Origin of the sequence: Bacillus cereus group sp. BfR-BA-01355, assembly GCF_022663675.1 — a bacterium.
In the GTDB taxonomy this organism is placed as follows: Bacteria; Bacillota; Bacilli; order Bacillales; family Bacillaceae_G; genus Bacillus_A; species Bacillus_A thuringiensis_S.
Window position 1 is genome coordinate 1 of the sequence record NZ_JAKUFY010000012.1, and the last position, 57,671, is coordinate 57,671.

The following is a 57,671-nucleotide window of genomic DNA, read 5'->3' on the forward strand; positions in this document are numbered from 1 at the left end:
TCAAGGACCTGCGGGTGCTACCGGCGCTACTGGACCTCAGGGGCCTCAAGGTAACACAGGCGCTACCGGCAATACAGGCGCTCAAGGACCTGCGGGTGCTACCGGTGCTACCGGACCTCAGGGGCCTCAAGGTAACACAGGCGCTACCGGTGCTACTGGACCTCAAGGTGTTCAAGGTAACACAGGTGCTACGGGTGCCACTGGACCTCAAGGTGTTCAAGGTAACACAGGTGCTACGGGTGCCACTGGACCTCAAGGTGTTCAAGGTAACACAGGTGCTACTGGTGCTACTGGACCTCAAGGTGTTCAAGGTAACACAGGTGCTACGGGTGCTACTGGACCTCAAGGTGTTCAAGGTAACACAGGTGCTACTGGTGCCACTGGACCTCAAGGTGTTCAAGGTAACACGGGTGCTACGGGTGCCACTGGACCTCAAGGTGTTCAAGGTAACACGGGTGCTACCGGCGCTACCGGACCTCAAGGCATTCAAGGACCAACGGGTGCTACCGGCGCTACTGGTATAGGAGTTACTGGACCTTCTGGACCTTCTGGTGGGCCTACCGGACCTACTGGGCCAACTGGACCTAGCTTCCCTGTAGCAACAATTGTTGTAACAAACAATATTCAGCAAACAGTACTGCAATTTAATAACTTTATTTTTAGTACTGCAATTAACGTAAACAATATTATCTTCAACGGCACAGATACAGTTACTGTTATCAACGGTGGTATTTATGTAATTAGCGTATCCATTTCTACAACTGCGCCAGGATGCGCTCCACTCGGAGTAGGAATTTCAATTAATGGAGCAGTCGCAACTGATAATTTCTCTTCAAATTTAATAGGCGACTCACTTTCATTTACTACAATCGAAACATTAGTAGCTGGTGCAAGAATTTCTGTCCAATCTACTCTTAATGAGATTACGATTCCTGCGACAGGAAATACTAACATCCGCCTTACTGTATTTAGAATCGCTTAAATTTCACTATATATTGTTTATGACAAATAAAAAAAGAGCGAGAAACTCGCTCTTTTTTTGTTATGTACAATAATTCATTACTATTCTAATTCAATTGAAACATTTTTTTGTGGTACAAATGTAGAAATTGCATGTTTATAAATAAGCTGTTGCTTACCTTCTGTTTCCAGTAGGACTGTAAAATTATCAAATCCTTTAATTAGTCCACGAAGCTGGAAACCATTTAATAAGTACAGCGTAACAAACGTATTTTCTTTACGGAGTTGATTTAAAAACTGATCTTGAATATTGATTGATTGCTTCATGTCGAATCCTCCTCTTTTTCTCTACTTACTATTATTCGACTTTACTTGTAACTTTCCTTCTATGTATCGTAAAATTTCTGACGTTTTTTCACCGTCTGTAACATCAAACCACGTGACATCCATTTTATTACGGAACCACGTTAATTGACGCTTTGCATAACGACGCGAATTCGTCTTTAATTGTGATACCGCATCTTCTAAAGAGGCTCGATTCTCAAAATAATCATAGATTTCTTTATATCCAATCGCTTGAATAGATTGACAATCTCGTATCCCTCTATTATACAGCCCTTCTACTTCCTCTAATAGGCCTTGTTCCATCATCAAATCCACTCGTAAGTTAATGCGATCGTATAGCATTTCTCGATCCATTGTCAAGCCAATTAATGAAACATCATAGAGTAACTCTTTTTCTTGTTTCTCAATTTGGTCACTCATTTTTTCACCCGTCGTGTGGAAAATTTCTAACGCCCGAATGACACGTCGTACATTATTTGCATGAATACGCTCTGCACTTTCTGGATCTACTTCTTGCAATTTTTTATGTACATATTCCACACCGCGTTCTAAAGCTAACTTTTCCATTTGCTCTCGGTATATCACATCACCAGCATCATCTGTAAACTGATAATCAAATAAAACAGATTGTATATAAAGACCGGTTCCACCAACTATAATTGGTAAGTTACCACGTTCTGTAATTTCTTGAATATGCTTGCGAACACGTTCTTGAAATTCCGCGACAGAAAATGAATCTTCCGGATTTTTTATATCGACCATATAATGTGGAATTCCGTCCATCTCTGCTTTTGTTACCTTTGCAGTTCCAATATCCATCGTTCGATAGATCTGCATGGAATCACCACTAATAATTTCACCGTTCAACGCTTTGGCAAGATCGATACTTAACTTCGTCTTTCCAACAGCAGTTGGTCCAATGATGACAGCAACTTTTTCACGTTGCAATTCTCCCATATCATTCAACTCTCTTTATGTAATATACTCCATCTATTGATTATACCCAATCTTACCAATTTTAACGGCATGATTGCAAGTTCTTTCATTTCGGTACATGAAATTACATATAAAAAAGAACATAGTTTGTCCAATTCTGCATATACATGATAAAAATAGTTTCGAGAGGATGAGTTAACTATGAAACAATCCACCATCAATTTTTCATCTTTGACAAAAGACCTCATTTTAGCTACTTCTACAAAAGAACAAAATTGTTCACAAGAGGAATTATACTTCGCCCTAAATTGTTTACTACGGGCTTTTCATTCTACTCTCCATGAAACAACATTACATGTAGAAAATAAAAATACAGAATATATACAAACGCAATTTTGCAGTGCATATAAAATTATTACAGGTAAAACTATTTATCCATTTCAATAATCCATAAAAAGCGGCTGCTTACATAATTTCAAGCAACCGCTTTTTATATTAATATCGATAACCTATTGTATAACTTTCACTTTTACAGATTTGCGCCCCCAGCTATTAGCACTACCATCTGAACCGACTAATACATCAATACGATTTCCTTTAATCGCACCACCAGTGTCTCCAGCAATCGCTTCTCCATATCCTTCTACCCATACTTTTGAGCCAAGCGGAATTACTTTCGGATCAACAGCAATTACTTTCATATTTGGATTTGCTGTCAAATCATGCCCCATTGCAGTTAATACACGACCACCATACGAACCATTCTCACTCGGATCTGCTGTATATGCCGTCGCTTCTACTGTAATTTCACGACCACCAGTAGGCGCACTTGTTTCAGTAGATTTCGCAACTGGTTTTGCAGCCGGCTTTTCTTTTACCACAGGTTTACTTGATTCTACCTTCTTAATAGAATCGTTACTCTTAACAGACTCTTTATTCTTAACTGCTGTATTATTTTTAACCGGCGTATTTGTTCTAGCCGGCGCTTCTTCTTGAGCTACAACTTCTTTCTTTTCAATTACAGGTGCCGTTCCTGTTAAAAATGGCACGTGAACATATCCGACTTTTCCATTGTAGTCGAATTGTAACCATTCATTTTGAACTTGATTCGTCGTTTCAATCACATCACCTTTATTAAGTTTACCTAAAATTTCAGAATCAGTATTCGCTCCAGCACGAACATTTAATACGCCCGCCGTTACATAATATGTGCTCTTTGTAAACTCAGCACTTACAAACGCTTCCTTACCGTTCAACTTAATTTTTGTCCATCCATTTTCTGTATTTATAACATCTAGTGTATTCCCACTTAACACTTTACCTACAAGCTTTGACTCTACATTTGGGTTTTCTCTAACATTTAATACGTCTGTCGTTACAATTGTTTCCGCTTTAGCAGAACCTGCAAAAATCCCAAGACCAAAAACTGCTGCTGTTGCTATACTTAATAATTTTTTCATGAATAGCCTCCATTTGCTTTGTTTTCGTATTTTCATTATAGCAACAGATTTTTAGAATTTTTAGAAATCACACAATTACAAAGCATTCGTAATATACGATTAATGAGCTGTAACATAAATTTCCATATTAATAAAATGTATTTTTAATACAATCTCCAATGGTTTTCATATATTTTTTACATACGAGCACAAGAACTTTTTCCAGAAAAAATTACAGTGTTACTTTTTTGTTACAAAAAACCCAAAATTCATTACATCTTTTACCAAAAAGCATCAATATTCCATTGTTAACCTATTTTTTTGTAATAAAAAGAAAGCAGCTACTAAAAGCTACTCTCTTTTCATTTGTTATTGAACTTTCTTTTTCCAAACACCTAGCATAATAGCCGAGACAATCGTTCCAATTAATATAGAGAAAATATATAGTAACGGTTTATTTACTAATGCTATTACAAATAAACCACCATGCGGTGCCGGTAATGTAATTTGGAATAACATAGATAACGCACCTGCAATACTTGAACCAACAACACAACTTACGATTACTCGAACCGGATCTGCAGCTGCAAACGGAATCGCACCTTCTGTAATGAACGATGCTCCCATAATATAATTTGTTAAACCAGATTTACGTTCCGCTTCTGTAAACTTTGATTTAAAGAATGTAGTTGCGAATGCAATCGCAAGTGGCGGTACCATACCACCAGCCATAACTGCTGAGTGCACTCCAAAATTCTGTGCTTCTATTGCAGCAATACCAAACGTAAATGCCGCTTTATTAATTGGACCACCCATATCAATTGCCATCATACCACCTAAAATAAGACCTAGTAATATAGCATTCGTACCATTTAAACCATTTAACCACCCTGTCAACATTTCATTTAATGCTACTACAGGCGGAATTACTACTTTTTGCATTACAACTCCTGTAATCAATAATCCAAAGACTGGATATAACAAAACAGGTTTAATTCCTTCTAATTGTACTGGTAGTCCTGAAAATAATCTTTTTAACCCTAAAACAACATATCCAGCTAAGAAACCAGCAATTAATCCACCTAAAAATCCAGCATTCGCATTCGCCGCTAAAAATCCACCTACAACACCAGGCATAAAACCAGGACGATCAGCAATAGAGCTTGCAATAAATCCAGCTAAAATTGGTACAAGGAATAAAAACGCACCTGTTTTTCCTCCACCAATTGACATGAACAATTCAGCTAAAGGACCTTCCGCCTTTATACCACCAAACGAAAATGCTAGCGCTATTAAAATCCCGCCACCAACAACGAATGGAAGCATATTACTTACACCGCTCATTAAATGCTTATAAATTCCTAATCCTTTTTCTCTCTCAATACTTTCTGTTTTCCCATCCTCTTTTACACCTTTAAAGATTGGTGCATCTTGTTTGACAGCTCGTTTAAGCAGATTTTCCGTTTTTCTAATCCCATCAGCAACTGGCACTTGAATGACATGTTTACCAGCAAAACGATTCATTTCTACTTGTTTATCTGCCGCAACAATAATAGCTGTTGCACGTTCAATATCCTCTTTCGTTAAACCGTTTTTAATACCTGTTGATCCGTTCGTTTCAACTTTAATCGCTATTCCTAACTCTGCCGCTTTTGCTTTTAAGCTATCCGCCGCCATATATGTGTGAGCGATTCCAGTTGGGCAAGCTGTAACAGCAAGTACGTACGGTTCATTTCCTTCTGGTTTTGCAACTTCAATCTCTTCTTCTTTTTCATTCTCTTTTTCATCAAATAGTTGAAGAAGCTCACTTTCATCCTTCGCTTCTAATAGTTGCTTGCGAAACCCTTCATCCATTAATAATGTCGATAAACGAGACAACGTTTCTAAATGAGTATTATTCGCTCCTTCACTTGCAGCAATCATAAAGAATAAGTGTGCCGGTTGTCCATCAAGCGACTCATAATTGATACCGCTTACACTTCTACCAAAACAAATCGATGGTTGTTTAACAGCCTTTGTCTTCGCATGAGGTATTGCAATACCTTCCCCTATTCCAGTCGTACTTTGGGACTCCCGCTTTAAAATAGCTTCTTTAAATTCCGTTTTACTATTTAAACGATTTGCCCCGTTTAATTTCTCAACTAATTCATCTATGACAGCTTCTTTATTTGAAGCTGTCAAATCCATAATGACTGTATCCCTTTTTAATAGTTCTGTAATTTTCATATGTTGCTTCCCCCTATCGCTTAGCTACAATTACTTGCGACAATAATTCTTCTACTTTTTCCTTCTTACATAAATCAGCTGAAAATGCTGTTGCACTCCCTGTTGCAACGCCGTATTGAAATGCCTTTTCAATATCTTTTGTCTGTTCATATTTGCCTACAAACCCTGCAACAAGAGAATCTCCGGCCCCAACTGAATTAATTACAACACCTTTTGGAACAGTCGCTTCATATATACCTTCTGCCGTAAATAATAAAGCTCCCTCTCCAGCCATCGATACGATAACGTGTTTTACACCTTGTTCAATTAATTTTCTTCCATAAGGTAAAATGTCTTCTACTGTTGAAAGCTCCACTCCAAACAACTCACCAAGTTCATGGTGGTTTGGCTTAATTAAAAACGGCTTATTTTTAATTACATGTTGCAGTGCACTTCCACTTGCATCTACTACTACACGAATACCTTTTTCAGCTCCAAACGCAGCGATTGATTCGTAAAAGGTACTTGGAATAGAGACTGGTACACTCCCAGCGAGTACAACACAATCTCCAGGTTGCATACTCTCAATTTTTTTCATTAACTGTTCGAACTGCTCTTTTGTTACAATAGGACCTTGGCCATTTAATTCTGTTTCTTCTTTCCCTTTTATTTTCACATTAATGCGAGTATCTTCATCTACTTGGACGAAGTTTGTTGTTACACCTTCGTCATGTAATACCTCTTTAATAAATTGACCAGTAAATCCACCAGTAAATCCAAGTGCTATATTTTTAACACCTAAACGCTGAAGAACACGAGAAACATTAATTCCTTTTCCTCCAGGAAACTTCATATCTTTCTCCGCTCGATTTATTGTTCCTAAATCAAAAGAAGGAACTTGCACTACATAATCAATAGATGGGTTTAAAGTAACTGTATAGATCATTGTTTATCAGCCTCAATTACATTGGTTTGTTTTTTATATTTTTCTAAATCAATTTCTAAATGGTTTGTAATAATATTTGCATCTTCAACATTTGCAATTTTCGCAAACGCAACTTCTGAAAACTTACTTTCATCAATTAAGAAATATCCTTCGTTTGCTAATGTTAATGCCATTTGTTTTAGGAGCGCTTCTTCTGGATCTGGCGTTGTAAAGCCAAGCTGTTCATGTACACCATTTGCACCTAAAAAACATTTATCAAAGCGATACTTCTGCATACTTTCCTGTGCCATAGCACCGATTAAAGCTTTCGTCCTACTCTTCATCATTCCGCCTAGTAAATACGCACGAATATTATTTTCAACTAAAGCTTCAATATGCATAAGTCCATTCGTAACGACAGTAACATCTTTATTGATTAAAAATGGAATCATTTCAAATGTTGTACTCCCTGCATCTAAATAAATACAATCACCTTGTTCAACAACGCTAGCCGCATAATTAGCAATTTGTTGTTTTATTTGAATGTTTTTGGATGATTTTTCAACCATCGTTGGTTCTTGCCCTTTTCCTGTTAAAACAGCGGCACCACCATGAACTCTTTTTAATAACCTTTGCTTTTCCAATTGTGCTAAATCACGGCGAATTGTCGACTCAGAGCTTTCTGTTCTTTCAACTAATTGCTGTAATTTTACAACTTTCTGTTCTTTTACAAGTTGCAATATCATTTGATGACGTTCAGGAGTTAACATTTTATTCACCTCTTCTTTGATTACAGTATAATGAAAACGGTCACAAAAATCAACCACAAACATTCAAAAATAATCACAAACATTCATAAACGCTTATAAACAGCAAAAAAGAAACCTATTCGATCAAACAATCAAATAGGTTTCTTTTCTAAATTCACTTATAAAGAAGCTTTATATATACTTAGAACATCATCTTTATTTAATTTTTTAAAGTTACCAAATTCACCATACACCATCGCTTTATTAGCCATTATATCAATTTCATTTTCTCCAATACCGTAATCAGCTAATGTTGCTGGCGCTTCAATTGAAGTCCAAAATTGACGCAGTGCCTCAATTCCTTCTAACGCCACTTCTTTATCTGTTTTGCCATCTGTTTCTATATCAAATACACGAATAGCGAACTGTTTAAAACGACTTACATTTTCCTCTACAACATGTTTCATCCAGTTCGGGAATAAAATCGCAAGCCCACCTCCATGCGGTATATCATGAACAGCAGAAACTGCATGTTCAATATTATGAGTTGCCCAGTCACCTCTTACTCCCATCGCTAAAATGCCATTTAACGCCATCGTTCCGCAATATAAAATTGTTTCCCTATGCTCATAATTTTCTAAATCACTTAAAAGCTTAGGTGCTGTTTCAATGACTGTTCTTAAAACAGATTCACAATAACGGTCTTGTAGTTCTGTATTCGTTCCATGATGGAAATATTGTTCTAATACATGTGACATAATATCTACCATACCATAAATCGTTTGATCTCTCGGTACAGATGCAGTATGAACTGGATCTAAAATTGAAAACTGCGGGAATGTAACTGGGCTTCCCCATCCATACTTTTCATTCGTTTCCCAATTTGTAATTACCGAGCCTGCATTCATTTCAGAACCTGTCGCAGCAAGAGTAAGTACAGTGCCAAATGGTAATGCCTCACTAGCAAATGCTTTTTTCGTTACAATATCCCATACATCTCCATCATATTTGCTACCAGCAGCAATCGCTTTCGTACAGTCGATTACACTTCCTCCACCAACTGCTAAAATAAATTCAACTCCATTATCTTTACAAATTTGAATCCCTTTCTTTACAGTTGATACACGAGGATTCGGTTCAACACCCGTCAATTCAAATACTTCTGCATTAATATCCTTTAAAATAGAAATTACATTATCATAAATACCGTTTCTTTTAATACTGCCTCCTCCATATACGAGAAGAACCTTCTTACCAAACTGTGGAATTTCAGTTTTTAACTGTTCTAATTGATTTTTACCGAAAATAAGTTTCGTTGGATTACGAAATACAAAATTTTGCATATTTCTTTACCATCCCTTCTATATGAAAAGCAACTATACTTTTGTATACCATATTTTTTTCATTTCACAAAAAGATTTGCTTAACAAAAAAGCCCCAGCCTAAGGGCTGAGACTTTTATTGATAATAAGGTGAGATCATTAAGTAAACAATAACACCAGATAAACTTACATATAACCAAATTGGCATCGTCCAACGTACAATTTTACGGTGACGTGTTAATTGATTTGTAAAACCAAATACAAGTGCAAACAATGCAAGTGGTACAATAATTGCAGCAAGGATAATATGCGTAATTAAAATAATGAAGTACACATATTTAATGAACCCTTCTCCGCCAAAATGTGTTGCTGGCGCCAAGTAATGATACGATAAATAAGAAACACAAAATAGCAACGTCGTTGTAAATGCTGCGAGGATAAAACCACGGTGCATTTTCACATTCTTTTTAATAATAGAGTATAAAGCTGCTAATAAGAATACGAACGTAAAGCTATTAAAAATCGCATTTAACATTGGTAAAATTGTTACATCAAAATGTACTTCTCCTTCATAGCCAACAGGTCCAAAGAACAAAAATAAAATAATCGCATTTACAATTACAGAAAGCGTTATCACAATAGGAGCATAGCTTTTCTGATTTGTTGATTGATTCACCAAAATGGTCACTCCCTCTTCCTTCAAGTATGTATACATAACCTCACTATTTTAACATATTATTCACAGTGTAAATGTGACAATAGTTTGACACAGCAAGACAAGACAAAGAAAAAAATCCTTCTTAATAAAACTTCTTAAGAAGGATTTTATCGCTTTATTATTCAAATAGCAACGCGATTAATTTTTGTTAAAAAATGTATCGCTATATGCTTGAAAAATTTCAGACACTTGATATCCCATTAATGAAATTGCTGTTAATGAAAAGAAACCAATCATAAGAAATCGAAACCACATATAAATCTCCTCCTTGTATTTAGCTTAAAAAACATTAGCTACCTTACAAGTTGCGTGGCACTCTTCATCATCACTTTCCTTCTTCTTTACAATTGCTGTTATAAATCGAATCATAAAGAATAGTACAAAAGGAAATTGTTCGTAATTCACATTGGCATAGTTTAGCAACGGCTCGCGCTGCACATCGAACGGAGATGAGAAGGAATAGAACATACCTTGCTCTTCCATATATACAATTACAATTTTCATGCAAAATACTATTCCTAGAAACGAAACAATATCTTGCCATTCTGTCGTATATAACAAGTTATACAGCTCTAATACGTACTCTTCCAACATCATCCCCCCTTCCTTTTTTACCATTCTGCTCGCCTTCGTATAAAAAGTCAAGAAAAAAGTTTATATTCACTATGACAATAGTAATTACTTGTTTCTATGATTCTTTTATAGCAATGATTGGGTGTAACTCTCTTCTAAAACAAGAAATTAGAATCGAACAGATTCCTCATTTTTACTTTCGGAATTCAATACTGTACTATTTTTATTTCTATTAAAAATAAAATAAGAAATTATTATAAGAAGAGTAACAAGCATCGTTAATAGTGCCTGTGAACGTAAAGATTCAATTGCGATCATTGCAACTAAAACTGCTATAATCGCAGCAATTGTAACATATGTTACATATGGAAAAAGCCACATCTTCACTTTCAAATTTTGTTGTTCTGCTTTCCCCATTTTTTTACGTATCTTGAAATGTGAAATTGCTATAACGAGATAAACGAGTAATGCAATACCGCCAGATGCATTCACTAAAAATAAAAATACTTTATCTGGAGATATGTAACTAAAAACAACTCCAATGTAAGCAAAGAAAGTTCCAAATAAAACCGCCCGAACCGGAACACCACTACTATTCAATTTCAAAAATGCCTTTGGTGCATCTCCTCTTTCTGCCATTGAAAAAAGCATTCTTGAGTTCGTATATAAACCCGAATTTAAACAAGAAAGTACAGCTGTTAAAACGATAAAATTCATAATTTGTGCTGCCGCTGGTATCCCTATATGTTCCAATACCGCCACAAATGGGCTTTTTAGTATGTTCGCTGAATTCCACGGAAGGAGTGTAACAACTACAGCGATCGATCCAATGAAAAATACGAGAATACGCCAAATCACACTATTTGTTGCTGTTTTTACTGCTTTTACAGGTTCGGCAGACTCTCCAGCGGCTACAGCAACAATCTCAGATCCCATAAATGAAAATATAACGACGGTGATTCCAAGTAACACCGAACTTATACCATTTGGCATAAACCCTCCTTGCCCTACTAAATTCGAAGTGCCAGGTGCTTCCGTTCCTGGTACAAATCCTAAAATAACAGCAAGACCTAAGCAAAGGAACAAAACAATACTTATTACTTTAATAAATGAAAACCAATATTCAAATTCTCCAAATGATTTCACCGAGAAAACATTCGTCAACGTTAATAAAATCGTTAATATTAAGCTTAATAACCAGAGTGGGATTTCCGGAATCCAGTATTGAATAATACCAGCACCTGCTGTAGCTTCTATTGCAATAACAATTACCCAGAAAAACCAATATAGCCACCCAATTGTATAACCTGCCCATGGACCAATTGCTTCTCTTGCATATGTTGCAAATGAACCACTTGTCGGATTAATAGCTGCCATTTCCCCCAGCATTCTCATAACGAAAATAACTAGAAGCCCTGCTAATGCATATGAAACGATAGAACCAGGTCCTGCCGAATGCACAACCGCACCACTTCCAACAAACAAACCAGCTCCTATTACGCCACCAATTGAGATCATTGTAATGTGGCGTATTTTGAGGTCTTTCTTAAGATTTTTATCCAACTCTTGTACATCCCCTTCCAAACTAAATTTTGAAATTTATGTAAGAGTACTGTGCGAAAGATTTTGTCCTATACTTTAAAATATATCAAAATATTCTGAATTTAACAATTGCAATTCAATCTCCTTCAAAAATTATTTCATTAGGTTTAATACTTTCCCATACACAATTGTTGAGAAAATTATAGTCCTCTTACAAAAGAAAGAATTTTCAGATATCATTAAATAAACAAGATTATACATCTAGACAACTTTTTGTATAGGAGTGTTAATATGTTAAACAAGTTCAAATTTTTTTGTTGTATTTTAGTAATGTTCTTACTACTACCGCTATCCCCTTTCCAAACACAAGCAGCAAACAATTTAGGTTCAAAATTACTCGTTGGATACTGGCATAACTTCGATAACGGTACTGGCATTATTAAATTAAGAGACGTTTCACCAAAATGGGATGTAATCAATGTATCTTTCGGTGAAACTGGTGGTGATCGTTCCACTGTTGAATTTTCCCCTGTATATGGTACAGATGCAGAATTCAAATCAGATATTTCTTATTTAAAAAGTAAAGGAAAGAAAGTAGTTCTTTCAATAGGTGGACAAAATGGGGTCGTTTTACTCCCTGACAATGCCGCTAAGCAACGTTTTATTAATTCCATACAATCTCTGATTGATAAATATGATTTTGATGGAATAGATATTGACCTTGAATCGGGTATTTACTTAAACGGAAATGACACTAATTTCAAAAAACCAACTACTCCTCAAATCGTAAATCTTATATCAGCTATTCGAACAATCTCAGATCATTATGGTCCAGATTTTCTATTAAGCATGGCTCCTGAAACAGCTTATGTTCAAGGCGGTTATAGCGCATACGGAAGCATCTGGGGTGCATATTTACCAATTATTTATGGAGTGAAAGATAAACTAACATACATTCACGTTCAACACTACAATGCTGGTAGCGGGATTGGAATGGACGGTAATAACTACAATCAAGGTACTGCAGACTACGAAGTCGCTATGGCGGATATGCTCTTACATGGTTTTCCTGTAGGTGGTAATGCAAATAACATTTTCCCAGCTCTTCGTTCGGATCAAGTCATGATTGGACTTCCTGCAGCTCCAGCGGCCGCTCCAAGTGGCGGGTACATTTCTCCAACTGAAATGAAAAAAGCTTTAGATTATATCATTAAGGGCATTCCTTTCGGAGGAAAGTATAAACTTTCAAATCAGAGTGGCTATCCTGCATTCCGCGGCCTAATGTCTTGGTCTATTAATTGGGATGCAAAAAACAACTTTGAATTCTCTAATACTTACAGAACATATTTTGATAATCTTTCCTTGCAAAAATAATAAAAAACAACAATAGGTTACATAACCTATTGTTGTTTTTTATTTATGTAAATTACTTTTTCACTTCTACATGATGAAGAGATTCTTTTTCATCTCTTACATAACTATTCACAAGACTTAAAAGTAATTTACCACCAATTAACATTGCTTGTTCATCAAAATCAGCACGTAGCGCTATCGTCTTCCCAGGTCTTCCACCTTCAATTACGCCGATTACTCCTCTGCTCCCGATATTTGTTTTCACATCAATATGAAAACTTTTTAAGATTTCAGCTATTTTTCTCGGCGTTTCTATTTCTTGCAACGATAGCTCTGGATATTGATGAAAATCTCTTCGTCATGAAACTATTTGGTTATATAAACTTTCCAATTCTTTATGCCATGTTTCTATCCTAGAAATTCCCCTTTCTTTATTTAACACTTTAAACAAAACTTACATAATATTCAGTATTTAACCATTAAAAAAAGAGAACTTTCTCTAAAAGTCCTCCTACTATTCTAGTCACTATTTTGCTTCAACACAAAAATTGAAAGTTCAGGTACACTCCAAAATCTAACAGGCATCCTAGTAGTCCCAATGCCACGATTTACATATAAATATAACAGCTTACTCTTCCCCTCTACTTCATACATACCTTCAACATAGTTCTCAGCTAGTTTGGTAGTAATTAACGGACCTACAAAAGGAATTTGGACTTGTCCTCCGTGACTATGTCCTGACAGTTGAAGATCAACTGGGTAACGATTGATTTTGGTTACAACATCCGGCTCATGTACTAATAACATGTTGAAATCATTTTGTTTCAAGTTTTTTAAAGTTGAATCTATTTGCGGCTTCCCTAATAGAAAATCATCCAAACCTGATATTGTAATATATTTGCCGTTTTCCACTTTAATTTTCTGCACTTCATTTACTAATACAGAAAAACCAGCTTCCTCCATATATTTTTTGTAAAATAAACTACCGCCCCCGCCCCTATCATGATTCCCAAACACAGCATATTTCCCTAAGGGAGCGTAAATTTTCTGCAAAATAGCCTTCGCTTCTTCTCTTTCCGCACTATAAGACCCAAATTTATCTATTAAATCTCCAGTAAAAACTACTATATCTGGATGTAATTCATTCATCTTCTCCACTAAATGTTCAAGTTGTTTCAGTGTAAACTCTGGTCCTAAATGTACATCTGAAAACTGTAATATTTTTTTATTATTAAATTCTTTAGGAATTGCAGAAGCTTCTATTTCATTCCACGTAACTGTTACTAATTTTCGTTCTATTTCTGTCGCATAATAATACAAACTTACTGGTATCATTAATATACTTATAAAAATAATAATAAATATCTTTACGATTGATTTTTTTCGTTCTTTTTTTACATGATTCGTATTCATGTTTTCACCTCTAGAAACACTTTAAATCCTTATTGTTACATTAATGTGACAACATGAACAATGTTATCAATATGTCGTTCCCTCTCTATTCACTTTGACAATTTTATACAGAAGTCATAACATATTTTTATAATACGTAGATTTTTGAATTTTTTCTATTCATTCCATCATTTTATTACGGAGGGGTTATTCATGTCTGTATTTACACCAGAAGAAATTACGAAACTTGCTGCGAATTCAGGAAGGAAAAAAGGTCATTTATCATTGCTCCCTATGCTAATTCTTGGTTTTTTTGGTGGTGCTTTTATCTCATTAGGGTATTTACTCGATATTCATGTTATTGGGACAATGCCAAAATATTGGGGATCGTTTTCTAGTTTTCTAGGCGCTGCTGTATTCCCTATTGGTCTTATTCTCGTTATTCTTGCAGGCGGTGAACTAGTTACTGGTAACATGATGACAGTTTCTATGGCCTGGTTCCAAAAGAAAATTACTTTATTTTATTTCATACGAAATTTAGTTATTGTTACATTTAGCAATTTCATAGGAGCTGTATTCGTAGCCTATTTTTTCGGTCATATCGTCGGCTTAACTGAAGGAGCTTTTTTAGCGAAAACTATTTCTATCGCTCAAGCGAAACTACAAGATACACCATTGCAAGCATTTATTTCTGCAATCGGATGTAATTGGCTCGTTTGTTTAGCTGTTTGGCTCAGTATGGGAAGTAAAGAATTTATCGGAAAGATTATCGGTATTTGGTTCCCAGTTATGACTTTTGTTGCGATTGGATTTCAACACGTTGTAGCCAATATGTTTGTCATCCCAGCTGCGATTTTTGCCGGTCATTTCACTTGGGCTGAATATTTTCCAAACTTTATTTTTGTTTTCTTTGGAAATTTAGTAGGGGGTATGTTATTTGTAGCACTACCTTACTTCATATCTTATAATAAGAAACTACCTTCTCATCAAGAGAAGACTGAAATGAAGAACAAATCTCTATCCGCTTAAATGGAATGTCTATAAAGTGTCCTAAAAAATATTACAAATTTCATTTTTTTTGCGAATATATGTACGTACACTTGTTCTCGAATGTTTTATACGTTATAATAACAACTTAAATAGCATTATTTACATATGAGGTGAAAAACATGAACAAAACAGAATTAATTAAAAACGTAGCACAAAATGCTGAGATTTCTCAAAAAGAAGCTACTGTAGTTGTACAAACTGTAGTAGAATCAATCACTAACACTTTAGCTGCTGGTGAAAAAGTACAACTTATCGGATTCGGTACATTCGAAGTTCGCGAAAGAGCTGCTCGTACAGGCCGTAACCCACAAACTGGTGAAGAAATGCAAATCGCAGCTTCTAAAGTACCTGCTTTCAAAGCTGGTAAAGAACTAAAAGAAGCTGTAAAATAATGAAAAATATCCTTCTCATTTATGAGAAGGATATTTTTTTCATAACATAATTAATAAAAATCTGACCATTATGCTGTTTCTTTTGTTCTTTTATGCAAATAAAACCTTTACTTTTAAAAAAAGGTTTTGCGGTAATGCTCGCCTCTGTATATATCTCCCTATGCCCCAATTTCACTGCTTCTTTTTCTAACATCTGTAGTATGTATGAAGCGACTCTTTTCCCTTGATAATCTTTATGTGTAAATAAACGATCTACGTAATGATCATCATTATAATCCCCAAATCCCAATATCACACCGTTATGATCCGCTACATAACTAATATTCTTCTCTAAAGACTTTAACCAGCTTTCTCTATCTAGTCGATTTGGTGCCCACGCCTGTAGCTGTAACTCATTATAATCTTTTGCATTAACCGTATGAACTGTCTCATAGAACAATTGTAATACTTGCTCTAAATCTTCTTTCTGAAATGTTCTAACTATAATATCTTTTAACATATATAAGTCTCCTTACCAAACTACCTCTTAACTTTTCTACTACATACGATTCCATATTTCTTCTTTATTATATCGTTTTAATTTCTATACGAACAAAAAAACAATACTTATTCAAAGTATTGTTTTTTAATTCTATTCAATTACTTTAATGTAGCTTTTTAAGACTTTAATTTAACTCTTTGTAATCTTAATGCATTTAATACAACGGATACAGAACTAAATGCCATCGCTGCTCCAGCAACCCAAGGTGCTAAGAAGCCTAATGCCGCGATTGGAATTCCTAACGCGTTATAAGCTAATGCCCAGAATAAATTTTGTTTAATATTTCTTATCGTCATTTTACTCATAAAGATCGCATCAGCAATACTATTTAAATCCCCACGGATTAACGTAATATCTGCCGCTTCCATCGCTACATCCGTTCCTGTTCCAATTGCCATACCGATATCCGCCGTAGCAAGAGCAGGAGCATCATTTATTCCATCTCCAACCATTGCTACTTTCTTACCTTGTGCTTGGAGTTTTTTCACTTCTTCTGCTTTTCCTTCTGGCAATACTTCTGCAATTACGTGATCAATACCAACTTGCTTTGCAATCGCCTGAGCAGTTTGTGTATTATCTCCTGTAATCATCACAACGTCTAGACCCATTTTTTTCAGTCTTGCGATAGCTGCTTTTGAAGTATCTTTCACAGTATCTGCAACGGCAACTATACCGGCATATTCTTTATCGATTGCAATAAGCATTGCTGTTTTTCCTTCTCGTTCTAGCGCTTCCATTGATTTAGAAACTTCTTCAATATCAATATTGAATTCCTTCATTAATCGACGTGTGCCAATTAATAATTGTTTTCCTTCTACAACTGATTCGATACCGAATCCTGGAATCGCTTCAAACGTTTCTGAACTTGGGATATCAATTTTCTTTTCTTTAATTCCTTCTACAATCGCTTCTGCAAGTGGATGTTCAGAATTTCTTTCTGCTGCCCCTACTAAACGTAGTATTTCTTCTTCACGGAATCCATCTGCTACAATTACATCTGTTAACACCGGCTTCCCGTTTGTCACAGTACCTGTTTTATCTAGAATAACTGTATCTAATCGGTGTGTTGCTTCTAAATGCTCCCCGCCCTTAAATAAAATACCATACTCAGCCGATCTTCCTGATCCTGCCATAATAGATGTAGGCGTTGCAAGCCCTAATGCACACGGACAAGCGATAACAAGTACGGCAATCATTTTCTCAAGTGCTCCGCCAAAATCACCAGGTGTAACAAATAGCATCCACACTGCAAATGTGATAATTGCAATCACAACTACAACTGGTACGAAAATACCTGAAATTTGATCTGCTACCCTTTGAATAGGAGCTTTTGAACCTTGAGCCTCTTCTACTACTTTAATAATTTGAGCTAATGCAGTATCTCTGCCTACCTTAGTGGCTTTCACTTTTAAAAACCCATTTTTATTTATTGTAGAACCGATTACTCCATCTCCAATTGTTTTATCAACCGGAATACTTTCGCCTGTTAACATCGATTCATCTATCGCTGACTTTCCTTCTACAATTTCCCCATCTACTGGGATTTTTTCACCAGGCTTTACATAGACGATATCACCAGCTACTACTTCTTCAATCAAAATTTTTATTTCTGTTCCATCTCGCACAACTGTAGCTGTCTTCGCTTGTAAACCCATCAATTTTTTAATCGCTTCTGATGAGCGCCCTTTTGCTTTCGCTTCAAATAATTTACCTAAAATAATTAATGTAATAAGTACCGCACTCGTTTCAAAATATAAATCTGTCATATGTTCCGAAGAACCAATAGATTGAATACTTAAATATACACTATAGAAATAGGCGGCCGACGTTCCAAGCGCCACGAGAACATCCATATTAGCACTTTTATTGCGTAACGCTTTATAAGCCCCAACATAAAACTGTCCACCAATGATAAATTGAACAGGAGTTGCAAGTGTTAGTTGCACCCAAGGGTTCATTAACATATCTGGTAAATAAATAAACGAAGTAAATGAGAAATGACTAACCATTGCCCACAATAATGGGAAAGATAAAATAAACGAAATAATAAACTTCTTCTTTTGTCGCTCAATTTCTTGTAATCGATGATCAGTTGATGCATCTTGATCATCTGGTTTCACTTCTAATTTATATCCTAGCTTCGTAATCACGCTCTTCATTTCATTTACATTAACTTCATCAGGATTAAAGTCTACTGTGGCTGATTCTAAAGCAAAATTTACTGTCGCCTTGTTCACACCATCTAACTTATTTAAACGCTTTTCAACTCTATTTGCACATGCTGCACATGTCATTCCTGAAACAGTAAATTCAGCTTTATCACTTACAATTCCATATCCTAACGATTCAACTTTTTCTTTAAATTGTTGCGGATTTGTTTTAGTTGGATCGTACATTATTTTTGTTTTTTCAAGCGCAAAATTTACATTTGCCTCATGAACACCTTCTACTTTTTTTAGACCTTTTTCAATTCTATTTGCACATGCCGCACATGTCATTCCTGATATTTGAAGATTGGCCTCTTTTTTTTCATTCATGTCTCTCACCTCTATATACCCTTATGAGGTATAATTATTAGCAAAATAAATCGTACTTCATTTAAAGTACGATTTATCTCCATATCTAAAAATAATTATTGAACATCGTATCCTTGATCTTCGATTACAGCAACGATATCTTTTAATGTTACAGCAGACGAATCGATAGTAACTTCAACAGTTCCTTCTGCTAATTGAACCTTCACTTGTTCAACACCGTTTAGCTCTTTCACACTGCTTTCGATAGCATTTACACAATGTCCACAAGACATACCTTCAACTTGTAATGTTAACTGTTCCATTTAAAATCCTCCTCTTGTTTATTCATTGTTTGTTAATCACAATTACATCTTACCATACCCCCCTAAGGTAATCAATGGTTTTATATCATGATTTTTCAATTATTTTCTAAAAGTTTATTTTACACACACTTTTTCACTACAATACACCAAAATCCAATATAAGGGTAAACAAAAAAACAAGCCAGTTAAATACTAGCTTGTTTTTACGCTTTTGAAAAACGTTCAAATACTGTCATTAATTCTTCAATTGCTTCGTCACCATTTCCATTTTTAATAGCTCCTGAAACACAATGACTCGTATGATTTTTGAGAACGCCCATTCCTACTTTTTTCATCGCTGCATTAATCGCTGAAATTTGCACTAAAATATCCACGCAATAACGATCATTTTCAATCATATTTTGAATACCGCGAACCTGTCCTTCAATTCTCTTTAATCTATTTATAATCTGTTCTTTTTCTTTTTCTGATCTATGTGTTACTGCTTCATTCTCTTTATGATCCATATTATCACCTTCTTAAAGTTTCTCTTCATCCAATAAAACAATTGTTTTTATGAGTATACCAATTATAGCATTAAATATCTACGCATGATACCCCATAAGAGTATATTTACACTTTATGCCTATTCTTAACAACTTATTAGCTTCTCAGCCTCAATTATCATGATACCCTTTCCTTTTTTCAAAAAAATAATAAGAGGGGATTATCCATCCCCTCTTATTATTCATCCATAAATACAAAAGTCTCAATTTATACGTGTATAAATTGAGACTTTTTTCCTTCTATATATAATTATTGCTGATCACATACTTTTTCATCATTCACTACTGAAGTTCCTTCCACGGTTACCGTATGAAAACAGTCATTTACACGAACTGTCACAACATTATCTTGCCGATCAATAACATGATATTCATTAAAATTTTTATTCAGAGCACTGCGAATTTGTTCTCCTTCATAAATTGGAATTCCATGTGATAAAACCCAAATAAGCCCAGCGATAGCAAGAATAGTTTTCATACGATCTACCTCCTTGAAAATATAGTGAACTTTTAATCCATGCTTTTGCAGCTCTACGAATCATGATTGGAATGAACTAAGCTTTTTTGGAAATAAGTTCATTTCGTCTATTTTATGTTTATGCTAATTGTGACCGAATTGTGACAACTTTTTGTCTCTTTAGACGAAAAGTTGAAACAAAACGTTCAAAAAGGACAATTCTACATATCAAAAAAGGTTATGGAACGTTTCATCCATAACCTTTTTAAGTCCAATCCTACAACTCATCCACCGTACTTCATGTGATCTTTGTAGAGTTGTTTTATTTTCATTCATTGACATCAAAGCAAAACTTCGAAAATACTTCCCACACAAGTTCATTTCTGCTACTTACCCCAGTCTTTTCAAAAATGGATTTTAAATGATCTTGTACCGTGTATATAGATATACAAAGTTCTTGGGCTAATTCCTTTATCGACATACCTGTAAGAATTTTACGTATTACTTGCTTCTCACGTATTGTAAAACTATAAGCTTCCATAATAAGTGGAAAAATCTCTTCCGGTCTTGCTCTTTCGAATAGAACAATATAACCACCTTGAAAACTACTTGTACGTTCTAACTTACTAGCCCGAATGATTAAAAAATGGCCATAGGCTAAAGGTAGACAAACGTTTTCTTCTCTATTCATACACCCTACATTATACTCGTTAGCCTTTACTTTCGAACAAACCGCACGTATTGGCCTTGGTATTTCTTTTATATTTAACTGTTCATGCTTTCTAAGATTTGAAAGCCACTCGCTGCCACCTTGATTCCAATATAATACACTAAAATCCTCACTTACTATAATCGTACCTGTGCCTATCACCTTCTCTTCTGAAAAAGGTATAGAAACTGTCTTCTTTAAAGCCTCTCCAGCGATTGGGACTATCGTTGCTAAGTACTTACAATCATCGATATGAAAAGCGGGACTTATACTTCCTCGAAATAAACTAAGATGGCCATAACATTTCCCCTTACTCATACAAACGCCCCTTAATTCATCTCCAAAACTTGCTGGTTTTAAAATATTTCGGTATCTAGAGCTTTTCTTTTGTTCACCATTTGTCGCCATACTTAGAGAAGCAACATGAGGAGAGTGTTCTGTTAAACATTTAAATTTATTAAAATCATCTTCTAAAAATTCATTCATAAACAATTGTGGATGAATTTTTTCAACACTCTCATCGGTAAATGCCCCAGTAGATAAAAAAGAAATTGGGTCTATAGTTGTAAAACAAGCGGCGTCAAAATCAATAACTTTACGTATCAAGTGGAGAAATGACTCTTGAAATGATCTTATAGAACTTATATGATTCGCTACCATTTTAATTTCTTTCATTGTTTTTTCATGCATCCTCTTCCCCCCCAGATTTACGGGATTGTTCCCCTTCATAATTTCATTTCATAATAAACCTATAAAACACATACTTAGGAGGTTAAAAATGAATTGGAATGATACTACCGTAAATTCATATGAACAAAGAATTCCATGTAAAATCCCAGGCTACTACCACCTATATGAAATGATGAACCATTTTTTATTTACTACACTCCCTATAAAAAACATGAATCCAAATTTACTAGTTATAGGTGCTGGTGGCGGACAAGAAATTCTCTCAATAGGCAAACAAAATAACAACTTATCTTTTACAGGGGTCGATCCATCTGAAAGCATGCTACAGTTAGCTAAAAAAAGAATTAAAAACGAAGGCATACAAAACCATGTTCATCTTGTACATGGAACTATCCATACATTATTACCAAATCAGTTATTTGACGCTGCCACCTGTATGCTTGTCCTGCACTTCATTCCAACTAATAAGGAGAAAAAAGAACTTATTAATGATATTAGTAGTCGCCTAAAGCCTGGTGCGCCATTCTTTCTCGCTTCAATAAATGGTGTGCCCCATACAAGTATGTTTTCTACACAATTACATGCTTGGCGCAATCATATGATGCAAAATCAAATTCCATTAGAAGATTGGGACCGATTTGAAAATTCTTTTGAAACAGAAATATTTCCTATTTCCGAAGCTAATTTATTAACTATTATGGAGGAATGTGGCTTTACTCAAATGACTCGCTTTTTCACTAGTTTTTTAATTGATGGATACGTTGCCTTTAAACAATAAGGAAAAAAGGTAAGCAATTGCTTACCTTTTTTCCTATACGTAACTAATAAATCTCAATCCTTTACTTAAAGACGTCGGCACAACAGATGCATGATTCTCTCCTTCAGCTTCATAAAACTTAAATTTAAGTTTATCGTGGTTTACTTGGAGAAGGCGCTCTGATAATTCATTTGCACCTACAACCATATGCTCTCGTTCTAGTGACCCAACTGTAAGGAACACTCCTGTTTCAAACTTAGCATTGTTTAATTCATGTATAAGGTTCTCTTCTTTTTCAAGTACAGATTTATTATTCCACCATATAGATGGACTACTAATAAAATAATTTTGAAAAGCATTTAAGTTTGTAAATAGTATATGGAGAGCAAATAGTCCACCTAAAGAATGCCCAAATAACGTTTGCTTACCTTTATCAATCTCAAAATTCTTTTCAATTTGTGGTTTCAGTTCTTCTTCAATAAAAGTAAAGAAATTATGTGCTCCTCCTGTTTTAGGCCACGGTTTACCATCTGGTTTTAAAGGAGCATCTTTTGAAATTACGCTAGGCGTAAAATCATAGCATCTTTCTTCCCCTGAAAATGCGCCTTCAATTGGATAACCCACTCCTACTATAACAGCTGGTGAAACACCGGTTTTTTCCGCTCTTACTGATTGTATTTTAACTGCTTCATGAAATGTTTGAAAAAAGGCATTGCCATCTAATACGTAAATGACAGGATATCCTGAATCCGGTGCTGGTTGCCTCGGCTTTGAAATATGAATTTGATATTCTTTACCTTTTAATTTTGAATACATTTTCCACTGCTCTGTATTAGATGTTATAATCTGCTGTTTTTCAACTGTAGTATTCACCCTATCCCCCCCTTTTTAACTTGTTACATATATTTCGATTTTTTCTTCTTGAGATACAACGCTATCATAACCGAAACAAACAGGAGCCCCGTTATACGGATCAATCATGACACGCGCATCAATATGAAATACTTCTTTTAACACTTCATTTGTAATGATTTCTTCTGGGCTACCAGTTATAACAATTTCTCCTTCCTTCATTGCAATAATTTCATCTGAAAACCTTGCTGCATGATTAATATCATGTAATACCATAACAACCGTACAATTATATTCTTTATTTAACTTCTCCACAATTTGTAATACATCTAATTGATGAGACATATCAAGGTATGTAGTTGGCTCATCTAATAGCAACACTTCTGTCTCTTGTGCTAATGCCATCGCTAGCCATACCTTTTGTCTTTGACCGCCCGATAAATTTGCAATTTGTCTCGTCCGAAATTCAGAAGTTTTCGTTATATCTAATGCCCAATCAATCATTTCTTTATCTTTTGTCGTTAACTTATTTACGTTATTTCGATGTGGATAGCGTCCATAAGAAATTAATTCTTCCACTTTAAGTTCACCTGGTGCAATTGGCGTTTGCGGGAGTAAAGCTAACTGCTTCGCAATTTCTTTCGTTGGAATTGTATGTAAATCTTGCCCTTGCAAATATACTTTTCCGCTTTTTTGTTTTAAAATTCTTCCCATTGTTTTTAACAATGTCGATTTACCGCAACCGTTTGGACCTATAATTGTCGTTACTTTTCCTTCTTGTATTTCCACATTTAAATCGCGAAACACTGTAAGCTTTTCATAACTTGTTTCTAAATTTTTTGCACTTAAAATACTCACTTTTATTCCTCCTCTTACGCTTTCGCCTTATAAAGTAAATATAAGAAATACGGTACACCGACAATAGAAATAACGATTCCAACTGGTAGCTCTACAGGTGTGAAAACTGTTTTCGCAATAAAGTCTGAAGCAATTACAAGAAACATTCCTATTACGCCGCACGTAGGAATTATATACTTATGTTGAATACCGACAAGTCTTTTCGCTATATGCGGTGCCATTAGTCCAATAAAACCGATACTCCCTGAAACAGCAACACATGCGCTCACAAGTCCGATACTACTTAACAGTAAAATCGATTTCTCTCTTTCTACTGAAACACCTAAACTTGTAATACTCGTTTCTTCCAATTGAAATAAATCTAATAAATAAGCTTTCTTTTGTATAAGCGGAATTAAGATAATAAGCCATGGTAACATAGCCACAATATACTTCCAGTTTGCACTATATATACTTCCAGACACCCACACTGCAGCCATCTCGAAATCGGTTGACTTCATTTTGAGTGATAAATACATAGAGAATGCTCCAAACCCTGAACCGATTGCAATCCCTGTTAATAACAGTCGTTGCGAATCTAACTTACCGTTTTTCCAAGAAAACAAATAAATGATTAGCGCTGCACCTAATCCACCTATTAAACCAAACATAGGCATCATCATTATAGAAATCCAATTTGTGCTCTTTAGTTGCCCTTGAAAGAAAAACATAAAAATAACGATGGCTGTTCCTGCTCCGGCGTTTACGCCTAAAATACCTGGGTCTGCCAATCCATTTCTTGTAATCCCTTGAATAACGGCACCCGCAACACCAAGGCCTAATCCTACTAATCCAGCAATTACAATACGCGGAAGGCGAAACTCAAAAATAACTAAATCATGTTCTGGTACTGGATCAATTCTAAAAAGTGTTTTAAATACATCTGTAATCGTAATATCAAACGTACCATTCGTTAAACTAATGTAAATGGCACATAGTATTAAAAATACAATAATCCCCATCGTCATTCCAAAACGTTGACTTGAACTTTTAAGCATGTCTCTCTCCTCCTCTTGTACGAATTAAATAAAGGAAGAAAGGAATTCCAATTAAAGATGTTACGACTCCAATTGGCGTTTCAAATGGATAATTTACAAATCTACTTAAAACATCACATAACGCTAAGAAAACGCCACCAATAACGCCTGCACATGGCAAAATCCACTTATAATCTACCCCAATTATAAAGCGAGTAATGTGCGGAATAATTAAACCTACAAAACCAACTTTCCCCACTAAAGCAACTGCTGTTCCTGTTAAAAAGATAACTGATAAAATTGCCATCGCTTTAACTAGTTTTGTACGCTGCCCTAAATTAATAGAAACCTCTTCGCCTAATGAAAGAATGGTAATAGATTTTGATATTAACAGCGCTAAAATTATTCCAATTATCCCAAACGGTATCGTAATTTTAATGATATTAGGATCTACTTGATCTAATTTTGCATTAAACCAAAAACTAACATTTTGAGAAATTTGAAAATATGAAGCCATTGCAGCCGATACACTGCTTAAAAATGTTCCAATAACTGTCCCTATAATCGCTAACCTAACTGGTGATAAGCCATTTTGAAGGAGCGAACCAAAACCAAACACGATACCGGCTCCTAGTGCAGAACCAATCATTGAACATAAAACCATACCAATTGATGACATTCCCGGAAGAAAGATCATACAAAGTGTAATAACAAAGGCAGCGCCATCCGTCACACCCATAATAGAAGGGGATGCAAGATAGTTTCTTGTCATCCCCTGCATAAGTGCTCCTGATATGGCTAGAAATGCTCCGACTAAAAGAGCTGCAACTACCCTTGGTAAACGTGAAGTAATAATAATATTATGATTTACATCGCTTGAATCAAAATGAAATAATGCGTTCCACACTGTTTCAGCATCAATACTTTTCGCCCCATACAAAATCGAAAGTATAACTGTAAATAAGATGAGTATGGGTGCTATACATAATATGGTTACTGGTACTGCATTTGTTTTCTGCATATCATTCAACGCACCTTACTTATTGTATTATTTAGATAAATTTTTCACTGCTTCTTTTAAGAATGCTGTTTTACTCCAAGCAGTACCACCTTGTGCCATTGGATCTACAACATTTACAAATACTTTCTTTTCCTTCGCAGCATTCATACTTTGCCAAATTGGATTACTTTCAATTTCTTCTAACACTTTCGGGTTTTTATTTTCACTTGCCTCATATTGTAAGAAAATATAATCTGGGTTAAGTTCAGCAAGTTTTTCAAATGAAATTTTCTCTTGTGCTTTTACAGTTTTCAATTGTTCTGGAGCAGTTAGTCCAAGATCTTTATAAATTACAGGGTTGAAGTATACTCCATCTGGATATAAGAATAATTCGTTTGCTCTTAATCTAATGACAAGTACTTTTTTATCTTTTAACTTATCTCCTAGTTTTGCTTTTGCTTTTTCAGCGTCCGAATTGTAGTCTTTAATAATTTTTTCTGCTTTATCTTTTTTACCAGTTAATTCTCCCATTAACTTTAAGTTATCTTCCCAATTTGTTGAAACGTGTGATACCGGGAATGTAGGAGCTACTTTCGTAAACTTTTCAGCTGTTTCTGCTGGGAATTTCGTACTCGATGTAATAACATCTGGTTTTAATTGTAGTAATGTTTCGAAATTTGGTTGCATTTTCTCACCAACAGATTTCGCACCTTCTAACTCTTTTTCAAGGTATTTTGGTAATTTACCACCTACAGTAATGGCACCAACTGGTTTAATTCCAAGTACCGCCGCATCTTCCATTGACTCTAAACTAGCTGTCGCAATTTTATCTACTTTTGCTGGCACTGTATATTCTTTACCTAAATATGTAATTTTTCGTTTTTCATCTTTTTTCGTTTCCGTAGCTTTTGTCTGTTGTTTTTGCTCGCCTGAAGTTTTATCCGCACTATTACATGCCGCTAAACCTACACTTAAAACTGTAACCATCCCTAAAGTAAATAATTTCTTGTTCATCTTTATATGTCTCCTCTCGAATTTTCAAACTATATTCTCAATAAAATTTAACTATATGAACCTTGTCTCAAATATATATTTCATTAGATTAATAATTTTATCCAGAACTCATTCACGTTCACTTCCCCTAGACTATAATTCTTTTACACCTTCACCACTTGATAACCGTTTCTACTGATAATGATTATCGTTACTAAGTATATATTTAATATGAAATTATTTCAAGAATGATTTGAAAAATTTTAACAAACTGAATTAAAAAAAGAAGTATCCGCCTGATTTTAGGGAGATACTTCTTTTTTTAGAAATTTATATGTAATTCAACTGGACAATGGTCTGATCCCATTACTTCACTATTAATTTTCGCTTCTGTTATTTGGTCTTTCATTCTTTCCGAAACAACAAAATAATCTAAACGCCATCCGATATTTTTCGCTCTCGCGCCCATACGATACGACCACCACGAGTATGCACCTTCTTGATCAGAATAAAGGTAACGATACGTATCAATAAATCCTTCTTCTAAAATACATGTAAATTTCTCTCGTTCCTCATCGGAGAATCCAGGGTTTTTACGATTACTTTTTGGATTTTTCAAATCGATTTCTTTATGAGCAACATTTAGGTCTCCACAAAAAATAACTGGTTTTTTCTCATCTAATCGTTTGATATAGGATCTGAAATCATCTTCCCATTTCATTCTGTAATCTAATCGTTCTAATCCACGTTTTGAATTTGGTGTATATAACGTGATCATGTAAAAATCTTCGAATTCTAATGTAATAAGTCGCCCTTCTTGATCATGCTCTTCAATTTCTAAGCCGTATGTAACAGAAAGCGGTTCTTTTTTTGTAAAAATAGCCGTTCCCGAATACCCTTTTTTCACAGCGTAATTCCAGTATGTATAATATCCCTCTAGATTTAAATCAATTTGGCCACTTTGCAATTTAATCTCTTGCAGACAAAATATATCTGCATTAGATTCTTCGAGATATTCTAAAAATCCACCCTTTGCAATAACTGCACGTAAACCATTTACATTCCATGAAATTAACTTCACTTATAGTCCTCCTCTTGATGTTCACTTTCAAAGTTCATGCTATCACAAAATAGAAAAACAATCATATGTTCATCTTTGTAATCTTGCTCTTACATTTGTAAATACGTACATACGCACTTTATTCAGGTTATACTACTTTCAGAGGTGATGTTTTTGCACAATGAAGGGTTAACATTAACGAGTGAGTATTGGCATGCAATTATTCATAATGATTCTTCCTATGATAGCAAATTCTTTTATGCTGTGAAATCAACTAGAATCTTTTGCAGGCCATCATGCAAATCAAGAATACCGAATAGAAACAATGTACGAATTTTTCATCATGCAGAACAAGCATTAAGTGAAAACTTTCGCCCGTGCAAACGTTGTAAGCCAAACGGGATCACTTTACCTAATGAAGAGTGGGTAGAACAAATTAAAGACTATATCGAAAAGCATTATGACGAATCCTTAACTCTCGACATGCTTGCGGAAATGTGTCATGGTAGCCCTTTTCATTTACAGCGTACTTTCAAAAGAATAATAGGGCTAACTCCTATAGAATATATACAACAATTCAGGGTTCTTAAAGCAACCGAATACCTTTTACACACAAATCAATCTATTAAAGAAATTAGTACTGCTGTCGGGATAGAAAACCCAGAGTATTTCGCAACTTTATTTAAAAAGAAAACCGGATTTACTCCTACTGAATATCGAAAAAAGAACGAAATGAAAGAGGGATACGATAATGAATTCCTACAAAAATAATTATATATATTGGACGCTACTTACACATAAAAATTGGCGATTTCATATTGCTGCAACTGAAAATGGACTATGTTTCATTGGATCACAAGACGAAAACTTTGAAGAATTAAATATATGGGCTAGAAAAAAACTGCCCCAACATATATTGATCCATAGTCCAGATTACTTGCAAATATATACGAAAGAAATTATCGAATATTTAGAAAGCAAGCGAGAAACTTTTACATTCCCTATCGATGCTTATGGAACTAATTTTCAATCATCTGTTTGGAATGCGGTACGTGAAATTCCTTATGGAAAGACCTATTCTTATACAGAAATTGCTGAAAGAATTCAAAAACCTAAAGCTGTGCGCGCCGTTGCTTCTGCTATTGCTGCTAACCCTCTTCTTATTACCATTCCTTGTCACCGCGTTATTGGGAAGAATGGGAAACTAACCGGATTTAGGGGTGGATTAGAAATGAAGAAAAAATTGCTTACATTAGAAAAGTTGCAGGTGGAATTCATATGACAGCAGAATATAATAGCGCATTATCTATAGCAGTTCCAAAAGAATTTTGTTTCCAAGAAAATTTACGTTATCTATCACGTTCTAACAATGAATGTATGTTCTATATTGAAGATAACAAAATTTATAAAGTTATCCCTGTTCAAGATATAAATCCTTTAGTTGAAATTAGTGTGAATACAGATGGCAATATTCAAATACTTTGTTTAGAAGAATCATTCACATCTGAAAAATCGATACGTGAAGCTGTAGCTAACTATGTAAAAGAATGGTTTGATTTAACTACTGATTTAGCCCCCTTTTATACATTAGCTAAACATGATTTACTCCTTCAAGGACCAATTGAACAATATTATGGCCTTCGTACTTTAGGTATTCCAGACTTATTTGAGGCACTTTCCTGGGGAATTATCGGTCAACAAATTAACCTAACATATGCTTATACGCTAAAAAGAAGATTAGTTGAGCAATTTGGAAGTTATGTAGAATGGGACGGTAGAAAGCATTGGATATTCCCATCACCTGAAACAATTGCAAATCTACATGTAGAAGATCTCCAACAATTAAAAATGACGACTAGAAAATGTGAATATTTAATCGGTATTGCGAAGCTTATCACAGAGGGAAAACTATCAAAAGAGGATTTACTGCAAACACAAGATGTAAAGGTTGCTGAGAAACAATTAACCGCTATCCATGGTATAGGCCCATGGACTGCCAACTATGTTTTAATGCGTTGTTTAAGATTTCCTTCAGCTTTTCCAATTGATGATGTTGGTCTGCATAATGCAATTAAATTTATAACAGGTTCCGAAAATAAACCGACTAAAAATGAAATAAAAGATTTCGCGGCAAACTGGGCTAATTGGGAGTCTTATGCGACTTTTTATTTATGGCGAGTACTATATTAAAAGAACCAAGTAGCACATTCGTACTACTTGGTTCTTTTTTAAGCTTGCTCCTCAAAACGTCTTGCAATTTCTACAATAACTTGAACGGCTTTTTCCATATTATCTACCGAAACATACTCAAATTTACCGTGATAGTTTTCACCACCAGTGAAAATATTCGGCGTCGGTAATCCCATATATGATAATTGTGATCCATCTGTGCCTCCGCGAATCGGATGAATATTTGGTTCAATGTCTAAACTTTTCATTGCTTCATATGCAATATCAACAATTTCTCTTACCGGTTCAATTTTTTCAAGCATGTTATAGTATTGATCATTCATTTCTAAGACGACTGCATCTTCACCATACTTTTCTTGCATATTCTTCACAATATTTTTAACGTTATTTTTACGTGCCTCAAAATTTTCACGATCAAAGTCTCGAACAATATAATACGCTTTACTTTGCTCAACATCACCATTTAAAGAAAGTAAATGATAGAATCCTTCATAGCCTTCTGTATATTCTGGCGCCTCTTCTACTGGTAAATGCCCATTAAACTCCATAGCCAGTTTAGTTGCATTGCGCATTTTATTTTTCGCTGTTCCAGGATGTGTATTCGTTCCGTTAAACGTTAACTTAGCACCTGCAGCATTAAAACTTTCATACTCTAAACCACCTAATGGACCTCCATCCATCGTATAAGCGAATGATGCACCAAACGCTTCTACATCAAAATGCGCTGGCCCACGACCAATTTCTTCATCCGGTGTAAATGCTACTCTTATTTTCCCGTGCTTAATTTGCGGATTATGTATTAAATGGTTCATTGCAACCATAATTTCTGTAAGACCAGCTTTATCATCTGCTCCTAGAAGTGTTGTACCATCAGTTGTAATAATGGTATGCCCTTTATATGATGGTAATTCCGGGAACTGCTCTGGTGTTAACACAACATTTAGCTCTTCATTTAACGTAATTGCATTACCATCAAAATTTTCATGAATTTGTGGCTTGACGTTTTTCCCTGTAAAGTCTGTTGCCGTATCTAAATGAGCTAAAAATCCGATTACAGGAACATCCTTGTCCGTATTAGCTGGAAGTGTTGCCATTACATAGCCATTATCATCCATCATTACTTCTGTTAACCCAATTTCTTTTAGCTCTTCCACTAATAACTTACCAAACTCAATTTGTCCTGGTGTTGTTGGTACTGTATGGCTTTCTTCATTTGATTGCGTATCAATTTTTACATATCTCGTAAATCTTTCAATAAGTTCTTGTTTCAAGTTCATTCACTCCCTTTTACGTTTCTCTCTCCATTATAATCCTTAAAACGAAATATTTTAACTTTTTTGACTGTGAAGATACATATTTCATTTACATTGTTAACATTTTTAAACGAATGATAAAAAGACATAATATTTGTACATTAAAACCGTAACAGGTAACATACATAATTATAAAATATGGGAGGTTTTAAAGATGAGGCTAACTCTCTTTCGCTATTTTCTTTTTTTCTTAGGATTAATTTTCTTTGGCCTTGGAAATGCTCTTGCGGTCAAAGTTAAATTTCTAGGCTTGCACCCTTGGGAAGTTTTAAATATGGCTCTCTACCAAAAGTTTGGATGGACCATTGGTACGTGGAGTGTCATATGTGGGTTATGTCTCGTTCTAATATCTTTACTAGTAGATCGAAAATATATAAATGTCGGTACATTTTTGAATGCACTACTTATCGGTCCCATTATGGACTTTTTCTTACAATCAAACATGCTTCCAGACGCTAGTAATTATTTATGGATAAACTTACTCATTTTATTTTCTGGTATTGCCATTACAGGTATCGGGGGAGGGATGTACGTTGCAGCTGGGATTGGCGCTGGCCCTCGTGATGGATTCATGCTTACTATTTCCGACAAAACAGGACTTTCTATTAGCCATGCTAGAATCATAGTAGAATGTATTGTACTAGTTGTTGGATTTATGCTAGGCGGTCCTGTTTTCATCGTAACTTTTCTGTACACCTTTATTCAAAGTCCAATCTTTCAGCAATCATTTAAGATGTTTCAAACACTTTTACATACTTTACATAACAAAAAGAAAATTAGTGAACATATTTAAAGTACTGCTTAATGCAAATAAATTCACCCTATTTACGACTCCCGCCGCAAATAGGGTGTTTCTGTTTTTATCTCGCAATTTAAGAATATATAATACTACTCATTCACAATAAAAGTATATACATCATCATAAATACAACCATTTACTTTAATCACATACTTCCCAGGTTTATTAAAACTAATTGTGTATTTATTTAACTGAATTGCTTCTTTATCTCCAGAAAGAATATCAATACTTCTGCCACTTAATACATACAATTCATTTAGATCCATCGTTACATCAATTGTATTGAAATTTTCCACTTTCACTTGCTGTGCTTCCGCAACGCTTACACTTGGTTCTAAAAACAGTAGTCCACTTAATCCAATCGTCCCCGCTAAAGCAACTCCCGCAAACTTTTTAATCTGTTTCATTACAATGACCTCCTTATAGATTTTGCGTAAAGGTGATGTCCCCCTTACACCACAAAGCCTATATGTAATGAAATGAAAAGTAAACGGGGACTGTAAGACAAAATTCTACATCTTTTTCTCCTATTGAATATAAATCCAACGTTTGGAGTTTTGACACATTTAAAATTGTTTCCCTAAACCAATTCCCCCATAATTTATTCAAATACTGAATAATTACTTATTGATTTAACATTCTAAAAATAGTTGATAAAGATGCTTTCTATTCAAAAAAAGACTTTGCTATAAAAGTAACTTTTACAACAAAATCCATGCAACTAATTTTATTCCGCTTTCCATAATCTCTCTACATTCATTAATTGTTCTTCTTTAAACTCCATCTTATATATATCCGGTTTTGACGTATTCATTAAAAATTCAAAACCATATTGTTTATCAAAATAGTTCATCATTAATGTCATGACAAGCCCATGTGTACCAATTACAATTTTGCGTCCTTGAAAATCTATTAAGATTTCTTTTAATACTTTCACTACTCTTCTCTGGCAATCTGCATATGACTCTCCTTCCGTTCGTGAAAAGTCCGGATTAGAGAACATCTTCTGTACAAGTGGATACACCTCTTTGTCTGACATAACCTGACCCTCACTTGAAAACATACACTCTTTAAGATTTTCATATACTACTATTTCTTTTTCATGGAAATTAGCTGACTCCTCTATCGTTAACATAGCCCGATTATAGGGACTGGAAATAAAAGTATCAATTTTCTCCGCTTTTAATATGTCAGTTACTCTACGGGCATCCATACGTCCCTTCTCAGTTAACCCGCGCATTCTTTCATTTCCTTCTAGTTTTGGTGATTCACCATGTCTAACCATATAAATATATGTGCTCATAATTTCTCCTTAAAATTGTTTATTAGTTAATACATCACGTTCATTTATCCCATTTCAACACTTAAGTGTAATACTAAAATACTTTATAAAATGTGCTGATTTGTTCGTCTAATCCATTCTCCTACTAAACTCTCAAATAATTCAGGCTGCTCAATTTGCAAATTATGCCCTGCCATATCTAACACTGCTAATGTTGCCCTGGGATATTCTTCAATAATTTCTATAATATTTTGATAACCTACTGATATATCTTGTCTTCCAGTCAGTAAAAGAACGGGCTTTTCATATTTTTCACGCTGAAAATCCATAGTAAGAGAGTAATTCTTTTGCAACCTTTCAATAAATTCATAATTAGCAACATCTAACCCAGGCTTAATTTCTTCTTTAAATCGCGTATATGTATATTCATTTGCTATTACAGCTAACTCACAAAATTTCTCTCTTTCCGTGGAAGTAAGCGTATTTAAAAATTCCTCATCTTGTACAATTACCTGTTTATCTGGAAGAATCCTTTTTTCTGGCTCCGCTACAACAACAGGACATACTAATAGTAATCCGCTAACTCTCTCAAACATCTTTGTAAGTATACCTTTGGCTAAATAGCCTCCATATGATTCTCCTACCAATAAAAATTTTTCAGTAGAAATGATTTCCTCAATAAATGTGATAAGCACTTCTACTATACGATCTGAACTATTTATCCAATTTGGAGCGTTCGATTTCCCCATACCAGGTAAATCAATATATATTCGCTTATAACCTTCATATTTCTGAAATACTGATTCCATACATTTCATCATTAACCTATGATCAGGGGCGCAGCCATGTATGATAATGACCGGTTTACCCTCTCCCACAATTTCATAGTATATTTCTGCATCTTTAATTCGATATATCATAAAAAAACCTCCCTATTTAGTGGCAATACTATCCACTCTGTAAGAATACACGTTCTTATTTTATATCCTTCCCCTATATTTTCACAAATGTTAATTTTCAGATTTAAAATAAAAATCTCGCCTAAAAAATCCTCATCATTTTATATGCAATTTTGCATCTCCACTTACAAATCACTAAAAAAACTTTACAATTCAAAGGATGACTAAATATACAATTTCTATTTAAAATCTTGATACAGTCTATACTATCAACCACAATGTTTTTTTAACTTTAAGAATACTTACACTATTTAACACTTTCCTTATAAACATGATTTTTATAAGGAAATCTGATACAATTCTTAAATAATATTATTATGTATAGATATAACGAACATAGTACATAATTAAAGAAGGTGATTTCATTGAAATTAAATAAAAATTTACAATTATGTATATTAATTGGAACATTAATATGCTATTCAATCTATTTTATGTTTTTCTATCTGTTCCCTACTCATTTTTCAAATTCAGATGTACGCTTCGCTTCACTTATCGTTGAAGCCATTACATTTGTATCACTGATTTACTCTATATATTCTAAAAAAGTCAGTTCAAATCCGTTTTGGATATGTATTACAATAGCAATTGGTAGTTTTTTATTAGGGAAAATAGTATATACATATCAGGATAGCTTCTTCGAAATTCCAATACATCGTTTTACTGTTTCTGATGTATTTTACATGTTTTTTCTATTTTTCTGTCTTATCGCTTTCTGCTATAAAATTTTAAAGGAATGCAATAAATGGGAAAAAGCGTTCTTTATTTGTGATATATGCATAGTGCTTACTTCCATATTTACATTAGAATGGTATTTATTTAACCAACCAAGTTTAAATATATTCTCTCTTTCACTAGGAGATGTTTTCCTTTCATTTTTATACCCAATTGCAGATTTATTATTTCTGCTGCTAGGTGTTAGTCTCTTTTTCCGTCCAACAATTTTTAAATCCAAACGGAAAATTTATATCTTTATTTTTGTATTAATAAGTTCTGCAACTTTTAACTATATTTATTTTTACTTAAATAACCACTTATCAACTGAAACGATAACATTATTACGTCTTTTATATAGAATACCTATATTACTTATTGCAATAGCTGGCTCTATTCCAGAAGATCATAATAGCCATAAAAATTATTTCATTGTAAACCCTATAATAGGAAAAAAAGCTTTAGTTGTATTTCCCTATCTTGCTGTTGCAATACTAATCGGGTTTACATTAAAAGAACAAACATCATCTTCAACTCTCATTACAGGAAATTGTATTACTTTTATTTTCGTACTCATTCGTCATTCTATCGTACGTATGCAAAACAATTCCTTAACAAAACGTTTGCAGGCATTTAATGCCCAACTAGAAGAAAAAGTTACTTTACGGACGTCTGATTTAGTTCATAAATCAGAGGCTCTTTCTCAAAAACAACAAAAGTTTAAATCATTATATGAATATCATCCTGACCCTATTTTCACCATTGATTTAAATGGAATATTCTTAAATGTAAATAAGGCTGGGAGTGTACTACTTGGTGCACCAACGGATGAGTTACTAGGTGAAACTTGTTTTTCGATTATTTTAGATGAAGATAAGCATAAGCTAGCATTGGCATTAGAGAAAGTGAAACAACAAGAATCGGCATCCTTACAACTTAGTTCTCAATATAAAGATGGCTTTACTTATTTTTTATACGTTACAATCATTCCTATTATAATAGACGGACAAATTTCAGGAAGCTATATTATGGTGAAAGATATTACTGCACTAAAAAAACAGCAAGAAGAAATTAAATATTTAGCATTCCATGACACAGTAACGAAAATTGGGAACCGTGCCTTTTTTCATAAAAAATTAAAGAGAGTTATAAAAAATGCTAAAATAGCAGGAAGCGAGTTTGCATTATTATATTTAGATTTAGATCGCTTTAAAGCAATTAACGATACACTTGGACATTCGTCAGGAGATTACATATTAGAAGAAGTAGCAAAGCGATTCCAATCATGTCTTCCATCACATACTCATCTTTCAAGAATCGGTGGCGATGAATTTACAATCATAATTGAAAACTATACTGACGAAGATTACTTATTCCAATTATGTAACCAATTATTTGAATGCATGAAAAAATCATTTATCATACATGAGCATAAATTAACTTTATCACTGAGTATCGGCATCGCTATTTATCCACATTCCGGAATCGATACCGCTACACTCCTGAAAAACGCCAATGTTGCAATGTATGATGCAAAAGCAAAAGAGCTTAACTCTCTCTCTATTTATGACGATGTAATCGCTAAAAAAATTGAAAGACGATTACGATTAGAAAAAGATTTACCAAACGCACTACAAAATGAAGAATTGTTCCTTTTGTATCAACCTCAAGTTGATAGTGAATCTAATAAAATCATCGGTGCAGAAGCTTTAATTAGGTGGAATCATCCTGAATTAGGTATTATTTCTCCATACGAGTTTATTCCGATTGCAGAAGAAACACTACAAATTATTTCAATAGGAAAATGGACATTAGAGCAGGCTTGTAAGCAAATGAAACGTTGGCACGGACTCGGATATTCACATTTAAAAATAGGTGTAAATTTATCTGCTAAAGAATTTGAACAAGAGGATTTTGTAAGGTCTATTTCTTCTACTTTAACAAATACAGGTTTACCAGCAAGCTCTCTTGATCTTGAATTAACAGAGCGAATTGCAATGATGGATGAACGAGAAACATTGATAAAACTGCGTACACTAAAAAGTCTAGGGATTCACATTTCAATCGACGACTTTGGTACAGGTTATTCTTCGCTAGCCTACTTACCTTTATATCCAATTGATACATTAAAAATTCCGAGAGAATTTATTACAATGTCTGAAACATGTGATGATGGAATGGAAATTATTAAAACAATCATCACATTAGCAAATACACTAGGAATGTCTGTCATTGCTGAAGGTGTAGAAACAAAAGAGCACGTAAATTTCCTTCAAAAAAATAAATGTCAGTTTATTCAAGGTTATTATTACAGTAAGCCTATTCATATTGATGCATTTACTGAGCTATTAGAAAACGGCATTCACCCATATTACATAGCTAATTGGAATAACTAACAATAAATTTGAACAAATATAGTAAAAAGGAAAGAAGATACCTTCTTTCCTTTTGTTTTTCCATTTACATTTCTATTACTTCACCACATCATTTATTATATCTACTAATTGATGAATCCCCTCATCATTTGTTTTTTTATATTCATTCATGTTTTGAATATATTTCTCCTGATTTGTATACAACTTATTTACTGCATCTATAAATGTATTCGTATTTACTCTGTCTTGGAGTATTACTTCCGCATATCCTTGCCGTGAAAAATATTCAGCATTTAAACCTTGATCTCCCCTACTGGAACTGTTAGTTAACGGGATAAGCAACATCGGTTTCTTCAAAAATAACAATTCAGAAATAGCAGTAGAACCCGCTCTGGAAACTACAACACTTGCCATATTTAGTATATGCGGCAACTCGTCTCCTATATATTCAAATTGCATATACCCCTCCATGCCAATAGATGGGTCTACCTTCCCTTTACCACATATATGAATAATATTAAAGTTTAATAGTATTGTATCTAAACATTTCCTTACCATATCATTTATCCATTTAGCACCTTGACTCCCACCCATAATTAATAACACTGGTTTATCTTGTTGAAATTCACAATATCTTCTTCCTCGTAATACGTTACCCTTCTCAATTTCTTCCCTTACAATCGGTCCTACATAAACCTTCTTCTCATTACTTACATTTTCTCCTGTCTGAGGAAATGTTGTGCATAGCTTTGTAGCAAAAGGTAATGCTATTTTATTGGCAAGTCCTAATGTGCTATCTGGTTCACGTATAATTATAGGCACACGATTTAACCATGCTCCTATAGCTACAGGAACTGAAACAAATCCTCCTGCTGAAAAGATAACGTCAGGCTTTGTTTTCTTAATTAATTTATAACTTTGTAAACAACCGCTTATAATTTTAAAAGGATCTTTAAAATTCTCCCAATCCCAATATCTCCTAAGCTTGCCCGTTGAAACACTATTGTATTTAACATTTTTCACTAATGATTTTTCAATTCCATTTTTGGATCCAATATACTCGACTCTCCATCCTTGCTCTATAAATTTAGGAATTAATACAATATTAATCATAACGTGTCCGGCTGTACCGCCCCCAGTAAAAAGAATCGTTTTGCTCATAACTTATACCCACCTTTATTATTAAAAATCTAGCTTTATATTTACCTTTTAAATGTAAATAAACTTATTATTTTTTATATAAATCTTTAACTCCACCTCTATATCTTGTAAAAGATCTTTAATGAGTTCATAAAAATCATTTCCATACTCACTACACTCATATTGAGCAAAGATTTGAATCACATACCTAGTTTCGGTCTCTAATGCTGACTTTATTCGATTAACCCTTTTTTCTTCTACATACGCTTGATATTTATGTATTGCCTCATAAAGACGCAATACATGCGCTTCTTCATCTTTCCAGTCCAGCGTATCAACAATTGAAAGAAATAGCGTATTTTGATTATCTATTACTTCATAACCATTCATATATTTCTTACACCCTTTTTTGTTTTTCATTGAATGCAGATGTCACTACACTTCGCATACTCAAGTACATCTTTTAATGATTGATGAAATTCAATTTCTGGGATCCAACCTAACCTTTTTATTTCCTCTATTACTAAACTCTCATTTGAGTCGCTCCCACTTTTCTCTGTTTCCTCTATAAAAAAATTTAGCTGTGTTAATTCTTTATATTGTTCTAGTACATCTAATAAAGATCGTTTTACTCCTGATCCGATGTTATATTGTTTTCCATTTATTCCATCTCGTAATAACACATGATACGCTTTAACCGCATCACGTACATCTAGAAAATCTCTACTATCTTTCAAACTGTTTACTTCAATAATAGCTTTACTTCTACCTGATTCTATATCTATCATTTTCTTTGCGAGAATCGAACAAATGCCATTCGATACCCCTGGACCAATTAAATTTGAAGGCTTTGCAATGATAATATTTGAATCCATTAATTCTCCCCAAGCCTCTGCAATAATGACTTGCATCGTTTTACTTAAACTATATGGATTTGAAATTTTCATTTCGTCCATACTATCTGCTTGCAAAGCAGATCCTATAACTAATGTTCTACAATGCGATGCTTCTTGCTTAATTGCTTCTAATAAATATAACGTTCCTATTACGTTAATCTCTATATATTCAAGAGCAGATGTCCAAGATTCTATGACCGAATTCCTTCCTGCTAAATGCAATACGTAGTCTGGCTTTATTTGTTTCATTACCTTTATTACTTCGCTCTTATTAGTTAAATTACAAGTAATACCATTTCTAATTTTTTCTCTATGTGCACGATTTTGAAACATAGGAATTACATGAAAGCCCTGCTCTAAAAAATATTGGCAAGCATGGCGTCCTGTAAAACCATTTGCACCAGTTATTAAAAGGCTCGCATTTTTTTTCATCGCAAAAATCCTCCTTTTAATAGCATTTGTTTCACCTCATGTTTTGCAAGTAAGTCTTGTTGAGAACTAAAACTCTTCACATCCACTAGCGGATAGCTAGAATAATATTCTTGAAGTCCTTCTATAGGAATGGTCGGTAGTACCACAAAATAATTTTGATCAAAACTTATACTTGTTTTACTCTCTACCTCAGATAAAAGCATTTCACTTAATTTTTCACCTGGTCTTATCCCTACCTCTTTTACCTTAACGTTCCTTTTTTCCGAATCTTCAATTAACACTTCTGCTAAATCTGTTATTTTACATGCCGGCATTTTCATAACAAAGATTTCCCCGCCTCTACCTTGATATACGGCTTTAAATAACAATCCAACAGCATCTTCAACTGTTAAGAAAAATCTAGTCATATTCGCATCGGTAATCCCTACTTGTGAAGATTTTTTAATTTGTTGTTTAAAAAGCGGTACTACACTTCCACTCGTCCCTAAAACATTTCCACCACGAACACAAATGAATTTTGTTTTCTTCGTTTGTATATTCGCATGAACCATTAATTTTTCACCAATTGCTTTTGTCATCCCATACGTATTTGATGGATCAGCTGCTTTATCCGTTGAAACATATATAACTTTTTCAACTCGCATCTGTATAGAGGCTTCAATTACATTTTGCGTACCATGTATGTTGGTTTTTATAGCTTCATAAGGATAATACTCACATACTGGAACGTGTTTTAAAGCTGCAAGATGAAATATATAATGTACACCTTGGCAAGCATAGACTAGTTGATCTTTATCACGAATATCTCCAATAATAAATTTTAACCTTTCATCATTTATAAACTGTTGCTGCATTTCAAACTGAACCGTTTCATTTCTTGAAAAAATTCTAATTTCTTTCGGTGATTTTTCTAATAGTTGTTTTATAAGTTCATGCCCCCACGAACCTGTACCACCAGTAATTAAAATTATTTTATTTAACATTCCTTTTCCTCCTACCAAACATCTCAATTTAAATAGTATTTATTGAATTATTTTCAATTGATTCAAATCATAATCGTCGTTTGTTACATTTAATTGACAAAATAAAAAAACAGAAACTATTAAACAACGTTTCTGTTTTTCATTTCACCTCACAACAGTAAGATTTTTTATACTGTTTGCATGATAAATAAATTCCTTGTAAAAAAACACCGCTCATTTATTTCTTATACTCGTAATAAAATAAAGTGAAACTTTAATCAGTGGGGATATTGTTCATCCCCCACTAATTATCAGCCCTCACCAATCGGGCTTTTACGGGCAGTTGATCCCCCACCGAACATCTTTGCTTCCGCTGAATTTTGAGGTGGGGATCTTACTACCCGGCAAATAGCGGGATAAATAGAATGATTCATAGCCAATAATCATGTTTAAATTTATGAAAAAGGGAGGTAACGGAATGGACCAAAGCAATTCAAATCATACATATAACGGACCTTCCAAAGCACTGCCCCTCTCCCTATTCGATGTAAAAAATGAACTGAAACAAAAAAGCAAGCTTATTCCTTCTGATACCTTGTATAAATTAACGAAAGAAGAGCAACTCATCATCAACAAAATAAAAATACAAACAGAACAGCTAAATAAAAATAATGTTACAAGAACACGCGCATACTACCAATTTTACATTCAATATCCAGAAATACATTGGGCACTGCTTGGACATATGGTATCACGTAACGGCGGTTGGAATATGACTGATTTAAAGGGCGATTTATATACGAGAATCTTATCAGAGAAAGATCAATTCATATTTTTTTCTTTTTTAGAAAGAGGGAATTGGCTTATTTTCCAAGATGTATACCCTCAATTTTTACTTTACGAACAAAGTGTAAAGAAATCACAAAAGTTATTTCACCTTCTCCCTCACCTAAATGTTTCTACATTTATGGAAACGATGTGGAACGATTTTTGGAAAACAGGCAACAAAAAAACATTAGCCATTGCAACTATTATTAATGAACAAAACTACTTAGAAAAAAGAGTGATTCAAAATGTACAATTTAAAAAGACTGTACTAAATAGTATTGGATTTAAACTCTTTGATTTCTTTCAGTTTAATCATATCCTTTTCCCATTCTACGAAAATGATAAGAAACAAAAAGTGTTACTATTTGGTGATACAATGAAACATTTCACTTCCTTACATGAACGAATATTAATTGGAAAAAGATTATATTCATTATTATTTCGAGATACACATGTTTTATCTCAAATAATAAGCTGGGCCCAACACCATCCGCATACGGGATCAAGGAAAGATTACTGGCCCCATTTATTTTCAAGTGTAAATGAATCTTTTTCCCGTGAGTTTTATAAGCGCCGAATAAAAAAATGCCAGTTACGAAATGACGCTTATCGCATATACAGCCCTGCACTCATCTATGCATGGCGAGATATGAAGCATGAGGAAGTTGACAGTGAAGATTGGTTTACCGATTGGCAAGTTGTACATTATTTAGTTGATAAGGAGGAAAATATAAATGGACAAATTACAGAAGACTACTGCAAAACACTCGAAAAAATTGAACTCGCAATTCTCGCAAAGAAAAATGTCCTCCTCCGCGAAGAAGAATGAGTTTCTAGCATTAGTAGTTACAATCTTTCTCTCTGCTATTATTGGAACTTGTTTAGATGCTTTTTTTGTTCATAAACAAATATATTCCTTTCCAGCTAGACCCTTCTCATCCACATTTTCGGTTAATATAGCTTTTACATTATTCGTACTGCCGATTTTAACAGTTATCTTTATACACATTTCAAAAAAATTATCTAAAGTTTCTAGAATTCTATTTATTATTTCAATTGGTATTTGTGCTAGCCTTTTTGAACAGATTGCTGAAAGTTTAGGTTTATTTATACACAGTACGAATTGGAACCATACATATTCTTTATTTGGTTATATGATTTTCCATTCTTTTATTTGGAACATATATAATTGGATAAAAAAATAAAGAGACCATTATAGGTCCCTTCTTAAGCATACTCTTCCATTATTGCTAATGGTGCCAGTGTTTGTAGGCTTTTAGAGCGTAAACGATAGGCAACGACTTTCTTCTTATATTGCTTAATGACATCAATATGTTCCTCATAGCTATATAGAGAAAACCTAATCTCTTTATTCCCTTTCTTCGTATCAATGACTATTGGTGTCCCTTCTCCGTGCGGCGGGAAATAATGTTTATCTAAAAACAAAGCCTCATTAAATTCATGAATAACTTGTAGTTTCATTTCTCCCTCTATATTTTTTCCATCTATTGATATAGAAGTATTTTCCGCCTCAAGTTTTTGATGCAACTCAAATTTACTAATAATTGATTCTACAACAGAAGTGGGCATACTAGAAACTAATACTTTAATAGCTCCAAAAACAAATAATGTAACTATAAACCATGTTGTCATTGTTATCATCTCCATTACATTTAAAAAATAAATTTCGTTCCATACGGTATTAGTATACTAATGAGTATTCCAGTTACAATCATCGTTACCGAACCGATAGTCGCTTCTTTCTCGCCTTCCTTCACTAAACGACTCACACCGATAATATGTGATGCACAGCCCATTCCAACTCCTTTTCCAATCGTACTTGTTATACTGAAAAACTTAAGTACTGTCGGTCCGACAATAGCACCTGTTATCCCTGCAACAACTACAAAACTAGAAGTCATAGATGGAATACCACCAATTTGATCCGCTAATGAAAGGGCAATAGGCATCGTTGCTAACTGTGGTAAAGTAGTTAATATAAGTTCCTTATCTATATTTAAAATTCCGCCAATCACTACATTCATGCTCGTTACAGCCACTATACCTATCACTACTCCGATAAGTATCGATAAAAAATTTTTCATCAGTATCTTTCGCTCTTTAAATAGAGGTATGGCTAATGCTACAATTGCAGGGCTCAATAAGCTTGAAAGAATGTCTCCACCATTTTCCCTATACTCATGATGAGAAATACCAAAAATCAAAAATAAACAAATCATAATTGCCGTAACTGTTAACACCGGTAACGTAAATGCAAACGTAAATTTTTTATATAGATTTGTCGCCAAGAAATAAATTGCTACAGTAATAATAATTAAGACCATTTGAATCGTGCACCTTGTCGATTTTATTTTTTTGATGTTACTAATAATTGACTTATATAACCTGAAACAATTAAAGTTACTATAGTACTTGCAACTACTAAAAGGAATATAATACTCCCCTTACTTAAAAGAAAAGATCCGTATTCCATGAGCCCTGTTGTCGAAGGGATTAAAAATAACGGTAAAAATACGATTAACTTTTCCGCACCTAACTCAAACCACTTTAACGGTAGAACGCGAGTGAAAAGAAACAGGAACAGTATTAACATCCCTATTAAACTTCCCGGTATTGATAGATGGAATATTTCCTGAATCCACATACCCACTAAGCTAAATACATATAGCACGCCTACTTGAAGTAAAAGCGTCACGTACTTCATTTATTTCCCTCATTTCACTATCACACATCCATATTATGAAATCTCATTTAGCGTGTAAGCAAACCGTTTAATTCCAAGTTGAATTTGTTCTATATTCGCTCTACCAAACGTAAATCGTATATATTCATTTTTCGAACCTAAAACACTGCCCGGAACAAATGCGACACCATTCCGTATAGATTCACCTAATAAGTGATATTCATCAAACTTTCCTTTCACTTTACACCATACATGTATTCCACCCTCTGGCACGAAACATTCAACTCGGTCTCCCAATGTTCCTTCAAGCTCTGTAATTAATTCATCTCTTCTTTGCTTTAATTGTCCACGAAGTATCGTAATATGTGTATGAAAATCCTTTGATTCTAAAAATTGATTTGCTACCCACTGCGTAAATACACTATGGCCAAAATCAACTTGTTGCTTTGCATCTGCTAAACGCTCAATTACTCGTATAGGACCAATTATCCATCCAATACGTAATCCTGATGCAACAATTTTTGATAATGAACTTATATAAAGAACATTTCCATTTTGATCCATTGATTTTAATGTCGGATTCACTTCTCCATTAAAAGAAATTAAACTATACGGATCATCTTCTACAATTGGTATACCGAACTCAGAAGACAGTTCTAAAACCTTTTTACGTCTCGCTAATGAAAGTACAGTACCCGTTGGATTCTGATAATCTGGATTCAAAAATACCATCCGAATGCGATGCTTTTTGTGCAAATCGATTAAGTCATCTGGATTCATTCCATGCTCATCAACAGGTAAATGAAATATGTTTAAACCGGCCGATTTAAACATTGGAAGCGAAAAACAATACGAAGGATCTTCAATCGCGATCGCATCGCCAGGTTTTAATAAACATTGAACGATAAGATTAAGCGCCTGTTGTGCTCCAGACGTAATAAGAATAGAGCTTGAATCTGCTTCAATTTGTTTATATTGCTGAACATGTGCTGAAATTGTTTTTCTCAACATCTCATTTCCAAGTGGATGGTCATAACCGAGGTTTTCCATAAATGTTTTCTCCGACAAAATTGTTCGAAATCTATCACTTGGAATTAATTCTGGTGACAGTTCACCACTTGCTAAATTAATTAAATCATCTTTTTGTGTTTCCGTTCGAATTTGTTGAACGAGTGGTACGTTAGGTAAGAATGATCCGTCCTCCACGTACCTACCCCAGTTCGGTATTCGTTTATGTGAGACACCCCATATGTCTGTATTGACCCGTGTTCCGCTTCCCTTTTGCCGTTCTACTACTCCAAGTGATTTTAATTCTTCATACGCAGCTACTATTGTACTCCGGTTCACCTGTAATCCCTTTGCCAATATACGCTCAGAAGGTAACTTACTATCAGAAGGAAATTCACCTGAAGAAATGCCTCTTTCAATATAATCAGCAATTTGTTTATATACAGGTGTCTTATCTGCACGATTTGGTTTCCATTCCATCTAGTTCCCTCCTTTCAAAACGAACTATCCTCATTTTTTACTAACAGTATTCACCGTAAAAATAGTATTAATTAGTCACATTTTCTTATCCGTAAATGGATATATCCAAAATAGTTCTCTTTCTGATTACTCGATAGCTTCTGAAATTCCAACTTCATACTCTCATTTCAGTTCTTTCACAAACTATCAAATCATTACCACATACCATGTTACCCCAACCAGTAGAACAAAAAGAAGAAGAATATAGATTGCAGATAAGTTTTTCACATTTCTTTTTGTAGACTTGCCGTAATTCTCCTCCACGTTTCTTGCAACTAGTACAGTCCCAAATAGCGATACAATTACAATAATAACGACTAGTGAAATTGCAAAACTCATTGTCTTTTCACCTCTCTAAGACCCATCTATTTTAATTAAAGAACTTACATAAAAACCTTCCTCTTTAAAACGCTGATAACATACTACCTTTCTTCTCTTATCATAATAGATGTTTGTAAAAAACGGACCAACCACTTTCGCGTTTTTTTGCTCATCCACTTTAAAAATAAAAAGCAACTGATCACTTAGGACCAGTTGCTTTTTCGCAAGGTTAATTATATCCATTTTCCACTTGAAATTAACCCGATTTAAAAGTTTGATTTTTTCATAATGAAAAGTATCGTTCACACCATTTACAAAAAAAGAACCTATGAAGGTCCTTTTTCAAATTATACAACACAGCACTATGTTGAGTATCTTAAAGTTTATACTAATGATAAAGTGAAACTTTAATCAGTCTTCACCAATCGGGCTTTTACGGGCAGCAGGCCCCTACCTAACTTCTTTGCTTCCGCTGAATTTTGAGGTAGGGGTCTTACTGCCCGGCAAATAGCGGGATAAATGTTAATAGACTTATTCTTCAATAATGAATTGTGAAATTAGCATTTCTAAATTTTCGACTTTCTTTTTCATTTCATTAGATTTCGTCGTTATTTCTTGAATCAATGTGGCTTGTGCTTGAATTGATTGTACCGTTCGATTCGTTTCTTGTGCGACTTGTGTTGCAGTTTCAGAAACTATTGACAAAGAGGCATTTACTTCTTCTGTCCCAGCAGACATTTCTTCTGTGGCAGCAGACACTTCTTGAATTTGGGTCGTTATTCTATTAATATCTTGCATAATAGATGAAAATGCGAGTTCTGCCTTATGCGCTGCTTCTTTACCACCACTAGCCTGTTGTTGACCTTTTTTCATTACATGAACTGTATCCTCTGTATCTTGATGTATAAAACGTATTAAATTATTTATATCATTTACAGATGTTTTAGATTTCTCAGCTAGACCTCTTACTTCAGCTGCAACTACTGCAAATCCTTTTCCATTTTCTCCAGCACGTGCTGCCTCAATTGCAGCATTTAAAGCAAGTAAATTCGTTTGTTCCGCAATATTAGTAATAACATCTAACGCTTCTTCAATTTGTTGTGTACGCGTAACAAGTCTATCAATGACCTTAGAAGTTTCTTCGACAACTTCATTCACGCTATTCATTTGATGAATAGATTGTTTTATAACTTCACTACCAGAGTTTGCTTGGTCTATTGTTGCAACAGCAACTTCAGCAACCATCGCTGAAGATTCAGCTACTGTTTGAACACCAGTTGCAATTTCTTCCATTGAAGTTGAACTTTCTTGAATACTAGTCACTTGTCCCTCTATTTCTTTATTTATTTCAGAAGTAGTTCGAACAACCTCGTTTGATATATGTGCTGCCGTTTTCGTCTCTTGTAGCATATTTTCAGTTGAAACAATCACTTCTTTCGCCGTAACCTTCACCTGACCGACTAATTGTTGCAAGTTATCTAACATACTATTAAAGGACTGTACAATATGGCCTAATTCGTTCTCGGATTTATAAGAAGTTCGAATTGTTAAATCTCCAGCAGATACTCGTTCCATATCTTTTTGTAATAATACAATTGGTTTTTTTATAGCATTTTTTGTTATAAAACCAATAAAAATGATTATTATGATTCCAACAAATGAAATAATTACAAATGTTATGATTGTATTTTTCACACTATTAACATTCTCTTTTTGTAGCTGTTCAGCAGCATTATTATTATATAAAATAAGTTCACGAATAGACTGAATTGTTTTTTCCATATTAGGGTCAATTTCTTTTAAATAATAGCTATAGGCTTCTTCATTATTAGTCAGTCCCAAATCTTGTGCTTTTTTCATTTGTACTCTTAAATCTTTAAATTGACTTTGAAACGCATTATACAAATCTTTTTCTTTATGAGAACTAATTCTAGTTTCAAATTGTTTTAACAGCTCATCATTTTCTTTTCTAGTCTTATCCATTTCTATTATGAGTTCTTTCATTCTTTTTTCATCTTTCGATATCATAATCTCCATAAAATTCATATTAACATGGTAAAAATTTGATTCTACAATTCCTATCCATTCAATTGGTAATAGTCTTTCTTCATACATACTAGAAGATGCATTTTCACCTTTTTGAAGCCCTAAAAACCCGAGTGAAGATAACATGATACAAGCCAAACTCGATATAATGACTAACACATTTAATTTCGTTCCAATTTTACTATTTTTAATAAAAGACAACAAAATCACTCCATCTATATATTATATTTTACTTGTTTTATATTACAACAACAATCGACATTTATCGACATTTTTTTATTAATCTTATAATTATATTCGAAGAACTTGATTCTCATACTATCAAATACTAAAAAGTCTTATGGGAATTCCACAAGACTTTTAATAGAGTTATATTGTTTCTATGAAATTATGATAAAAATTAAAGCGACTTATTAGTTCTTATAACTTCTTGATAGAGAATCGGTGACCACTTATCACTAATATAATCTTGGATAACCCAACCAACTCTTTTTGGATTCTCTTGTTTAATATATGCCGCGATCTCGGGATTTATATAAGACGCATAATAATATGGACTATTCCATGCTGTACCACCCGAAGACAAGCTTGTAAAATTAATATATAGATGATTTAAATCCTCGCTATTGTTCATCGTTTCATTGATTGTATCTTTAATAGATTTTACTTTCTCATCATAACTCACTTTATATTTATCTTGTACTGTTACATTTACATTTTTGTTTACAGTTGTGGTAAACGTCTCATTATCTGGCCAATAAAAATTATTATATCCTCCAGATTCATTACTGCCACTATATCTTTTTAGTAGTACAATTTTCCCACGAGCATCTCCAAGTTTTATATTTCCTTCTGTTTTTAAAAAGATAGGATCAACAAAATAATTTTTTTCAAACGTACTACTAAATGAATCTTCTGCCCCTTTCATATCCTCATACTCTTTTTTTAAAGACATAATAATTGTTTCACTCGGGTTATCTTTTAAAAATTGTTTCGCTTCATTTATGAATTCATGCAGTGTTACGTAAAGATATAATGGCCCATGATGAAGAACTATCGTATTATCATCTGTTAAACGTCCTCTTATATCAAAAATGCGAGCTCCATGGTCCATTTGATAGCGAAAATCATATTCTTGCGTCATTCCCCACACTTGCTTAATCGGATTTTGCAACTTGAACGTCCCACTATCGTGTGTTCCTGGAATTGAAATTCGTGCTAACGGAATATTATCAGGTATAGGTTGCATCCATTTCGACCAATTTTCAAGCTCATTAACAGAGCTAGCTGCAACTACTCTCTTATCATGTAAAGCAAATACAAATGTGATAAATATTGTACTACATATGAATAATTTCAAAATTAACTTCTTATTTCTCATTATTATCACTCTCTTTTTCTGTTTTTATATCAAACTTATTGAATATAATATAAGCTAGTTCATAAAAAATAAATAACATTTCATCAATATGAAATATTGCATAGAAGTAAAGTTAAAAAATCATTCACATATACTAAATTAGAAAAATTTAAAGGAACTTCATCTGAAGTTCCTTTTGCTTATTTTATGTTCAATACATATGAACCATCTTTATTCTCATATTTATAGACGTATAAATAATATTTTCCTGGCTTTGCATTATAAGTTCCTTTAACTACATTTCCTTCATTTTCACCATATGCTACATAGTTATTTAAATCTGATTCATGATGAAGTACCCATGTCATTCCGATATTTTGTTCATTTAGTAGAGAAATATTAATATTTTCCGGCGAGTCAATTTGGAAAGTAAATACATCTACTCTATCACTATTATGTAGCGTTCCTTTCACCGGTGTATGAAAGTTAACTTTATTTGCCTGTCTAGGCTCATTATTTGGTTCATTTTCTGTTACTTGTAATTCATTCCCACCGTTTGGTTTTCTTTGTTCATAGCCTAAGTTTACTAGTATAGACTTCAAATCTGGTAAAACACCAATTTTATCTGCATATGGATCTTTAGATTTTGTTCCTGTGCTCTGGTTGCTTAATATTGCTCTTAGTTCACTAGGTCTATATGGTTGTCCTAAATTTTCTTTAGCAATGCTTTGTACTAAAGTCGCTGCCCCAGCAATAATTGGCGAAGCACTAGATGTTCCGCTAAAGCTTGAAGTATAAAGATTTACAGCACTTCTACTTTGCTCGGCTGTAGTTGTATCTACATTTTCTCCCCATCCGTACACATCAATACGGCTTCCATAATTCGAAAACCACATACGTTCATGAGGGAAAGATGAAGAGCCAGCTCCTACCATAATTGCACCCGAATCTTTAAAATCTTTACTATTACGATTTAAGACTTGCTTACCCTTTCTATCTTTGAACTGATCTAAATCATTCCACCCATTTGCTCCAGCCTCTATAATTACAATTCCCTTATCTGTACCAGCACGAATTGCATCAAAAATATCTGGTTGTACTTCAACAGGTAAATATTTATCACCATATCCATCAAAGGATGCTTGCGCCTCTAACAATAAAACATCCCCAGCTTCTAACTGATTTACAGCGCTTAATATTGCATCAGCCGTATTATACTGTCCGTTATCTCTTATTTGAGAGATAACCTTTGCTTTCGCTTTTGGCGCAATCCCAATATTCCCGACTTCATTGTCCTCAGAGGATACAATTCCTAGTACAGACGTCCCATGACCGACATGCTGATTTATATTTCTTCCAGACATTAATTCAATATTTTGATGTAATAAATCCTCATGATTTAATAGCCATCCGTATTCCATATCAACAAAAGTGATACCATTTCCATTACCGCCTTGAACTCCCCAGGCGAAAGGCGCATTAATACCGTATGGGGCTGCTTCAAGATAACCTTGTTTTTTAAATCTAGGATTTTTATTAGGATTAAGAGCTACACTTGATGATTGCACTTCAGGTGGCATTATTTTCTCTTGTTTCTTCATATACGCATCTTCTATTAAAGAAGATGCCTTTAACTTATCTACTATTTCTTCTTCATACCCACTATTTTGATTTTGAAGAATATAGTAGTTTAATAAACTTGTAGATACATGATTAGGTGCTTTCACTTCAAGGTTTTGTATTTGTTCCGGGCTTACAGATGTGAATAAACGAGTAAATGTTACATCTGGATATTCTGTCAAAAGATCTTTTATTACTTTATCATTCGTTTGAGATTGTATTTGTTTTTCAATACCATCTTCATATGGAAAATCCAAATCTGCTTTAAATTTTACAATGATTTGCTTATCTGTTTCTTGTTCTATCCCTAATTTACTCTGCTGTTCTATAGAATCAGCATGTACACTATTGATAGTGCCTCCTGTTCCTAAAAGTGTTGTAATGATTACAGTTGACGCATACATTTTTTGAAATATTTTCATTACATCAATCCTCCTATTAATAATTATTAATCATTATATTAATCTATAATGATTTTATTTCTATAACGTATTCCCTTTCTACTAAATAGATTATAGTAATCAGAAATATGAACTTCAATGTATTTTCATATGCAATATTTCATATTCTGACTCTACACTACACGAATATGAAACTTATAGTGATTATTTATTTTATATGTGCTAATATACTTACATTAATATATTACGCATATACACATTCTGAACTACATTACTTAATAGTTTCACCTTAATTTTTTCTTAGGAGGATTTACAATGAAATTACTAAAAATAAAACATATAATCCCTTTATCCGCGGCTGCAATTACATTCGTATGTAGTCAAAGTACAGCTGAAGCTTCTACCATTCATACAGTAAAAAAGAACGATACACTTTGGGGCATTAGTAAACAATACGGAGTTTCAATACAATCCATTAAACAGGCTAATAATAAAGGAAACGATAAAACCTTTATTGGTGAACAGTTACATATTCCAGGGTCCGTGAAATCAAATGAAATCACTGTTCCTCAAAACGCCAAGCCTGCGAGCATTTCTGGACAAATTATTTATCAAGTACAACCGGGGGATTCATTAGAAACGATAGCAAAGCGTTACAATGTCACCGTCCAATCTATAAAACAAATTAACAATACAGTCGGAAACAAGCTTTATACAGGACAACATTTAAAAATTAACTCAAGCATTTCACAAAAAGAAAAAGACTTAATGGCACGCTTAGTTACTGCTGAAGCAGGTGGCGAATCCTATAAAGGAAAAGTAGCAGTAGCAAAAGTTATACTAAATCGTGTAAATGCAAAAGGTTTTCCAAATACAATAACAGGTGTTATTTATGAACCTATTAAATACGGATATGCATTTACTCCTGTTACAGATGGCAGAATTAATCAGCCTGCAAGTGCAGAAGCAAAAATGGCTGTAGAAGAGGCTATCTCCACAAATGGAGTACATTCTGACTGGATTTATTTCTACAATCCAAAAACATCAACAGACAAGTGGATTACGACACGTCAAACAGTAGCAGTAATTGGTAACCATGTGTTTGCTAAATAAGATTTAAAATCATTAACAGACCTCTTCACTTAAAAGGTCTGTTTTTTTCTATGTAAGATGTTATTAATCATATGACATAGTGATTTTTCAAACTATTTCTTCTTTCAAATAAAAATTTTTGTATTTACTCCACCACTCGGAGAAGTTAATACAGCATCAAGTTCAAAAACTCCCACTTTATTAATAAAAGCTATTTCTTTACTTCATAAAATTGTTATACACTAGAAAAATAAAAAACAAACTATTCGTTAGCAGGTGAAAGAATATGTATGATGTTACAATTATCGGCGCTGGAGTAAGTAGCATTTTTATGGCTTATTCACTAGCTAAAAGTAACAAAAAAGTTTTAATTCTTGATAAAGGTAAAGCGCTAGAAGATCGCCATTGTCCTTTAGACGAAGGAAAAGTGTGTAATTGTACTACATGTGATAAATATTTCGGGTTTGGTGGTTTAGGAAGATCTGAAGGGAAATTTAATTATACAAACGGATTTGGCGGAGAACTTGAGCAAAAAGTCGGTAAAGAGGGCTTTATACAGCTCATGGCTGAAGTAGATGAAATTCTATGTCAGTTTGGTGGAAGTTCTGTCTCAAAATATTGTACTGAAAATTCAAGTCTCACTAAAAGAGCTGAAGCGTGTGGTTTACAAATGCTAACAACAGAAGTAAGACATCTTGGTACTCCCCTTTCCAATAACATTTTTCAGCAGCTCTATGAATTTTTACTGACGAAAATAAAGATCAAATTTCAAATAGATGTACAACATATTCTGAAACAGGAAGATTATTTTACAATAGAGACAAATCAAGGAACAGTTCAAACTAAGCAACTAGTATTTGCAACTGGGCGTTCAGGGGCCGATTGGTTAAAAGAAATATGCAGTTCTCTAAGTATTTCTCAGGAGCAAACACGTGTAGATTTAGGAATTAGAGTAGAAATGAAGGAACATCAATTACGTTCTATATTAAAAGATACTTTTGAAACAAAACTTTCTTATCAAGGTGAGCATTTCACAGCAACTACTTACTGTATGAATCCAAAAGGACGCATCATTCGAAAGTACGAAGAAGGTTTAGTTATGCCTGACGGTCAAAATTTTCGAGAGCAAGGAACTGGCACTTCTAATTTAAACTTCACTTTATTTATTCCTCGCTATTTTCCAACTCTCAAAGAAGCAAATGTATACGCAAGTTCAATTATTAAAGGCATTAACCAAGGACGAGATCGGATTGTTATACAGCGCTTAGAGGACTTATTAAAGAAACAACCTACGGCGGAAAACAGCATGGAACATAATCGTATACAACCTACACTACAGGGGGATTATGGAGATTTGAATCAAGAAGTTCCTCAATTATATATTGAAGGGCTGAAAGAATTTTTATTACGTTTAGAACAATTTATACAAGAGCCTATTGATCAACATACTTTACTATATGGAATTGACGGAAAGTTCTATGCTCCTACGATAAAAATCAATAACTCTTTTGAAACAAGTGTGCATGGACTATTTTTAGTTGGAGATTGTTCCGGCGTCACTCATTCCTTATCTCAAGCTGCTGCAAGTGGTCTGTATGTTGGAAAGTACTTATCTGACATTTAATTTCTATCATTAAGATGTCAGTCAAATATTTTCAATTCCAAAACACTTTTACTTATATATAGTAAAAGTGTTTTAATAATCCCTCCTATCCTTCCCGGCTAATGATTAACTGACAAAGAAACGGAATTTTACAAAATACATATGTAACATAACTGTATATTTAAAACGATTGACATTCAATTCTAATAAATTGAATGTCAACAGTTTTAAAAGTCTCTATCCATTTTCACTTTCATTTGTTCGATATTTTGTAACATCATCATAGTGTTTAATATGGTAGGATGTCTATAAGTCAATTTCACTACAACTATGACTTGTTCTGCCCGTTTCTCAAAAAGAGTTATATTTATGCTACTACGCTTTAAAAATCCCCATTGTATGTATATGAATACTTCAAATTATTCCCTTTAGAAAACATAATCTAAATGGTTCATTAAACTCTAATAGTTATAAAAACATAATATATAACTTCAATTAAATAAATTGTATAAAGAAGGTGTAAAAATGAAGAATAAAATAAATTTACAAATGCAAAATATAAGTTTTGTTATAATAATGGCTTTAGCAGTATGGTTAAAAACATATCTTATTACGCGATTCAGTTTTGATTTAAAAATTGAGTCTTCAACGCAAGAGCTTATTTTGTTTATTAGCCCTCTAGCCGCATCATTAGCATTTGTTGGATTAGCATTATTTGCAACTGGTGAAAAACGAAATTATATAGCGCTATGTATTAATTTCTTATTAACGATCGTGCTTGTTGGAAATGTAATGTTCTATGATTTTTATAATGATTTCGTTACATTACCAGTACTTGGACAAACCTCAAACTTTGGCCAATTAGGCGGCAGTATTATAGAGATATTAAACTACAAAATTATACTCGCATTCGTAGACATTGTTTTCTTCTTTATTTTATTAAAAAAGAAATCATTGGTCTTTAAAACAGAACGTGTAACTCATTCTACACGCTTGTTATACTTTCTTTTAACGATTGGTGTATTCTTTGCGAATCTACAGCTTGCAGAAAAAGAGCGCCCTGAATTATTAACGAGATCATTCGACCGGGTAATGCTTGTCAAAAATTTAGGCTTATATACTCACCAAGTATATGACTTAACACTGCAAGTAAAAGCTGGGTCACAAAAAGCACTTGCTGATAGTAGTAAATTACAAGAAACTGAAAACTACGTAAAAGCAAACCAAAGCGAGCCAAACCCTAATATGTTTGGTGCAGCGAAAGGAAAAAATGTAATTGTCGTCACTCTTGAATCCTTGCAGACCTTCTTAATAGGCGCATCAGTCAATGGGCAAGAAGTTACACCATTCCTAAATGAATTCATAAATGAAAGTTATTACTTTGATAACTTTTTCCATCAAACTGGTCAAGGGAAAACATCCGATTCTGAATTTCTAATCGATACGTCGTTGTATCCATTAAATCGAGGGGCTGTATTCTTCACACACGGTAACAATGATTATACTGCGACTCCAGAAATTTTACGTCAGCAAGGTTATTTCACTTCTGTATTCCATGCGAATAACGCAACATTTTGGAATCGTAATATTATGTACTCCGCTCTTGGTTATGATCGTTACTATAATGAGCTTGATTACAAAATTACGCCAGAAACAAATTTAAATTGGGGATTAAAAGATATCGAATACTTTGATCAATCAGTAGATATATTAAAAACTGTTGATCAACCATTCTATGCTCGTTTCCTTACTTTAACAAACCATTATCCATTCACGTATGATGAAGATACAAAATTCATTGAACCATACAACTCTGGTAATGGCGTATTCGATCGTTACATCGTAACTGCACGTTACTTAGACGAATCAATTAAAAAATTTATTGAGCGTTTAAAGGCCGAGGGAATGTATGATGATTCTATTATTGTGTTATACGGTGATCATTATGGCATTTCCGAAAAACATAATCGTGCAATGGCACAGTTTTTAGACAAAGATCAAATAACAGAATTTGATACTTTAAATTTACAACGTACACCTTTATATATTCATATTCCTGGACAAACAGAAGGTCAAACTATTTCAAAGCCTACGGGACAAATCGATATGAAACCTACTATTCTAAATTTATTAGGTGTTGGTTCTACGAATGATATCCGTTTTGGCCATGATATGTTTTCAGATGAATATACTGGCTTTGTTGTTTTACGCGATGGTAGCTTCGTTACAGATAAGTATGCATACAAAAACAACACTTTCTACGACCGTATAACAGGGGAAATTGTAGATTTACCAAAAAAAGAAGCTCAAGCCCTCATTAAACGTGCACAAAATGAATTACGAATGTCTGACAAAATTATTGAAGGCGATTTATTACGCTTCTCAGAAAGTAATAAAATTAAAACTGGCGAAGTACAAACTAAAATTAAAGAAACAGAAAAATAATCTATATATGAAAAAGGAGCAACTTATTACAATTGCTCCTTTTTACTTTCTTATAACACATCAGATTTTTTATATAAAAAATCTGATGTGTTTACTTTTATTCTACGCTTGTTTCTAAAGCTACATCCGTATAGGTATTATCATCACCTATATTTAAAATTACTTCACATTGACGCAATCTCAATTCAAAGAGCATGATAGAATCATGATAGATTTCAGGATTTGATTTCATCTTATGTAATATCTCTTGTTTTTCTTGTATTTCTAAATGAGTGTTTTCTACAGCTTGCTTTAAGGAGTTAAATGGATTCCTAAAGAATATATTAATATCTCGCTCTTGTGTGTTTTCAAACAGCTCAAATTGCAAGAAAAATTTCTTCATAATAGAAGCCGTTACTTCAGTATAATCTTCATTTTCTACATACTGTTTGTATTTGTTATATA

The 57,671-nt window shown here is 33.9% G+C and carries 56 protein-coding genes and 1 pseudogene (1 of these 57 running past the window's edge); 16 read left to right on the forward strand and 41 right to left on the reverse strand.

Annotated features, from left to right (window positions below):
* A partial coding sequence (locus MR167_RS06125; protein WP_242314189.1) for a Gly-Xaa-Xaa repeat protein occupies positions 1-982 on the forward strand: 982 nt, incomplete at its 5' end.
* 80 nt (positions 983-1,062) lie between these two features.
* Here the strand turns inward: MR167_RS06125 and hfq are convergent.
* A complete protein-coding gene (gene hfq / locus MR167_RS06130) occupies positions 1,063-1,287 on the reverse strand; it encodes an RNA chaperone Hfq (protein ID WP_000813896.1) in 225 nt (74 codons plus the stop codon).
* Positions 1,288-1,308: 21 nt separating this feature from the next.
* On the reverse strand, positions 1,309-2,262 hold the full coding sequence (gene miaA / locus MR167_RS06135) for a tRNA (adenosine(37)-N6)-dimethylallyltransferase MiaA (protein ID WP_000504289.1): 954 nt from the start codon (positions 2,260-2,262) through the stop codon (positions 1,309-1,311).
* 180 nt (positions 2,263-2,442) lie between these two features.
* Here miaA and MR167_RS06140 point away from each other — a divergent pair, with 180 nt between their 5' ends.
* Positions 2,443-2,688, forward strand: coding sequence for a hypothetical protein (locus MR167_RS06140; RefSeq protein WP_000814430.1), 246 nt, complete (start codon positions 2,443-2,445; stop codon positions 2,686-2,688).
* 62 nt (positions 2,689-2,750) lie between these two features.
* Here the strand turns inward: MR167_RS06140 and entD are convergent, their stop codons facing one another.
* From entD to gabP, 8 genes are all read right to left on the reverse strand, one after another.
* Complete coding sequence (gene entD, locus MR167_RS06145) at positions 2,751-3,701, reverse strand: cell wall-binding protein EntD (RefSeq protein ID WP_000735454.1); 951 nt, start codon at positions 3,699-3,701, stop codon at positions 2,751-2,753.
* A gap of 348 nt (positions 3,702-4,049) precedes the next feature.
* Entirely contained in the window at positions 4,050-5,906 is a 1,857-nt protein-coding gene (locus tag MR167_RS06150) for a PTS fructose transporter subunit IIABC (RefSeq protein ID WP_000704609.1), read from the reverse strand.
* Between the two features lie 13 nt (positions 5,907-5,919).
* A complete protein-coding gene (gene pfkB, locus MR167_RS06155) occupies positions 5,920-6,831 on the reverse strand; it encodes a 1-phosphofructokinase (RefSeq protein ID WP_023522800.1) in 912 nt (303 codons plus the stop codon).
* On the reverse strand, positions 6,828-7,580 hold the full coding sequence (locus tag MR167_RS06160; RefSeq protein WP_000957288.1) for a DeoR/GlpR family DNA-binding transcription regulator: 753 nt from the start codon (positions 7,578-7,580) through the stop codon (positions 6,828-6,830). The genes pfkB and MR167_RS06160 overlap by 4 nt, the downstream gene beginning before the upstream one ends.
* 158 nt (positions 7,581-7,738) lie before the next feature.
* Positions 7,739-8,902, reverse strand: a complete 1,164-nt coding sequence (locus MR167_RS06165; RefSeq protein WP_001179113.1) for an iron-containing alcohol dehydrogenase — start codon at positions 8,900-8,902, stop codon at positions 7,739-7,741.
* A gap of 115 nt (positions 8,903-9,017) precedes the next feature.
* Positions 9,018-9,560 (reverse strand): DUF420 domain-containing protein, encoded by a 543-nt coding sequence (locus MR167_RS06170; RefSeq protein ID WP_000248061.1) that lies wholly within the window; start codon positions 9,558-9,560, stop codon positions 9,018-9,020.
* A gap of 318 nt (positions 9,561-9,878) precedes the next feature.
* Positions 9,879-10,217, reverse strand: a complete 339-nt coding sequence (locus MR167_RS06175) for a hypothetical protein (protein ID WP_003309818.1) — start codon at positions 10,215-10,217, stop codon at positions 9,879-9,881.
* Positions 10,218-10,340: 123 nt separating this feature from the next.
* On the reverse strand, positions 10,341-11,735 hold the full coding sequence (gene gabP / locus MR167_RS06180; RefSeq protein WP_000360101.1) for a GABA permease: 1,395 nt from the start codon (positions 11,733-11,735) through the stop codon (positions 10,341-10,343).
* Positions 11,736-12,005: 270 nt separating this feature from the next.
* On the opposite strand from gabP, the gene MR167_RS06185 reads away from it, so the two are divergent.
* A complete protein-coding gene (locus tag MR167_RS06185) occupies positions 12,006-13,088 on the forward strand; it encodes a chitinase (protein ID WP_242314191.1) in 1,083 nt (360 codons plus the stop codon).
* 154 nt (positions 13,089-13,242) lie between these two features.
* Here MR167_RS06185 and MR167_RS06190 read toward each other — a convergent pair.
* Together MR167_RS06190 and MR167_RS06195 are read right to left on the reverse strand one after the other, a co-directional pair.
* Positions 13,243-13,479: pseudogene (locus tag MR167_RS06190) on the reverse strand (amidohydrolase); the annotation flags it as partial.
* 107 nt (positions 13,480-13,586) lie between these two features.
* On the reverse strand, positions 13,587-14,480 hold the full coding sequence (locus tag MR167_RS06195; RefSeq protein ID WP_242314192.1) for a metallophosphoesterase: 894 nt from the start codon (positions 14,478-14,480) through the stop codon (positions 13,587-13,589).
* 192 nt (positions 14,481-14,672) lie between these two features.
* Here MR167_RS06195 and MR167_RS06200 point away from each other — a divergent pair, with 192 nt between their 5' ends.
* A complete protein-coding gene (locus MR167_RS06200; protein ID WP_000110552.1) occupies positions 14,673-15,488 on the forward strand; it encodes a formate/nitrite transporter family protein in 816 nt (271 codons plus the stop codon).
* A 140-nt stretch (positions 15,489-15,628) separates the two neighbouring features.
* Complete coding sequence (locus MR167_RS06205; protein WP_001043904.1) at positions 15,629-15,901, forward strand: HU family DNA-binding protein; 273 nt, start codon at positions 15,629-15,631, stop codon at positions 15,899-15,901.
* Positions 15,902-15,920: 19 nt separating this feature from the next.
* Here MR167_RS06205 and MR167_RS06210 read toward each other — a convergent pair whose 3' ends face one another.
* The 6 genes from MR167_RS06210 to MR167_RS06235 form a co-directional block, all read right to left on the reverse strand.
* Complete coding sequence (locus tag MR167_RS06210; protein ID WP_000910172.1) at positions 15,921-16,400, reverse strand: GNAT family N-acetyltransferase; 480 nt, start codon at positions 16,398-16,400, stop codon at positions 15,921-15,923.
* Between the two features lie 158 nt (positions 16,401-16,558).
* Entirely contained in the window at positions 16,559-18,979 is a 2,421-nt protein-coding gene (locus MR167_RS06215) for a heavy metal translocating P-type ATPase (RefSeq protein WP_001003184.1), read from the reverse strand.
* Positions 18,980-19,074: 95 nt separating this feature from the next.
* Positions 19,075-19,281, reverse strand: a complete 207-nt coding sequence (copZ, locus tag MR167_RS06220; protein WP_000436973.1) for a copper chaperone CopZ — start codon at positions 19,279-19,281, stop codon at positions 19,075-19,077.
* 203 nt (positions 19,282-19,484) lie between these two features.
* Positions 19,485-19,787, reverse strand: a complete 303-nt coding sequence (locus tag MR167_RS06225; protein WP_000349643.1) for a metal-sensing transcriptional repressor — start codon at positions 19,785-19,787, stop codon at positions 19,485-19,487.
* Between the two features lie 289 nt (positions 19,788-20,076).
* Positions 20,077-20,304, reverse strand: a complete 228-nt coding sequence (locus MR167_RS06230) for a hypothetical protein (RefSeq protein WP_000849105.1) — start codon at positions 20,302-20,304, stop codon at positions 20,077-20,079.
* Between the two features lie 307 nt (positions 20,305-20,611).
* On the reverse strand, positions 20,612-21,682 hold the full coding sequence (locus MR167_RS06235) for a helix-turn-helix transcriptional regulator (protein WP_242314194.1): 1,071 nt from the start codon (positions 21,680-21,682) through the stop codon (positions 20,612-20,614).
* 88 nt (positions 21,683-21,770) lie between these two features.
* On the opposite strand from MR167_RS06235, the gene MR167_RS06240 reads away from it, so the two are divergent.
* Entirely contained in the window at positions 21,771-22,460 is a 690-nt protein-coding gene (locus tag MR167_RS06240; protein ID WP_106081625.1) for a class I SAM-dependent methyltransferase, read from the forward strand.
* A gap of 33 nt (positions 22,461-22,493) precedes the next feature.
* Here the strand turns inward: MR167_RS06240 and MR167_RS06245 are convergent, their stop codons facing one another.
* The 6 genes from MR167_RS06245 to MR167_RS06270 form a co-directional block, all read right to left on the reverse strand.
* Positions 22,494-23,312 carry an alpha/beta hydrolase gene (locus MR167_RS06245; protein ID WP_001098706.1) on the reverse strand — a complete coding sequence of 273 codons (819 nt, stop codon included), beginning with the start codon at positions 23,310-23,312 and terminating at the stop codon, positions 22,494-22,496.
* A 15-nt stretch (positions 23,313-23,327) separates the two neighbouring features.
* The gene (locus tag MR167_RS06250; protein ID WP_242314196.1) at positions 23,328-24,149 is read right to left on the reverse strand and encodes an ABC transporter ATP-binding protein; all 822 of its coding nucleotides are present in this window, start codon (positions 24,147-24,149) and stop codon (positions 23,328-23,330) included.
* Positions 24,150-24,163: 14 nt separating this feature from the next.
* Positions 24,164-25,186, reverse strand: a complete 1,023-nt coding sequence (locus tag MR167_RS06255) for a FecCD family ABC transporter permease (RefSeq protein WP_242314198.1) — start codon at positions 25,184-25,186, stop codon at positions 24,164-24,166.
* Positions 25,179-26,186: a FecCD family ABC transporter permease gene (locus MR167_RS06260; RefSeq protein WP_001173054.1), complete on the reverse strand. Its 1,008-nt coding sequence runs from the start codon at positions 26,184-26,186 to the stop codon at positions 25,179-25,181. The genes MR167_RS06255 and MR167_RS06260 overlap by 8 nt, the downstream gene beginning before the upstream one ends.
* 27 nt (positions 26,187-26,213) lie before the next feature.
* Positions 26,214-27,179 (reverse strand): iron-hydroxamate ABC transporter substrate-binding protein, encoded by a 966-nt coding sequence (locus MR167_RS06265; protein WP_001035504.1) that lies wholly within the window; start codon positions 27,177-27,179, stop codon positions 26,214-26,216.
* Between the two features lie 301 nt (positions 27,180-27,480).
* Positions 27,481-28,239: an exodeoxyribonuclease III gene (locus MR167_RS06270; protein ID WP_000767606.1), complete on the reverse strand. Its 759-nt coding sequence runs from the start codon at positions 28,237-28,239 to the stop codon at positions 27,481-27,483.
* A gap of 153 nt (positions 28,240-28,392) precedes the next feature.
* Here MR167_RS06270 and MR167_RS06275 point away from each other — a divergent pair, with 153 nt between their 5' ends.
* The 3 genes from MR167_RS06275 to MR167_RS06285 are packed head-to-tail and all read left to right on the forward strand — an operon-like array spanning position 28,393 to position 30,408.
* Positions 28,393-28,989 (forward strand): bifunctional transcriptional activator/DNA repair enzyme AdaA, encoded by a 597-nt coding sequence (locus tag MR167_RS06275; RefSeq protein WP_184121127.1) that lies wholly within the window; start codon positions 28,393-28,395, stop codon positions 28,987-28,989.
* Positions 28,970-29,500, forward strand: coding sequence for a methylated-DNA--[protein]-cysteine S-methyltransferase (locus tag MR167_RS06280; RefSeq protein ID WP_001089834.1), 531 nt, complete (start codon positions 28,970-28,972; stop codon positions 29,498-29,500). Before MR167_RS06275 ends, MR167_RS06280 begins: the two co-directional genes overlap by 20 nt.
* On the forward strand, positions 29,497-30,408 hold the full coding sequence (locus MR167_RS06285) for a DNA-3-methyladenine glycosylase 2 (RefSeq protein ID WP_242314200.1): 912 nt from the start codon (positions 29,497-29,499) through the stop codon (positions 30,406-30,408). Before MR167_RS06280 ends, MR167_RS06285 begins: the two co-directional genes overlap by 4 nt.
* 38 nt (positions 30,409-30,446) lie before the next feature.
* On the opposite strand, the gene pepT is transcribed toward MR167_RS06285, so the two are convergent.
* Positions 30,447-31,679: a peptidase T gene (gene pepT / locus MR167_RS06290; RefSeq protein ID WP_000807003.1), complete on the reverse strand. Its 1,233-nt coding sequence runs from the start codon at positions 31,677-31,679 to the stop codon at positions 30,447-30,449.
* 196 nt (positions 31,680-31,875) lie between these two features.
* Between pepT and MR167_RS06295 the strand changes: the two genes are divergently transcribed.
* On the forward strand, positions 31,876-32,514 hold the full coding sequence (locus MR167_RS06295; RefSeq protein ID WP_106081624.1) for a YczE/YyaS/YitT family protein: 639 nt from the start codon (positions 31,876-31,878) through the stop codon (positions 32,512-32,514).
* 95 nt (positions 32,515-32,609) lie between these two features.
* Here MR167_RS06295 and MR167_RS06300 read toward each other — a convergent pair whose 3' ends face one another.
* The 3 genes from MR167_RS06300 to MR167_RS06310 form a co-directional block, all read right to left on the reverse strand.
* Complete coding sequence (locus MR167_RS06300; RefSeq protein WP_000809494.1) at positions 32,610-32,927, reverse strand: hypothetical protein; 318 nt, start codon at positions 32,925-32,927, stop codon at positions 32,610-32,612.
* Positions 32,928-33,247: 320 nt separating this feature from the next.
* Positions 33,248-33,823 carry a histidine phosphatase family protein gene (locus tag MR167_RS06305; RefSeq protein WP_242314202.1) on the reverse strand — a complete coding sequence of 192 codons (576 nt, stop codon included), beginning with the start codon at positions 33,821-33,823 and terminating at the stop codon, positions 33,248-33,250.
* An 83-nt stretch (positions 33,824-33,906) separates the two neighbouring features.
* On the reverse strand, positions 33,907-34,722 hold the full coding sequence (locus MR167_RS06310; RefSeq protein WP_000640338.1) for an alpha/beta fold hydrolase: 816 nt from the start codon (positions 34,720-34,722) through the stop codon (positions 33,907-33,909).
* A gap of 404 nt (positions 34,723-35,126) precedes the next feature.
* Here MR167_RS06310 and MR167_RS06315 point away from each other — a divergent pair, with 404 nt between their 5' ends.
* Positions 35,127-37,871, forward strand: coding sequence for a sensor domain-containing protein (locus MR167_RS06315; protein WP_000773542.1), 2,745 nt, complete (start codon positions 35,127-35,129; stop codon positions 37,869-37,871).
* Between the two features lie 75 nt (positions 37,872-37,946).
* Here MR167_RS06315 and MR167_RS06320 read toward each other — a convergent pair whose 3' ends face one another.
* Genes MR167_RS06320 through MR167_RS06335 form a run of 4 tightly spaced genes read right to left on the reverse strand, consistent with a single transcriptional unit; the run spans position 37,947 to position 41,301 of the window.
* Positions 37,947-39,011, reverse strand: a complete 1,065-nt coding sequence (locus tag MR167_RS06320; RefSeq protein ID WP_000047566.1) for an undecaprenyldiphospho-muramoylpentapeptide beta-N-acetylglucosaminyltransferase — start codon at positions 39,009-39,011, stop codon at positions 37,947-37,949.
* A 48-nt stretch (positions 39,012-39,059) separates the two neighbouring features.
* Positions 39,060-39,410 (reverse strand): DUF6572 domain-containing protein, encoded by a 351-nt coding sequence (locus MR167_RS06325; protein WP_002082318.1) that lies wholly within the window; start codon positions 39,408-39,410, stop codon positions 39,060-39,062.
* Positions 39,407-40,318 carry an SDR family oxidoreductase gene (locus MR167_RS06330; protein ID WP_242314204.1) on the reverse strand — a complete coding sequence of 304 codons (912 nt, stop codon included), beginning with the start codon at positions 40,316-40,318 and terminating at the stop codon, positions 39,407-39,409. Before MR167_RS06330 ends, MR167_RS06325 begins: the two co-directional genes overlap by 4 nt.
* A complete protein-coding gene (locus MR167_RS06335) occupies positions 40,315-41,301 on the reverse strand; it encodes a UDP-N-acetylglucosamine 4,6-dehydratase family protein (protein ID WP_000932593.1) in 987 nt (328 codons plus the stop codon). Before MR167_RS06335 ends, MR167_RS06330 begins: the two co-directional genes overlap by 4 nt.
* Before the next feature lie 457 nt (positions 41,302-41,758).
* Here MR167_RS06335 and MR167_RS06340 point away from each other — a divergent pair, with 457 nt between their 5' ends.
* Together MR167_RS06340 and MR167_RS06345 are read left to right on the forward strand one after the other, a co-directional pair.
* Positions 41,759-42,937, forward strand: coding sequence for a DUF2515 domain-containing protein (locus tag MR167_RS06340; protein ID WP_000372811.1), 1,179 nt, complete (start codon positions 41,759-41,761; stop codon positions 42,935-42,937).
* Entirely contained in the window at positions 42,912-43,313 is a 402-nt protein-coding gene (locus tag MR167_RS06345; protein ID WP_242314215.1) for a CBO0543 family protein, read from the forward strand. The genes MR167_RS06340 and MR167_RS06345 overlap by 26 nt, the downstream gene beginning before the upstream one ends.
* Positions 43,314-43,335: 22 nt before the next feature.
* Here MR167_RS06345 and MR167_RS06350 read toward each other — a convergent pair whose 3' ends face one another.
* The 8 genes from MR167_RS06350 to MR167_RS06385 all read right to left on the reverse strand — a co-directional run bounded on the left by MR167_RS06350 (position 43,336) and on the right by MR167_RS06385 (position 52,108).
* A complete protein-coding gene (locus MR167_RS06350; protein WP_000214632.1) occupies positions 43,336-43,761 on the reverse strand; it encodes a YfmQ family protein in 426 nt (141 codons plus the stop codon).
* 20 nt (positions 43,762-43,781) lie between these two features.
* Positions 43,782-44,453 carry an LrgB family protein gene (locus tag MR167_RS06355; protein ID WP_000242949.1) on the reverse strand — a complete coding sequence of 224 codons (672 nt, stop codon included), beginning with the start codon at positions 44,451-44,453 and terminating at the stop codon, positions 43,782-43,784.
* A 23-nt stretch (positions 44,454-44,476) separates the two neighbouring features.
* Positions 44,477-44,833 carry a CidA/LrgA family holin-like protein gene (locus tag MR167_RS06360; protein ID WP_000878483.1) on the reverse strand — a complete coding sequence of 119 codons (357 nt, stop codon included), beginning with the start codon at positions 44,831-44,833 and terminating at the stop codon, positions 44,477-44,479.
* 33 nt (positions 44,834-44,866) lie between these two features.
* Positions 44,867-46,300: a MocR-like pyridoxine biosynthesis transcription factor PdxR gene (gene pdxR, locus MR167_RS06365; protein ID WP_000454960.1), complete on the reverse strand. Its 1,434-nt coding sequence runs from the start codon at positions 46,298-46,300 to the stop codon at positions 44,867-44,869.
* Positions 46,301-46,486: 186 nt separating this feature from the next.
* Positions 46,487-46,678, reverse strand: coding sequence for a hypothetical protein (locus MR167_RS06370; RefSeq protein ID WP_000006462.1), 192 nt, complete (start codon positions 46,676-46,678; stop codon positions 46,487-46,489).
* Between the two features lie 513 nt (positions 46,679-47,191).
* Positions 47,192-48,907, reverse strand: a complete 1,716-nt coding sequence (locus MR167_RS06375) for a methyl-accepting chemotaxis protein (protein ID WP_000008148.1) — start codon at positions 48,905-48,907, stop codon at positions 47,192-47,194.
* Positions 48,908-49,106: 199 nt separating this feature from the next.
* Positions 49,107-50,087, reverse strand: a complete 981-nt coding sequence (gene plcA / locus MR167_RS06380; protein WP_001244684.1) for a phosphatidylinositol diacylglycerol-lyase — start codon at positions 50,085-50,087, stop codon at positions 49,107-49,109.
* Positions 50,088-50,266: 179 nt separating this feature from the next.
* Positions 50,267-52,108, reverse strand: coding sequence for a S8 family peptidase (locus MR167_RS06385; RefSeq protein ID WP_000689211.1), 1,842 nt, complete (start codon positions 52,106-52,108; stop codon positions 50,267-50,269).
* 294 nt (positions 52,109-52,402) lie between these two features.
* On the opposite strand from MR167_RS06385, the gene MR167_RS06390 reads away from it, so the two are divergent.
* The 3 genes from MR167_RS06390 to MR167_RS06400 all read left to right on the forward strand — a co-directional run bounded on the left by MR167_RS06390 (position 52,403) and on the right by MR167_RS06400 (position 57,227).
* Positions 52,403-53,200, forward strand: a complete 798-nt coding sequence (locus MR167_RS06390; protein ID WP_000771008.1) for a cell wall hydrolase — start codon at positions 52,403-52,405, stop codon at positions 53,198-53,200.
* A gap of 265 nt (positions 53,201-53,465) precedes the next feature.
* Positions 53,466-54,803, forward strand: coding sequence for an NAD(P)/FAD-dependent oxidoreductase (locus MR167_RS06395; RefSeq protein WP_127725916.1), 1,338 nt, complete (start codon positions 53,466-53,468; stop codon positions 54,801-54,803).
* 504 nt (positions 54,804-55,307) lie between these two features.
* On the forward strand, positions 55,308-57,227 hold the full coding sequence (locus MR167_RS06400) for an LTA synthase family protein (protein WP_086397843.1): 1,920 nt from the start codon (positions 55,308-55,310) through the stop codon (positions 57,225-57,227).
* A gap of 97 nt (positions 57,228-57,324) precedes the next feature.
* Here MR167_RS06400 and MR167_RS06405 read toward each other — a convergent pair whose 3' ends face one another.
* Positions 57,325-57,671, reverse strand: partial view of a dynamin family protein gene (locus tag MR167_RS06405; protein WP_242314206.1) — the 3' end only. 2,437 nt of this gene lie beyond the right edge of the window; the window shows 347 of its 2,784 coding nt (coding positions 2,438-2,784); the start codon falls outside the window, past its right edge — the gene reads right to left on this strand; its stop codon occupies positions 57,325-57,327.

Coding starts and splice junctions, on each gene's coding strand:
- hfq (WP_000813896.1), bottom strand. CDS start 1,287: ATGAAGCAATCAATCAATATTCAAGATCAGTTTTTAAATCAACTCCGT.
- miaA (WP_000504289.1), bottom strand. CDS start 2,262: ATGGGAGAATTGCAACGTGAAAAAGTTGCTGTCATCATTGGACCAACT.
- MR167_RS06140 (WP_000814430.1), top strand. CDS start 2,443: ATGAAACAATCCACCATCAATTTTTCATCTTTGACAAAAGACCTCATT.
- entD (WP_000735454.1), bottom strand. CDS start 3,701: ATGAAAAAATTATTAAGTATAGCAACAGCAGCAGTTTTTGGTCTTGGG.
- MR167_RS06150 (WP_000704609.1), bottom strand. CDS start 5,906: ATGAAAATTACAGAACTATTAAAAAGGGATACAGTCATTATGGATTTG.
- pfkB (WP_023522800.1), bottom strand. CDS start 6,831: ATGATCTATACAGTTACTTTAAACCCATCTATTGATTATGTAGTGCAA.
- MR167_RS06160 (WP_000957288.1), bottom strand. CDS start 7,580: ATGTTAACTCCTGAACGTCATCAAATGATATTGCAACTTGTAAAAGAA.
- MR167_RS06165 (WP_001179113.1), bottom strand. CDS start 8,902: ATGCAAAATTTTGTATTTCGTAATCCAACGAAACTTATTTTCGGTAAA.
- MR167_RS06175 (WP_003309818.1), bottom strand. CDS start 10,217: ATGGTAAAAAAGGAAGGGGGGATGATGTTGGAAGAGTACGTATTAGAG.
- MR167_RS06185 (WP_242314191.1), top strand. CDS start 12,006: ATGTTAAACAAGTTCAAATTTTTTTGTTGTATTTTAGTAATGTTCTTA.
- MR167_RS06195 (WP_242314192.1), bottom strand. CDS start 14,480: ATGAATACGAATCATGTAAAAAAAGAACGAAAAAAATCAATCGTAAAG.
- MR167_RS06200 (WP_000110552.1), top strand. CDS start 14,673: ATGTCTGTATTTACACCAGAAGAAATTACGAAACTTGCTGCGAATTCA.
- MR167_RS06205 (WP_001043904.1), top strand. CDS start 15,629: ATGAACAAAACAGAATTAATTAAAAACGTAGCACAAAATGCTGAGATT.
- MR167_RS06210 (WP_000910172.1), bottom strand. CDS start 16,400: ATGTTAAAAGATATTATAGTTAGAACATTTCAGAAAGAAGATTTAGAG.
- MR167_RS06215 (WP_001003184.1), bottom strand. CDS start 18,979: ATGAATGAAAAAAAAGAGGCCAATCTTCAAATATCAGGAATGACATGT.
- copZ (WP_000436973.1), bottom strand. CDS start 19,281: ATGGAACAGTTAACATTACAAGTTGAAGGTATGTCTTGTGGACATTGT.
- MR167_RS06225 (WP_000349643.1), bottom strand. CDS start 19,787: ATGGATCATAAAGAGAATGAAGCAGTAACACATAGATCAGAAAAAGAA.
- MR167_RS06230 (WP_000849105.1), bottom strand. CDS start 20,304: ATGAAAACTATTCTTGCTATCGCTGGGCTTATTTGGGTTTTATCACAT.
- MR167_RS06235 (WP_242314194.1), bottom strand. CDS start 21,682: ATGCATGAAAAAACAATGAAAGAAATTAAAATGGTAGCGAATCATATA.
- MR167_RS06240 (WP_106081625.1), top strand. CDS start 21,771: ATGAATTGGAATGATACTACCGTAAATTCATATGAACAAAGAATTCCA.
- MR167_RS06255 (WP_242314198.1), bottom strand. CDS start 25,186: ATGCTTAAAAGTTCAAGTCAACGTTTTGGAATGACGATGGGGATTATT.
- MR167_RS06260 (WP_001173054.1), bottom strand. CDS start 26,186: ATGCAGAAAACAAATGCAGTACCAGTAACCATATTATGTATAGCACCC.
- MR167_RS06265 (WP_001035504.1), bottom strand. CDS start 27,179: ATGAACAAGAAATTATTTACTTTAGGGATGGTTACAGTTTTAAGTGTA.
- MR167_RS06280 (WP_001089834.1), top strand. CDS start 28,970: ATGAATTCCTACAAAAATAATTATATATATTGGACGCTACTTACACAT.
- MR167_RS06285 (WP_242314200.1), top strand. CDS start 29,497: ATGACAGCAGAATATAATAGCGCATTATCTATAGCAGTTCCAAAAGAA.
- MR167_RS06295 (WP_106081624.1), top strand. CDS start 31,876: ATGAGGCTAACTCTCTTTCGCTATTTTCTTTTTTTCTTAGGATTAATT.
- MR167_RS06300 (WP_000809494.1), bottom strand. CDS start 32,927: ATGAAACAGATTAAAAAGTTTGCGGGAGTTGCTTTAGCGGGGACGATT.
- MR167_RS06305 (WP_242314202.1), bottom strand. CDS start 33,823: ATGAGCACATATATTTATATGGTTAGACATGGTGAATCACCAAAACTA.
- MR167_RS06310 (WP_000640338.1), bottom strand. CDS start 34,722: ATGATATATCGAATTAAAGATGCAGAAATATACTATGAAATTGTGGGA.
- MR167_RS06320 (WP_000047566.1), bottom strand. CDS start 39,011: ATGAGCAAAACGATTCTTTTTACTGGGGGCGGTACAGCCGGACACGTT.
- MR167_RS06325 (WP_002082318.1), bottom strand. CDS start 39,410: ATGAAAAACAAAAAAGGGTGTAAGAAATATATGAATGGTTATGAAGTA.
- MR167_RS06330 (WP_242314204.1), bottom strand. CDS start 40,318: ATGAAAAAAAATGCGAGCCTTTTAATAACTGGTGCAAATGGTTTTACA.
- MR167_RS06335 (WP_000932593.1), bottom strand. CDS start 41,301: ATGTTAAATAAAATAATTTTAATTACTGGTGGTACAGGTTCGTGGGGG.
- MR167_RS06340 (WP_000372811.1), top strand. CDS start 41,759: ATGGACCAAAGCAATTCAAATCATACATATAACGGACCTTCCAAAGCA.
- MR167_RS06345 (WP_242314215.1), top strand. CDS start 42,912: ATGTCCTCCTCCGCGAAGAAGAATGAGTTTCTAGCATTAGTAGTTACA.
- MR167_RS06350 (WP_000214632.1), bottom strand. CDS start 43,761: ATGACAACATGGTTTATAGTTACATTATTTGTTTTTGGAGCTATTAAA.
- MR167_RS06355 (WP_000242949.1), bottom strand. CDS start 44,453: ATGGTCTTAATTATTATTACTGTAGCAATTTATTTCTTGGCGACAAAT.
- MR167_RS06360 (WP_000878483.1), bottom strand. CDS start 44,833: ATGAAGTACGTGACGCTTTTACTTCAAGTAGGCGTGCTATATGTATTT.
- pdxR (WP_000454960.1), bottom strand. CDS start 46,300: ATGGAATGGAAACCAAATCGTGCAGATAAGACACCTGTATATAAACAA.
- MR167_RS06370 (WP_000006462.1), bottom strand. CDS start 46,678: ATGAGTTTTGCAATTTCACTAGTCGTTATTATTGTAATTGTATCGCTA.
- plcA (WP_001244684.1), bottom strand. CDS start 50,087: ATGAGAAATAAGAAGTTAATTTTGAAATTATTCATATGTAGTACAATA.
- MR167_RS06385 (WP_000689211.1), bottom strand. CDS start 52,108: ATGAAAATATTTCAAAAAATGTATGCGTCAACTGTAATCATTACAACA.
- MR167_RS06390 (WP_000771008.1), top strand. CDS start 52,403: ATGAAATTACTAAAAATAAAACATATAATCCCTTTATCCGCGGCTGCA.
- MR167_RS06395 (WP_127725916.1), top strand. CDS start 53,466: ATGTATGATGTTACAATTATCGGCGCTGGAGTAAGTAGCATTTTTATG.
- MR167_RS06400 (WP_086397843.1), top strand. CDS start 55,308: ATGAAGAATAAAATAAATTTACAAATGCAAAATATAAGTTTTGTTATA.